Source organism: Shewanella nanhaiensis, from assembly GCF_019457885.1.
Classification (GTDB): domain Bacteria; phylum Pseudomonadota; class Gammaproteobacteria; order Enterobacterales; family Shewanellaceae; genus Shewanella; species Shewanella nanhaiensis.
Genome location: NZ_JAHZST010000012.1, coordinates 57672 through 115342, shown reverse-complemented (window position 1 = coordinate 115342; position 57671 = coordinate 57672). Strand labels below are relative to the sequence as shown.

Here is a 57671-nt window from a genome sequence, read left to right as displayed (position 1 = left end):
CTTAATTGGCCCCAGTCAAATTGAAGCTAATATCACGCCTTCGCAAACACACTTTATGACTCGACTCTTGATCCTGGCTATTTTGCTTATTAGTCTGCCATTTTGGCCTCTTGTGGCAACTTACTCCCTTATCAGAATCATCCTTCTCAAGCTAAAAGCAAAACCTATCATGCAAGAGATGGTTAATGACAACTTAGGTCAAAGCTTTATTGCCTACTCATTCAATACTCCGACTCGAATTATCTCGCTCCTTCCTCAACTTTGCTTGGTGCTTACCGGCCAGTTAGACCTTTTTGGGGCACCGGCCCAAATACGTTATGCAAGTGGACAAAATAAACATCGGCTTGGAGTATTCGGCCCGGTTCAACTGCTTCTTGATGGAGATGCCCCAGAGGAGGAGCGCTCACTCTTAATGTTGGAGTTTGACAATAATCCCAGTAACACCAAATACCTATCTCTATTAAAGCAGTCACTGTTCATGCCTAAACCTTTGCACTCACAAGAGAATGTCAACAAGGCAATCAATTAACGGCTCCCTTTGACGGTGACAGGAGAATGAAGATGAAAACGATAATTACCTATGGCACTTTCGATCTCTTTCATTTCGGCCATGTACGTCTTTTCCAGCGACTCAAAGCCATGGGGGACAGGCTCATCGTTTGCGTATCTACGGATGAATTTAATGCAAAAAAAGGCAAGGCCGCTTTTTTCAATTACCAGCAAAGAGCGGAGATCATCGCAGCGTGCCGCTATGTAGATTTAGTGCTACCAGAAACAAACTGGGAGCAAAAAAGAGAAGATATAGAAAGACTTGATATTGATATCTTTGGCATGGGGAGTGACTGGCAAGGCAAATTTGACCACCTATCCAATCAATGCAAAGTCGTGTACCTCGATAGGACAGGTAATATTTCAACCACAGAGATAAAGAGCAACTTAGGGGCTAACCAGGGGCGCTCGTAGTATTAAGCATCCCTTGAAAAAGCGTGAATAAATGGCAATAACCTAAGCTAGGGCAGCGAAGGACAAAACATAGAGTGAGTATCTATCATGACTTTTTTCAGCGCGATAATAAGAAAAATCATCTATCACACAGCGGGTTTATGTCCTAGGGTCAATAAGGCCGTATTAGGCAGCTATAAAAACCAGTTTTCAGATAACGCCAAGTATCTTTATCTTCATTGGCAACACACTGGATTAATACGCTCCATTTGGATAAGTGGCGATAATGCGGTCATTAAACGCTTACGAAAAGAGGGATTTGAAGCATATAACAGACGCAGCATTGTAGGCATTTTTCACTGCTTAACCGCTAAGTTCTACTTTTACAATAGTTACGTAGGCGATATTAATCAGTATTTTGCTAAAGGTGCGGTCAAAATAAACCTATGGCATGGCTCACCGCTCAAAAAAATTGAGTTCGACATCACTTCAGGCCCTTTGGCTCATACTTACCAAGCCGATACCCTTCTTGGGGAATGGAAAAATAGACTACATTACCACCAGCAACATATAAAACCCGATATGATGCTCAGCCCAAGCCCTGTGATAGATAGCCTATTTTCTTCGGCTTTTAGGCTCGCCGCCCATCAACTCATTCGCAGCGGTAACCCAAGAACCGATTACTTCAAACGTTACCCAGAGCAAACCAAGTCGATACCAGAGCTACTTAATACTCAATATAAAAAGGTCATCTTATATGTGCCAACTTGGCGAGACAGTAACATTAACAATAAAAGAGATGAGCAAAAAAAAACCATAGAGAATCCATATGATAAAGGGTTCGATTGGGCTGCACTATCAAAGCAACTCAAGCGTAACAAGCAGCTATTCTTAGTCCGGTTTCATCCTAATGAAGCTCATCTGGGAAAAGATCTAAATCAATACTCAAATATTATCGATATTTCACACTGGGAAGATGTTTACAATATTCTTCAGGGCGTTGATCTGCTTATCACCGATCAATCCTCCCTGTTTATCGATCTCTTACTCCATCAAGTCCCCATTCTTTTTTACTCATTCGAGCAAGGTGGGAAACCTGAAAAGCTCAGGGAGATATATGATTACGCAGAATTTTTACCTTTAGTCGGGCAAGTAACGAGCAATGAAGCCATTAATAACAGGTATCGCGTTTACCAATTTCAAGTATTAATGGAGCGGTTAGACCGAGATGAGACCTTTCATATCTCCCCCTCAACCATTAATGAATACCAATTACTGCGAAATATCTTCTGGCAACAACAAAAATGTGATGCATTCGAAAACATCGAGCACTACCTGTTTTCCAATAAAAAGCAGAACAAAACAGAGGGAACAGAGAAAAGTGGGCTACTAGGTTCTAGGTTCTAGCGCTTTGCTACTGAAACAAGAATGAGCTTTGCCCTGCGAGGACGGCACAAGTGCCAGCTAGGTTCTAAAGCGCTTCGCTTCTATAAAAGAGAAAGCAGCTGAAGATCTTCTTCTTTTGTAGGTTGGCATTGATGCCGTCGATCTTGTTTGTTGTAGTTCTCAGGAATTGATGGGCTAAAGCCCAACCTACAGTATGTGGAGAAAGGAGCTGCATCAGCAATAGAATCTTAGTCGTCCTTGCGGCGAATGCCAGAATCCTGTTTCGCTTTAGCTTTAGCTTTAGCTTTTATAGCAAGGCGCAGCCCGCCCTAGGAACCTAGTGAAGATGACGAAGTTATCGCCCTTATTTTTAGCTTCACCCGAAGCAATTTAACCATAATAGCTTTCAACTATTTGAGTAAAGCGAGGAATATCAACACGTGGTAGTTGATTAATACCCGCAGCGGCGGCGCGGCCGCCTCCAGTTGCAAACTGACTGCATATGTCACCGGCGCCTTGCTTATTAGATAGCGGAGCTCGAAGTGACACGGTAAAGCTTCCATCACTGTTCTCAGTAAAGACGCCATGAGCACTATCTTGATTTTGATTAGCAAGCTGATTACCAAACACACCACTTATCCTTCTAGACCAAGGCGCATTCTCTAATTCAAACAAGGATAAGGTTGCACTTTGGTAAAAAGGAGTTACAGCCAACGCTCTGTCTATGTCTTGGCCAAACGCCTCCTTTAATCGGTGAAAAGGAGAGCGTAAATCCGCAATCACATCGAAAGGATCTGGATATTTTAACAGCGCCTTATAAAGCTCTGCGGGGTGAAAGTGCAGATCATCAATATGAGCGCCATAACCATTATAGTTAACCAAGATTCCAAGCTCATTAAGCTGTTTTGCTTGAGACAGAGAAAGGCCCGCTTTGTTGCAAAGGCCATCAGCCTTGGCAATGAGATTATCACCATAGGTTGCAGCGATTGCCCAGAGGTGGAACTTCCCTTGCAAATAGCTATCAATAATCAAACTGGTACAGGTATTAGCATCTAAGTCTATATGAGCATCTAAATTTGCAATTTGTGGGATCTCACCGCTACGATGATGATCGCTATAAAAAACCTTAGCACCAGATTCAAGCGCAGACAGGAGCCCTACTCTGTTTTTCTCCATGGAGATATCCAGCACAGTTAGACTGTCTTGTGCCGTAAGGGAGTACTTTTTTGTTAATGGCTCAAGTAGCTCAATATCACGCTTAACGCCAGTAACTAAGGTTGCTATAAGAGGCTGAGCTAAACGCAGCTGTAATAGCGCGATTATCCCATCAGCGTCGCCATTAAAAATATCGTAATTCATAACTGTTTTTTCAACATATTATTTACTCGCAACTAGAGGCTTTCTTTGCTCTGTTTTTAGATTGAATATACCCGTTCACGATAAGGTAATTAACCACTTGCTCTGCACATGCTTTGATGGACTTCTCAGCCGTCTTCACATGGATCTCAGGTAACTTAGGTAGCTCATAAGCTGAATCGATGCCGGTAAAATTTTTAATCTCCCCTGCCCGGGCTTTTTTATAGAGCCCCTTGGGATCTCGCTCTTCACACACCTCAAGCGGCGTGTCGATAAACACCTCAATAAACTGCTTATCTGCTAACAGCTGCCTGACCAAGTCACGATCCGCAACAAAGGGAGAGATAAAAGCGGTCGATACAAGTAACCCAGCATCAACAAACAGTTTTGATACCTCACCGATACGGCGAATATTCTCAACTCGATCTTTATCTGAGAAACCTAAATCGCCATTAAGCCCATGACGAACATTATCACCATCAAGCAGATAGGTCTTGCACCCTAAATCATAGAGTAATTTATCCACAGCATTAGCCACTGTAGACTTACCAGAGCCACTCAGCCCCGTAAACCAAAGCACGGCAGGCTTGTGCCCCTGCGCCGCAACCCTTTGCTCATGGCTCACACTTGCATTATGCCAGACAACATCAGAGGATTTATCTTCAACCTCTATATCCTGATAAGGTGACGCGCTAGTTTTAGATAATGATGACATAAAAATATCCATTAGTTGTTTTAAGCTTCAAGGCTTTCTTAGCTGTATCTTGTGCTCGAAGAAACTATTAACAGCCCGAGCTAAAACGGAAAAAAGATCGGCACAGCCGTTAGCACAATAGCCGCATAAACCAGACTGACAGGTAAACCGATTTTAACAAAGTCCATCAGCTTATACTGGCCTGCGTTATACACCATCAAGTTTGTCTGATACCCATAAGGACTGATAAAACTGCCACTCGCCGCAAACGCAACCGTCATGATAAATGGCAATATATCCACGCCAAACCCTAAGGCAATACTGTAAGCGACTGGAAACATCAAAGCTGCTGCCGCATTATTGGTCACAAGTTCAGTAATAAGCCAAGTGGCAAGGTACACCAAGACCAGTGCCATAAACAGGTGCTCTTTATCGGCCACTTGATTGACCCACTGAGATAACAGCTCAACCACACCAGTATTCACTAAGGCGTGAGAAAGCAAAATGGCGGTGGAAACAATAAGCCAGATATCAACAGGAAAGCGCCTAACGACTTCATTGACGCTAAGGCATTGGCTAAAAATCAATACACCTAGGAGTAACATTAACCCTTGGAGCATCTCAATCACTCCAGTAGCGGCTAACCCAATCGTGAACACAAAGCCACCAATGGATAACCAAGCTTTAAAGCCATTATTGCGTGTTTCAGGCTCAACACCACTGATCACAATAAAGTTTTTACTGAGATTTCGTCGTGACTTAAAGTCATCCCCCACGGCCAAAATTAAAAAATCGCCAGCCTTTATCACCACTTCGCCTAACTTACCCGATATCTCCTCACCATCACGCCTGATAGCAACCACGGCAGCGTCAAAAAGCGCTCTAAAACCAGCATCTTTTAAGGTTTTTGAGATAAGCACACTCTCTTGCTTAACCACAACCTCAGTCAGGTTAGAGTCCAGCAGACCATTTTTCTCGGCAAACATCTCTAACCCAGAAAACTGACTAAGCTGCATCATCTTAGTGATATCGCCACTGAAAATAAGCCTGTCACCAAGCTGCAGCACTTCGGTCGGTGTGACTGGACTAATCAGACGTTTATTGCGCACCACCTCAACTAGAAACAGAGACTCAAGATGCCTTAGCCCATTGTTTTCAACTGAGCGACCAATTAACTCTGAGCCCTCAACCACTTCAGCATCGATAAAGTAACCTTTTGAGCAAGACTCTTTATGTTCAATCTCAGGTAACCAGCGAGAAACGACTCTTAACACCAATCCACAGGCCAGTACCAACATGGCACCAACAGCGGTAAAGGAGAAAAAGCTCAATGACTTTCCCTCTGCATCGATGTAGAGACTATTAATGATCAGGTTGGTTGACGTACCAATCAGTGTCAGCGTTCCCCCCAAAATTGCCGCATAGGAGAGAGGCAAGAGTAATTTACTGGCAAAGTGGTGTGGATTATTACGAATTGGAGAGAGTAAAGTGGCTACCACAGCCGTATTATTTAATAGGGCTGAACTAAGTGCCGTCACGCCAAACAGACGCGCCCAAGTTGAATTGTAACTGCCAACTATCACCTTAGAGGCTATCACCCGCAGTAAACGGGTTTTCTCAAGGGCGAACGAGCATAGGATCAGTAACACTAAGGTCACTAATCCTGGATTAGACATACTCGATAGAAGCTGCTCACGCGATACAAGATTTAGCCCCACTAAGACAAGTAGGGCTACACCAAATACCAGAGATGGACGACTCTGGAAGCTAATAAGCCCCAAAATCGTCATGCAGAACACCCCTATCGTCAAATAAGCATCTAGTGACATAACATCCTGACTCTCATTGTAGGAGCGGCTTTAGCCGCGATTAATACATATAAAAACATCGGGGCTAATAAAGCCCCTCCTACGTATAACTTATCCTTTAGAGATATCCTTGGCGCCCCAATGTGGAAAGTGCTTACGCACTAGCGCGTTCATCTCTAACTCAAATTCAGAGTACTCATGGGCTTTGGTTGATTTAACTTCTATCGGATTGCGGATCATGCCAGCACCAACTGTCACATTCGTTAACCTGTCTATGATGATAAAAGAGCCTGTAGAGCGATTAACATCGTAAGCATCGAACTGTACCGGCTCGGTTACTGCAAAGTGACAGTTACCGATCTCGTTCAAGGCTAATTGCTGAGCAGACTGCTTCTCTAGCGTATTTACATCAACTTTATGGTTAATCGCATCAGCATAGCCATAAACAGACTTACTGCCGACTTTTATCGCATACTCACGATCGACACACAGTGGCTCCTCTGTCATCCAAACAACATCGGCCTCAAAATGGCTAACCGAAAAAGGCTTGTCATGGGGACGAGCCAACATATCACCGCGGCTAATATCTATCTCATCTTCAAGGGTCAGTGTCACAGCTTGACCAGCAACCACTTTTTCAAGCTCACCGTCAAATGTCACAATCGACTTAACTCGGCTCTCTTTATTTGAGGGAAGAGTGGCGACAGTATCTCCAACACGAATTTCACCTGAACCTATGGTGCCGCAAAAGCCACGAAAATCCAGATTAGGTCTATTGACGTACTGCACCTGAAAACGAAATGACTCGCTTCTATCCTGTTCAACTGACACCGTATTAAGTAGCTTTAGCAGTGTCGAGCCCGGGTACCAGGTCATATTAGGGCTTTCATTGACAACGTTATCGCCCTTTAGTGCAGAGATAGGAACAAAACGCACATCGCTAAAGGAGAGATCCTCAGCAAACTCGCGATACTCTTTCTTAATTTTTTGATAGGTCGCTTGATCGTAATCAATGGCGTCCATCTTATTAATGGCGATGATGACGTGCTTGATCCCAAGCTGAGAACAGATGAAACTGTGACGCCTTGTCTGAACCTGAACACCGTGTCGAGCATCAATCAAAATAATAGCAAGGTCGCAAGTCGACGCTCCCGTCGCCATATTTCGAGTGTACTGCTCATGACCAGGGGTATCTGCGATGATAAATTTACGCTGCTCAGTAGTGAAATAGCGATAGGCCACATCGATGGTAATGCCCTGCTCTCGCTCAGATTGCAATCCATCCACCAGCAGTGCTAGGTCAAAAGAGTCATCGGTGGTATTAAAACGCTTAGAGTCTTTCTCAATCGCTGCCATCTGATCTTCAAAGATCATCTTACTGTCGAATAACAGGCGACCAATTAACGTTGACTTACCATCATCCACGCTGCCGCAAGTCAGCACTCGCAACATATCTTTGTTTTCATGAACTTTCAGATACTCTTCAATATCTGAAGAAATTAAATTTGAACTGGTAGTCATCTCTGTTCCTTATCTGTGAGCATTGAGAATAGGAAAACTTACTCACGGTTGAATCAATATGCTTTTTAACAAAAGACGCTTCTCTGCGTTGCTCTCTTAACACAAGAATGCCTTTCCTGGCGCAAGCCAGTCTTACTTCTAAAATCGCTTTCCAATTTTAGAAGTATCCTTCAATCTTCTTCTTCTCCATCGAGCCTGCCGAGTCATTATCAATCACTCGGCCCTGACGTTCAGAAGTCGTACAGAGCAGCATCTCTTGAATAATTTCTGGCAGTGTTTGAGCCTGTGATTCAACCGCGCCAGTCAGTGGATAACACCCTAATGTTCTAAAACGAACCATCTTCTTTTGCACATCTTCATCAGCTTCGAGTGGCATACGATCATCATCAACCATGATCAAAGTGCCATCACGCTCGACCACTGGTCGCTCAGTTGCCAGGTACAGTGAGGGGATCTCAATCCCTTCTAGATAGATATATTGCCAAATATCGAGCTCAGTCCAGTTCGATAACGGGAACACACGAATACTTTCTCCCTTATCGACTTTACCGTTATAGATATTCCACAGCTCAGGACGTTGGTTTTTCGGATCCCATCTGTGTTTATTATCGCGGAACGAGTAAACACGCTCCTTAGCACGGGATTTCTCCTCATCACGACGTGCCCCACCAAATGCTGCGTCAAAACCATGAGCATCAAGCGCTTGCTTAAGCCCTTCAGTTTTCATGATATCGGTATGCTTAGCGCTGCCATGGGTAAAGGGACTGATATTCATCTCTAAACCACGAGGGTTTTTATGGACAATAAGATCGAAACCGTGTTTCTTAGCCATTTGGTCTCGAAACTCAATCATCTCCTTGAATTTCCAATTCGTATCAACGTGCATCAAAGGAAACGGGATTTTACCTGGGTAAAATGCTTTACGAGCAAGATGCAGTAGAACAGAGGAATCTTTACCAACCGAATAAAGCATCACAGGATTATCAAATTCAGCGGCAACCTCACGCATGATTTGAATCGATTCAGCTTCAAGCTGCTTAAGATGAGTTTGATGTGTCGACATATGGATTTCCGTATGGCCCTTATCTATTCAATCTGAACAGAGGTAAATTTAAGATTCATCACTTTATGGATTTGATAATAACAGCAGGAAGAGAGATTAAAAGTTATTAAAGACAAGAACTCTATACCGAAAAGGAATATAAAATTCTCAATAGAGCTAGGAAGACTAATACCATGGGCACTGATGGGCTCAAGCCTGATCCACATTCTATGTAGGTCGGCATTTATATCGTCAGGCTAAATATATGAATGATGAGGTGCGATGAGCTTAAGCCCAACCTACAACCTCTGTAGGTCGGCATTTATGCCGTCAAGCTAAATATATGAATGATAAGTGCGATGGGCTAAAGCCCAACCTACAATCTGTGTAGGTTGGCATTCATGCCGTCAGCTAAAGTATAGGGAACAATTATGTCATGGAATGACTTGCGCAAAGGTCGGTTTTCACAAGAGCAAGGTGAATATTTTATTACTTTCAACACACAGAACAAGCAAACATATTTCAATGATTTCCACATTGCATCCATATTCTGCTCGCAAATATCAATGAATGAGCATCAGCATAATTGCATCTGGTTAACTTGGGTGTTGATGCCTGATCACTTCCATGGGCTGTTACGTTTGGGTGATGACTCAGAATTATCAAAGACTGTAGGGGCACTTAAAGGAGCCAGCAGCTTTTCTATCAATAAAGAGTTAAGAACAAGCGGCAAGTTGTGGCAATCATCATTTTATGACCGAGCTTTACGTTATGATGACGACAGAAAAAGCATTAGCCGATACATAGTGGCTAACCCATTAAGAAAAAATCTAGTCAAAAATATAGGAAATTACCCATATTGGAATTCTGTTTACTTGTAGAAAATTTCATTAAAACCTGTGTAGGTCGGCATTCATGCCGTCAGCTAAAATATATAAATGATAAGTGCGATGGGCTAAAGCCCAACCTACAAGGTAAGCTTTAATGCTTTAATAAAATCGGTTAACTCATCTTGCCATGCTTTACCAGTTAAGATCATTTGTGATGCCGTACAATCTAAAGCGCTAAATGAAGGGCGTTTAGCTAGGCTTGGATAATTAACAGAGCGTATTGGTTTAATTGGGATCTGGTATTGCAATAGACCATGTTTAATACCAAGCTCTTGAATAGCTATGGCAAACTCATACCAAGAGGTAATGCCTAGATCACTCCAATGATAGATAGCTTGCCACTTTTCTAGCTTGATCAAACACCATAAAAAATGAGCTAGCCCCTTTGCATAAGTTGGAGAGCCCAATTGATCGTTAACTATATTTAGCTGCTCTTTCTCTAACATCAAGTTGAGCATCGTTTTTACAAAGTTCTTCCCAAAGCTAGAGTAGAGCCAAGAGGTACGTACAATAGTAAAGTTATCTGAGTGATACTTGGCTATTGCCACCTCTCCAGCTAATTTTGACTGGCCATAGACATTAATAGGATTGGGCTTGTCATCCACTGTATAAGGCCTTTGAGAGCTACCATCAAAAACAAAGTCTGTTGAAATATGGATAAGCCTTACCTTCGCATTAAATGCTGCAGAAGCGATGTTACCCACCGCTTTCCCGTTTAATGCATGAGCATTTTCATAAGATGACTCAGCGGCCTCGACATCGGTAAAACCTGACACATTAATAATGATATTCGGCTTGATAGTTGAGATAACTCGGTTTATGTCTGATGGCTCGGTAAGATCGATTTCAGTTCGACTAAGGCAGGTCAATTCAACATCAGTAGGCACTGTATCAGCTAACTCTAGAGCCAGCAGACCATGTTTCCCGATAACCAGTACCTTTACCTGTTTTCTACTGTGTAACCGTTTATCAGGGGCTAAATTGACACTATCCATATTCATATCTCAATCAGCTTCAGATGGCTTATTTGGTGAAGATGGTTTGTTTTGAGATTTAGTGAGAATCGATTGGCACCAGGCTTGATTTTCTAAGTACCAGATAACCGTTTTTCTCAAACCTGAACTAAAAGACTCCATTGGCTGCCAATTTAGCTCTCGTGCTATTTTCCCGGCATCGATAGCATAACGAGTATCATGACCAGGTCTATCGGTCACATAGGTGATTAAACTCGAAAACCCTCCATCTATTTCATTACTGGAATAGGCGTTAGTTAGAGCCAACTCTTCAAGCAGTACACAGATGGCAGTAACCACCTCCAAATTAGTTTTTTCATTACACCCACCAATATTGTAAGTCTCCCCCACCTCTCCTTTTGTCACAACATAATATAGAGCACGAACATGGTCATCGACATACAGCCAGTCTCTAACCTGCTTACCGTCACCATATATAGGGATAGGCTCGCCAGTCAACGCATTCATTATCACTAAGGGGATAAGTTTTTCTGGATACTGATAGGCACCATAATTATTAGAGCAGTTTGTTAACACAACAGGAAGGTTATAGGTCCGGCTCCATGCACGCACTAAGTGATCAGATGCCGCCTTACTCGCCGAGTATGGTGAACTGGGCAAGTAAGGACTCTCTTCTGTGAAATATCCTGAATCTCCTAATTCACCATACACCTCATCGGTAGAAATATGATGAAATCGAAAACCATGACGCTTTTCATCTGATAAAGTTAAACAATAACTTCTTGCCGCTTCCAGCAAGCTAAAGGTTCCTAAGATATTGGTTTCAATAAATGCAGACGGCCCCTCTATGGAGCGGTCAACATGACTCTCTGCCGCTAAGTTCATAATAAAGTCAGGTTGAAAATGCTTTAACGTTTGACAGACCAGAGTTTTGTCGCAGATATCACCATGAATAAAATGATAACGCTCATCCGCTTCAATATCTTTAAGTGAAAGCAGGTTACCGGCATAGGTTAGTTTGTCTAAGTTAATAACCCTATTATCAGTTTCATTAATTAAAAAACGAATGAGCGCCGATCCAATAAAACCAGCCCCACCTGTCACCAATATGGTTTTGCTCATCTATTCTCTCATTTCCCTTACCCTGAACGCTATGTCGCGATAAAAATAGTAGCAAACTTTGATTTCAACGCTCTTCTTTGCGCCCCTGTAGGTTGGGCTTTAGCCCATCAAACTCAATCAACACAACAAACAAGATCGACGGCATAAATGCCGACCTACTTTAAAAATAAGGTTCTAGGACCTAGGACGCTTCGCTGCGAGAGCGCCCTTTGGCTGCTAGGAAATCAAAAGCTAGAACGAACGCTGCGCTTTCGGATGACGGAACGTTCGTGCTCACTTACGGATAAAGTAAAAAAGATTCAGCTTTTGATTTTGCTCTTACCGTAAGCAAAGCGTTCCGTGCGGCCGAAGGTCATTCCGTCAACTGTAGTCGCAAGCGTTCCGCGTTTATAATAGCGAAGCGCCCTAGAACCTAGCAGGCACTTGTGCCGTCCTCGCAGGGCGAAGCCCGTCCTTCTTAGCTCTTAATCAAAAGCTCCAAATTTTGACGAAACTCTGCGCCAAACTTCTCGTTTCTTAGCCCGTATTCAACAAAGGCAGTCATGTAACCTAGTTTATCGCCACAATCATGAGACTTACCAGTCATGTGGAAAGCTTCAACAGTATCCGACTCAATCAACATATCGATAGCATCGGTGAGTTGAATCTCATCGCCTGCGCCAGCAGGAGTTTTAGCAAGTAACTCCCAAATCCTCTCCGATAATACATAACGGCCAACAACAGCTAAGTTCGATGGTGCTTTATCTACAGCAGGCTTTTCAACCATCGCCTTAATTTTTGCTGATTCACCTGTTGCTATTTCAATACCGTTACAATCCGCTATACCATATTTGTTAACCTCTTCCATTGGCACAGGTGCAACCATAATTTGACTAGCTAAAGTTGATTTATATCGTCCAATCATAGCTGCTAAGTTTTCATTGGTTTGATCCGCTGTGTATTCATCTAAAATCACATCGGGCAAAACAACGGCAAATGGATTATCACCAATACATGGTTTAGCGCAAAGTACTGCATGACCTAATCCTTTTGCTTCTCCTTGACGTACATGCATGATAGTGACATCTTTAGGACATATTGATTTAACTTCATCTAATAATTGACGCTTGACCCGCTTCTCAAGCGTAGACTCAAGCTCATAGGAGGTATCAAAATGATTCTCTATTGCGTTTTTACTGGCATGAGTAACTAAAACGATCTCTTTTACACCCGCTTTTACACATTCGTCGACGATATATTGAATAAGTGGTTTATCAACTAAAGGAAGCATCTCTTTTGGGATAGCTTTAGTAGCTGGCAACATGCGTGTTCCAAGCCCCGCTACAGGAATAACAACTTTCATTTAAATTTGATCCTTAAATTAAAACGGAAACGGCTCCCTTATAAATAAATGGGAGCCGTTTAGAGTATTTGAATAGAGTCAAGACACTAATATATTAAGATACTAATGTATTAAGACACTAGGGACACAACTTTTGTACCTTGCTGCTCATTCTTCACTTTCCAAACCAGATCGCAGATGCCATCTGTTGGATTAAAGCCAGTAGGGGTTTTCAGCAAAATATCACGAATAAGTTCATGGTTAAATTCATGGCACGCCATATCAAGCTTACTCAAAATAACTTCTAGCTCATCCCAAGAAAGGTAGGCTTCATTGGCTGTCATGATCCGCTCATGCTCGGTACCGGTAACATCATCACCGATAAGTAGTTCTTCATATAACTTCTCACCAGGACGGAGGCCTGTAAACTCAATTGAAATATCCCCATCTGGGTTGATAGAGTCTTGAACTTCAAAACCACTTAAGCGGATCATCTTCGCTGCTAAGTCTACAATCTTAACTGACTCCCCCATGTCCAAAACAAAGACATCTCCACCTTTCCCCATAGCACCCGCTTGAATAACAAGTTGCGAAGCTTCTGGAATGGTCATAAAAAAGCGAGTAATTTCCGGATGAGTGACCGTAACAGGCCCACCAGATGCAATCTGCTTTCTAAACAGCGGTACGACAGAGCCAGATGAGCCTAAAACATTACCAAATCGCACCATACAAAAACGAGTAGCATGAGACTCCTTGGCTAAAGCTTGTAAGGATAACTCCGCCATACGCTTTGTTGTTCCCATCACATTTGTTGGACGTACAGCCTTATCTGTTGAGATAAGTACAAAAGTTTCCACTTTAGCTGCAATGGCAGCACGAGCAGTATACATGGTGCCGAATACGTTATTACGTACACCTTCGACCACATTATGTTCAACTAAAGGCACATGTTTGTATGCTGCGGCATGATATACAGTCTGAACTTGAAATGACTCCATTACGGCCTGAACGCGGTTCTCTCTCTGTACTGAGCCAAGCATCGGAAAGATCTCAACATCAAGCCCATTCTCTCTAGCCGTTGCAGATAGCTCTTTCTCTATTGAGTACAAACCAAACTCTGACAACTCAAACAGAACAAGTTTACTGGGCTTTTGCTTCAATATCTGACGACAAAGCTCAGAACCTATCGAGCCACCAGCCCCAGTGACCATCACGACTTTATCTGTAATATTATCTTTGAGTAAGTCTTCTCTTGGGGAAACGGCATCGCGACCCAACAGGTCATCTATCTCCACCTCTTTAATGTCGCTATAAAGCTTATTGCCGCTTACCAAATCAGCCATTGCAGGCAGTGTTAAAACTTGAACAGCTAAAGGTTCAAGAGAGAGTAATATCTCTTTTCTTCTCTGACGAGAGGCACTTGGAATAGCAAGCAGCACCTTAGTCGCCTGCTTTTGCTTTATCAGCTTACGCATTATCGAAGGAGAGTGAACATGCACACCTTGAATCACACTGCCATGGGTTGTCACATCATCATCAACAAAAGCAAAAGGATAGTATTCATGGCTCTGAACTAAAGCAGTAACGAGTTGCCTGCCGCTAACGCCTGCTCCATAGATAATAACTGGTTCACCTTCCCGCTTCATTCCTGAACCAACAGCAACTCGTATCACTCCCCTTGAGCCCCCAATCAAGACTAAAGCAAAAGCAGCATAAATAACGGGAACTGTACGAGGTAAGCCTAAATTGGCAAAGTATGAGATAAACACCAGACTCGCTGTAGATATCACTACACCTAACAAAATTGCGGTTAAGGCTTGTAGGCTCAAATACCTAAGCACAGCTCGATATAGACCCAACTTCATAAAAGCAATAATACTAATAGGCCAAACTAAGCCAATAAGAAGCCAGTATCCTTGATTGCCAAAAGCGGTAACTGAATCAGTTCTTACCATTAGTGCCAGCCAAAATGAAGCTAACAAACAAACAGTATCTATTCCAACACTAACTAATCGCTTATAAGTTCGATTTAAAGAGAATAACACCTGAAAAAAATCCATTTTCCGCTCCAGAGTAAAAAAGCTAGACATAATACAACAACTCAAAAATATATAATGATAGAATGCAGTGGCGTTGATTTTAGCACAATTAAAGATGTTTTTATCTCAACAATGGCATTTTTAAGTAAAGAATTTTACCCCTACAAAACACACAACAAAAGAGCAGTAAAAAATACAGACTTTCGCGACATCAAGGTAACTAGCTGAGCCCCTTCTTCATATATAAACCTGACGGCATAAATGCCAACCTACTTTAAAAATAAGGTTCTAGGACCTAGGACGCTTCGCTTCGAGAACTGCCTCCGACCTGCTAGGAAATCAAAAGCTAGAACGAATGCTGCGCTTACGGATAACGGAACGTTCGTCCCTCACTCACGGATAAAGCAAAAAGATTCAGCTTTTGATTTTGCTCTTACCGTAAGCAAAGCGTTCCGTGCGGCCGAAGGTCATTCCGTCAACCTTAGCCACTTGCGGCGCCCTAGAACCTAGTGGGCACGTAGTGCCGTCCTAGCAGGGCAATGAGCCCGGCCCCCAGTACGAGATCTCATGGCTAAGCATTAATCACGACTAAAGATTATGGATGCCACCGTTACTTTTGCACAGTTAGCCAGCCAAGTGATTACCTAGTTTCTTTTACTCACAACATGGTCTACACTAAGTTACATATTAAGTAACTTAGTGTAGACCAGTGACTAAGGTAGAAAAACTAATTTCAGCTATGGCTGAATCAAGTAAATTTGGCAAAGGCGTATTCAGTAAGGCTGAACTCGCCTACCTTCTCAATGTCGAACAAACACCCCGTTTTAACAAATTTCTGTACGACTGTGTTAAAAAAGGCACCATTAATCGAATCGCTAATGGTCTTTTTGAAAGCACAATCACCCCTCCAAATCCCCGAACTGCAATATATGAAGTCGCCCGTAAATTAAGGCCAGGCTACCTAAGTTATATAAGTTTAGAGAGTGAATTGTCACGTACTGGAGAGATATCTCAAATCATTATGGATCGCCTGACTCTAATGACTAGGGGGCGAAGTGGGACATTTAAAACTCGCTACGGAGTAGTCGAATTTACACATACTAAGCACAAAATATCACAGCTTGAAAATGACCTATTCTTCGACAAAGAAGTGAAAATGTATCGAGCTATGCCTCATCGAGCATTAGCCGATTTAAAAAGCTGTAAACGAAACCTACAAATGATAAATCACTAACTGGGCTCTCTACTATGCTAAAACAAAAAATAGACGAAATTCTAAAACGTAACCCTGAGTTAGCCCCCGTTGTTGAAGTGATCGAAAAAGAGATACTTCATCATGATATTTTGCATGTCATGACAGAACACGGGGCACTACAAAGACTCACCTTCATTGGCGGTACGTCACTACGCCTTTGCTACAACAGCTCTCGGTTATCTGAAGACTTAGACTTTAATGGTGGTCATGATTTTAAGCCATCGATGTTTGATGGGCTTGAGTATGAAATACAGAGCTTTTTGCAAAAAAAATATGAAATACCTGTATACGTCAATAAACCCAGCCCAGACAAGCAAGGGAATACGTCATCGTGGAAAATCAGCATAGAGAAAGAACCAAATCGTGCTGATCTACCCAGACAGAAAATGCACATTGATGTTTGTGCTTTACCCTCTTTCGATTTGACAAATCGAGTGCCTATCAATCACTACGGAATCGACACACCGACAGAGGGAATGCTAATTCGCTGCCAAACAATGGACGAAATTTTAGCTGATAAATTTATTGCTTTAGCGTACAGGGCAAGGCGAATTAAGCCCCGTGATATATGGGATATTGTGTGGCTAAGTCAAAGAGGCATTGAGGTCAATAACCAGCTAATCAACAACAAACTAGAAGCCCGCTACAAGGAGCGTGATTCCTTTTTAATTGCGCTGAGCAGGCAATTAAAAAATCTAACTGAAGATGATGCAGTTAAGGCAGACTTCAACAGCGAGATGAGTCGGTTTGTACCTCAAACATTACAAGCAAAAACGCTTGATGTACCTGAGTATTGGGACTATGTGAGAGAAACAATTAGTGACATGGGTAAGAGAGTTTCACAACCAAACTCACCAACAAACAAATTTGATATGAGCCTTTAGCTTTATCTTAGGTTGCAGCCTCATTTAGCGATCTGTCTACCCAGTAAAGTTCTAAAGATTATGGATGATACTGTTAATTTCAAGATTTAGCACTGTTACTGTGATTACTTTTTTAACGCCTAAAGGCTAATGCTCTTTTGGCCAGAGATCCAGCAACGCCCTGTATTATGGGCATATTGCACTAATTCAGATAACGTCCCCACAGCGCAGTGATCTCGTCCCCCAATACGCGACGCCATAGCTAACCATTTTTGATCACTAAAGCCGAGTTGATATAACAGTTTAGGTCTATTAGACGTGATAGCACCCCGTTTATATGGGTGAATGACCCTGCCCGTCCAATCTAATAATTCGAGATAATCAAGTAATGAAAATGCAATACCTTTGGGTTGCGCATCCGTTTCATTGCCAATAAAACCCAGTAAGGCTTTAGTCGATTTAACACCCGCATTGTTAAGCCCTAACGATGAGTTATTTGTTAGATGAACATCTGAAAGGTTCACAGCACTTTCGTCTGAACACACCTTATTATGAATACGCTCATAAGCAGAAGTAAACTCAGAATCTTCGACACTCGCTACCATTTTTGCTCTGATCGGATTTAAGTCAACATAAGCCATACATGCCAATAATGCCTTTTCGTCCAACAAAGCCTGAGACTTAAATCGCCCTTCCCAGAAACGACCTTTACAACCATCTTCCTTATTCGCCTGGCGTGCTATAAATTCATTTAAGTTGCGCATAAACCACGAAATATCCATCAGTCTATCTCGCCAAACCTCGATTAACGTTAACGCAGCGTTTGTTTCAGCTTCAGACCCTGACTCCCCCGCCAACCAAGATAAAACAAGCGGATGCCCTGCATGCATCTGGCACCAACGAGTGGCCACCTCTTTATGGGACCACGCCTCCGCTTGCTCAACATCAACATGCAAAACCAAGTGATAATGGTTAGACATAACAGCATAGGCACATACATCTACAGAGAAAATATCACTTAAATAGTGAATACGCTCAACTAACCATAAACGACGATGTTCAAAGCTTTTTCCGCTATAGCCATCTTTACCACACAAAAATGCACGGCGTACACAGCGAGAGATACAATGATAATATGCTGTATCAGTAAGAGAAACTTGAGTCGAACGCGCCTGAGTCATCATTACCACCAAACAAAACGATTAAATATCAATCAAAGTCTAGGTGGCGAATTCAGATTTAGCAAATTAATGGATGTCCTCATTCTCGTACTTCTATTGGTCATATAGGTGCTTGGTCATTTTGCCAAGATAAGATTATGACGACGGGTGGCGAAGGTGGAATGGTCACTACTAACGATAAAGCGCTTTGGCAAGACATGTGGTCATATAAAGATCATGGTAAGAGTTTTGATGCCATTTATAATCGTGAACATCCACCAGGTTTCCGTTGGTTGCATGATAGTTTTGGCACAAACTGGCGTATGACTGAGATGCAGGGAGTACTCGGACGTATTCAATTACACAAAATGACGGAGTGGATTTCAAAGCGTCAAGCTAATGGCCTTGCTATTGATACCGCCGTTCAGGACTTAAATGTTGTTCGTTGTGTCGATGTTCCTACTCATATTGAGCACGCTGAGTATAAGCACTACTTATTTATTCGCCCTCAGAATTTAAAAGAAGGTTGGACTCGTGATTTAATAATTGAAAAAATTATTGAACAAGGTGTTCCTGCCTATCAAGGTAGTTGTTCAGAGGTTTATTTAGAGAAAGCTTTTGATAATACACCTTGGCGTCCTGTTAATCGTTTGAGAAATGCGGTTGAATTAGGTGATACGAGTTTAATGTTTCTTGTACACCCTACATTGACTCAGACCGAGATAGATAAAACTTGTGAAGTAATTCGCAGCGTTTTATTATTGGCTCAAAAGTAAAGGGAATTTTCCTATCTAGAAAACCTGTATTTCTCTTTTAAAGTTAATCACTTACTTTTGGATTGTAGGTTTGTACACTTTTACGCATGAAGATGCTATTTGTCTTAATGATAAATAGCATCTACATCTGTCATGGATACCTGCCTGTTTCTTGCTCGCCAAATACTCCCACGGTGTGAGATCTCCAAGTGAGTCATCAGTGACACCACAGATCAAGCTAACATTGAGTCTGGTGCTGTCACTAAATATATCGCTCTCTTGATTTTGGTGAAGAGTGATGATGAATTATCAGCGATCGAATAATAAGGTGAGGATTACAAGACGCTTAATTTAAAACATACTTGATATTACTTCATGTATAATTGTATTGCTGTTTGTTCCTGTTAGCATATCCGATTTTGGGCCTAACGCAGTTACGGGAACATTAGCCGGTGTGTGGCTCGTTGTTGACCAGTTTATATAAAATAAGCCACCACCTTTGATATTGTACGGGCCATCTTCATCAGCTAGCCCACTTGAGGATGTTGAAACTTCCATACCTCCAGTTTCATGATCTGCAGTCACAATAATAAGTGTATCATTTTTCAATGAAGCAAATTTCTTGGCAATCTCAACTGCTTCATCGAAAGCTACCGTATCAGCGATAGCATTTGCAGCGTCGTTACTATGACTTGCCCAATCAATCTGTCCACCTTCAATCATTAGAAAGAACCCATCAGGGTTCTTTGAAAGAATATCTATTGCTTTAGATGTCATACTCGCTAATGTTGGCGAGAAAGGTCGTGCCATTCCTTCATCCGCAAAAAGGCCTAACACAAAGTTATTTATATCTGGATTTAAAATATCAAAAGAGTCTTGGTCACATACATACTCGTATCCTGATGATTCCAACTCATCGATTAAGTTTCTGCCATCACTTCGTTCTCCGGGTTCGGGGAAGCATCCAATATCAGAAGCAGGGATGAACTCGTCTTCTCCCCCTCCAAACAATACGTTTACTCCTGCAGTTGTTATTTGTTCTGCGATTTCAGTCATCAAATATCGGCTTTCAACGTGCGAAGCAAATGCTGCAGGTGTCGCATGAGTTATTTGAGTGGTGGTTATCAAGCCAACACTTTTCCCATTGCTTTTTGCTTCTTCGAGTATGGTAGACACAAAATTTAAGCTTGCATCTAAAGAGATAACACCATTATTTGTTTTCACCCCTGTAGCCATAGCTGTGGCAGCAGCAGCTGAGTCTGTTGTTGCATTATTTGCTGATTCAGTTTGTAAAAAACCACTGACAGGCATATTGTCCATTGAGAGTTTGCCATTTATACCAACAGAAAGCCATTGTGCTGCTTTTCTATGTTCACCACCCATACCATCACCAATGAGCAAAATAACATTTTTGGGATTTTGCGGGAGCACGACTTCTATTGTCCGTGTAACAAGGCTGTTATTGTTAGAATTGTCTGTTGCAGAATAGGTAATGGTGTAATTGCCGACTTTGTTGGTGTCTACTGTGCCTGAAATCACAACGTCGACAAAACCATCTCGGTCATCAATGGCGCTTGCTCCAAGCTCAGTATAGCTTTCACCTAGAATTAAGATAATGTTAGTGTGGCCGTTTAGGGTAATTACAGGGGCTGTAGTATCAGGCGGCAGCACCACTTCAATTGTTCTAGTCGTATTGCTGCTATTCCCTGCATTGTCGGCTGCGGTATAGGTTATTTTATAACTGCCAACGATGTTTACATTGACAGAACCTGAAATTATCACATCAACATTACCATCTCTTTCATCATATGCGCTTGCCCCTAGTTCGCTGTAATTTTCACCACGAAATAGTACAATATTAGTGTCACCATTAAGCGTAATGACTGGAGCTGTAATATCAGTATCGCCACCACCACAGGCTGTTAAGATGGCCCATGTGCCTAAAATGATTAGTCTTTTATATTTCGTTATTATCATATTGTTAACTCATTAAGGTTTCTTGCGTTCTGTATACTTCTTGATTTCGTGGTTTCATTTTTAATCTTTTAATTTCTTGCTAACCTCTTCATGAGGAGTTTTGTACAGAAAGCCCAGTAGTGTAACTATTATAGTTGTTATATATAGTACGCGCTCGGTTTGCTGTCGTGGTCAAGTAAAGAATTCACCTTCTTCAGAAGGTGGATTCTTTACTTTAGGTAGGAACGTTTCGTCATCTGAAAGCTAAGTTTCCTCTTTGCTTTCGTTCGTATAGCAGGCCAAAGCCGTCTCAAATTTTGCCAAAATCTCAGGGTAAATTTCGAAGCAAACCGCTAGGACAGCCATAGAAGCTGACTAAGTCCATTCCTACTCCTTTCTGACATCTTGAAAGCAAAGTAAGCGTCCAGTAAACCCCACCTTCATATTCAACATCTGATAAATCATTATCGTTTTTCTGACAAATGGGAGAACGACATGTTTAGTAACAGTACCCGGCTGGATGTCACCTTGATCTGTGGTGTCACTGATATGCGTAAGTCGATAGATGGCTTGAGCAACATTGTGGCTTATGAACTTGAGCAGGAGCCATGTCATGAACACCTATTTGTCTTCTGTAATCGTCAGCGTAACAAACTCAAAATATTACAGTGGGCCAGTAATGGATTTTGGCTTCATTATAAACGGCTCGAGCAAAACACCTTCAAATGGCCGGGAATAGAAGATAAGCAATTGAGCTTACGCATTACGGTACAGCAACTTGACTGGCTGCTCGCCGGACTTCCACTCATTCAACCACATGCACATGCTACGCTCTGCTATCACTACCATGACTTATAACCTCAGATCATAAACAGATTTTATTGATCACCAATTAATCTAAATAAACACAAGCGGTTAATTGTCAAATACCTGATAATCTCCACATGAAATTTAGTATCGATAATCTGCCCGATGACATGGAGCAGCTCAAAAAAATCATTCTGCAACAGCAGAGTAAACTGCTGCACCTCGAAGAGCAATTTCGCTTGGCTCAACAAAAGCAGTTCGGTAAGAGCGCCAAAGGCCACCCTGGTCAAGGCGAGCAGTTTAATGAACTTGAGGTAGAAGCTGAAGTTGTAGGGGCTGAAGTTGAAGTTGAAGCTGACACTGTTGAAACTGAAGAAGACCAAGCCGATACCTCATCTCGCAAAAAGCCTAAACGTAAGCCATTACCTACTGACTTCCCCCGTGATGTAGTGACTCATGACATCAGTGATACAGATAAAACCTGTGTCTGCTGTGGTAATGAGCTGCATAAAATCGGTGAGGAGAGAAGCGAGAAGCTTGAGTTTATCCCAGCACAGGTAAAAGTCATTGAACACGTTCGCTTAAAATATAGCTGCCGCGCCTGTGACAAACACAGTACTCAAGTTAAAGTTCATATCGCACCAGTACCCGCGAGTCCAATACCTAAAGGCATTGCCACGGCATCTTTGCTCAGTCAAATCATCACCAGTAAATACCAATACGGTCTGCCCTTGTATCGCCAAGAGAGCATGTTTGAGCAATACGGTATCGAGATGAGCCGTAAAACCATGGCCGACTGGATGATGAAATGCAGTGGCTTATTGCAGCCTCTTTACGATAGGTTACGTGAAGTCTTGCTTGAGCAGGCCGTTATCCAAGCTGATGAAACCACGCTCAATGTGCTAAAGGAAGAGAAGGCAACCTGCTATATGTGGCTTTACGCCACAGGCACTGATGCACCGAATAATCGAGACATCCCTAATATCGTATTGTATGACTATCAACCCAGCCGTGCGGGACAGTGTGCCGTTGATTTTTTAGATGGCTTTAACGGTTACCTACAAGTTGACGGTTATGCAGGCTATGGCAAAACCCAAGCAAGGCTTGCGGGTTGTTGGGCACACGCAAGACGCAAATTTAAGGAAGCGGAAATTGCTCAACCTAAAGGCAAGACAGGTAAGGCAAACTGGGCACTAAACCACATCCAAAAGCTTTATCGGGTCGAAACGTTAAACAAAGACAGCAGTGTTGATGCTCGCCGCCAACAGCGGCAACAACAAAGTTTGCCCTTACTGGATGAGCTGCATCGCTGGCTAGAGAAATCTCAACAGCATGTACCACCGAAAAGTAGCTTAGGAAAAGCTATTATTTACAGCCTAAATCAGTGGCCTAATTTAACGAGGTACGTTGAAGATGGGCGACTAAATATCGACAATAATCGCGCCGAGCGAGCAATAAAGCCGTTTGTCATTGGGCGCAAAAACTGGTTATTTGCTAATACAGCAAATGGCGCGAACGCCAGTGCCATGCTGTATAGCATGATAGAAACAGCCAAGGCCAATGGCCTTACTCCCTTCGATTACCTAATGCACTGCCTCGAACAGTTGGCACTTAAGCCTGAGAGTTTAGAACACTTACTGCCCTGGAATGTAAAACTAGGCTAGGTGTAGTTCGCTGGACGGATACTTTACTATCGATATAATTCAGGAGATAGTTTCAGAAAAATAGGCCGGCTTATAGGGCGACACCATACGACTATTAGTCGAGAGATTAGTCGAAATAAGCCCTTAACATACACTTATTACGATAAGGCAGCTCAAGAGAAGGCAGAGGCTAGAAGGCATCAACCCAGACATCAAAAGAAGCACTCAAATATTGAGCTTCGAACCACTGTTATCATGCTTTTAAAGCGGGGTTGGTCACCTGAGATTGTCTCTGGTCGATTGAAATTAGAGCACCCTGACGCTCCTCTTTTTCATATTAGTCATGAGGCAATTTACCAGTGGGTCATTAAAGACTTTAAGAACTCTGGTGACCTATATCGTTACCTAGCAAAAAGACATAGAAATAGAAGAAAACAAAAGAAATACGGTGACTTACGAGGCCAAATAAAAGGTAGAGTCAGTATTCATGATAGACCCCAAGTTGTAGATGAACGTAGTAGAATTGGTGACTGGGAAGGAGATTTAATTGAAGGGAAAAAAAGCTCGGGCTACTTAATGACGCACCTAGAGAGAAAGACTCGATACCTCATAGCAAAGAAAATTGATGATAAGAGAGCAGCTTCATTTAATCGTGTTTCAATAGAAGCCTTTCAAACCCTACCTAAGGAAAAAAGACATACGTTGACACTCGATAACGGTAAGGAGTTTAGTGCCTTCAAAGAGCTTGAGAGCGCTGTAGGTATCGATATTTACTTTGCAGATCCTTATAGCTCATGGCAAAGAGGAGCTAACGAACATGCAAACGGCCTTTTAAGGAGATACTTCCCTAAAGGAACTGACTTTTTATCAGTCACAAGCGAACAGTTAGAAACCATTGTAAACTTAATCAATAACAGACCCAGAAAGATACTCAATTACCAAACACCAGCAGAACTATTTGGATGAATTGGAGTGGTGCACTTAGATCTTGAATTCGGACGATACTAGTTTGCTATTTGATGTGTACGCGCCTTATGTAGGTAATGCTTCTAGAACTGATGGTAAAGCTTTTGATCCGTTGATGCAAAATGAGGAGGCTGACTAAAAATTTAGCAAACATTTGTTAACTTTTAAATGATGAAAAACTTTAATATTTCGCGCAGATAAAATGTATAAATAGATGTACAACTACATATATTGACAACATATAACGTAAACAAAATCAGAATCCGAAAATGCCCGGTATTATGCGCATGTTACGTGAGCTCTGGTAACATCCAAACAGCGTTGTAATATAGGCCCAGATTATTAGATGCATGCTAACAATTTATCTTTTCTAAAACGGAATAAACATAGCACTATATAGCTATCACTCATAATATCCTCTCCTTTAAATAGATGAATTAAGTTTCCCATCCACTTAAAGAATTAATATATCCAAACAATGAAAAAACGGCCTTATAAGTTATAAAGCCGTTTTTTTTCTAAATATTAAACAAATTTAGCCTCTGACTGTTAAACTTAAAAAATGAACTACCTATTAGTCTAGCATCTATTATCAGAGCACTTGATTCTGACCCCAGAACATTATTAATACACTAGATGAAATCTTATTCTTATTAGATTAAATCCAACATAAACCATGCAACCCCAATAGATTATCAACAAAGAACACTTGAGAATTAAATCGAACCTCAAACAAACATACGACCTTTAAAAGACTTCCACTCTTGATATGCAGTGCTATTCATTCGTTTAAATTGTTCAGAAATTATGAGATACCCCTCAAGCTACATCGTGAATTTTAAATAGGATCATTTCCACATCAAACCCTGAGAGCACAGAGAACCAGACCAGCCCAAGAAAGTGCAAACTATAAATAAAACACTACCAAGTAATAATGATTATAAAAAATATAAACACGAAAAACTTGAGTAGAATGTATCTGAGCCATCATTATCAGCAAATATTTCAATCAGCTACGATTTTGCAAACTCAGAGCCCAGTAATTGAAGAGTATCTTATTTGTCTATTAAAGTACTATTTTACTTAGTTCAGTTTTCATTAACACTTCTTTACCTAAAAATACAGCGCCATCTTTGGTTGTATGTTCAGTATCAAAACTAATAAACTTATGATTATCAGTAAACACGCGAGTCTTATTACCTTCTCGAAACAAATTTAACAAACTTATATATTTCTCTTCAAAAACTAGGCTTTCAACAACATCAGCAGTTATGTTACTATTATTTATATCGACCATGTAATTTCTCGACCCCTTCCAATCAACTTGTTTTAAAAAGTTATTGTTAAAGCCAAAATTCTTAGTGCCAATATAATAATAATTACCGTTGGAGTAATTATCTAACTCTCCCTTATACTTTATTGCATTCCCCCTTAAAACCTGTGGATCTATGTTTACATTAGCCATACCTGAAGAAGATACTACAAATGTTAAATCTGCGTTACTTAATAGATCTCTAGACATAGAGACGTTTAAGTAGTAATCAGATAGATATATAACTTCATACCCATTCGTAGCACTATTTTCTTCCAGCGCGTTATAAAAATCCCTGGCAAAGGAGTTACCTATAATCAACATTTTTTTACCGTCAGCGCTAAAACTAGGCTGAGCTAAAGTATAAGCCCTATCTGCATAAGCCTGCGGATTAACTCCATATGAGTACTTATTGAAAACAGTGAAGTCATTCATACCATATGATTTGTGAAGAAAAAAACCTATAAACAGAAAAGCGAAAAAAGCTCCACCTGCAAGACCATAAAAAATGTTATTCGATACAATATTTTTATTTCTAAAAGGTGTTTCTACAAACTTCCATGATAAGTAGCCAAGCGGAATTGAAGTTAGAACCCAAGCTAATTGAGTATTAACATCAACATGCCCCTCTGTAGCTAACCTTAGAAAGGATAATATTGGTTGGTGCAATAAATAAATACTATAACTTGACAGACCAGTTAAAACTATCGGTTTTAAACTAAGAGCCCTATATGTAAGACTACCGACACTAGTGAATGCTATTACCATCAAAGTACCTAACACTGAAGGCAAATTAATAACAGCAGTATTTCCTGATAAAAAATAAGGATTGTAATATGACAGGAATATCAAGAACAAACCTATTATCGATAGAGCAGAATTTTTAACAATCTCTCGCTCACTCATATACACAGCAAGTAGTGAACCAGCACATAACTCCCAAAACCTAGTAATAATCATTAAAAAGTTAAACTCTTTATTATCAATAATCACAGCAGATAAAAAACTAATAAAGAAAAACAAAACAAGAGTAAAACTAAGGTTTTTTTTCTTTCGTGCAAATGCAATAAATATTATAGGTATTATAAAGTAGTATTGCTCTTCAACTCCAAGACTCCAAGTATGATACAACGGTTTAAACTCAGAGGCTAAACTCCAATAACCCGAAGTCAAATATAACAATACATTATTAGCACCTATTGATGTAGCAACTAAGGACTGACCAAAGTTTTTAAGATCATAAGGAAGCATAAATAAAAATGAGAGTGCAGTAGTCACAACCAATGTAAATATTAATGGTGGAAGAATTCGTCTCAACCTCTTATCATAAAAACTAGATAATGAAAAATCGTTTCTCTTTTGACTTTTAATTATATTCGCTGTAATTAAAAAACCACTTATAACGAAAAAAACATCAACACCTAAAAAACCGCCCTCAAACCCATTGACTCCAGCATGAAAAAGAAGAACAGGGATCACAGCTATTGCTCTAAGGCCATTTATATCATGTCTAAAATTCATGTCTAACACTCACCTCTGTATCACTATATGGTAAATAACGAGCAATCTAATTTCATTAAATATCACTAGTCAAAAATTCACCAAAACTAACCGGTAAAAAAACATCCCAATCGAGATTAAATTAATATTAAATAGTAAAAATGTCAGTTTGCACTCACACACTTAATAATCAATTTTAATTTTAAAAACAGTAATTATAAACTAGTAGAAACTTAATAATCAGTTAAAGGAAGATAAATAACTCCCTTATACAACTATAACCTGTATATTTATACTTTTAATAGTTTGTTCAGCCTTACTTATTTTATGGCGTCACCTGAACCGCTGCCTGTGACAGTCATCATGATGTATTTAAAGTAATACTTAATATTTAAGCTATCGATCATCTGCTTGTCGATTTTTGCTAACAAAGCAGGTGTGGACATATCGATATTTTGAACCTGAGCTAAACCAGTAACACCTGGAAGAACATCATAAACACCTAACGCATCTCGTTCTTTAATCAGCTCTTCTTGATTAAATAAATTTGGGCGTGGACCAACCAAACTCATCTCGCCTTTAACCACATTAATTAGTTGTGGTAACTCATCAACCTTAGTTTTGCGCAAAAAATAACCGAACCTAGTAATTGAAGCATTACTAGCTAAGTGACTAGCCACTGATTTAGTTTCAACAGACATAGTGCGAAACTTAATCAATTTAAATGGTTTTTTATTCCGGCCTACGCGGGTTTGAACAAAAATAGGCGAACCAGTATCAAACATACCAATAATTATGACAACAAGTAAGACTGGCCAAAGTAACACCAAGCCGAAGAAGGCAGCTAAAAAATCAATAACACGAATCATTTTATTCTCTCAGAAAGTGAAGACATCGCTTGCTCCATAGTGCAAGGGGGCACCCAACCTAAAACTTCTTGAGTGTTAGATGAGTCAATTTGTAAATCTCCTAGTAGTTGCTCAGCTAATGAAGACCTCCCGAGTAACCGAGCAGTAAACCTCATAAAACTGACAGGAACAGGAAGTTGGATTAATGATTTACCTAAGCTCTGGGATATTGCATTAGTAAAGTCCTTAATCGAGACAGGCTTACAATCTGATGCTAAAAAAATCTGATTTAACGCATTAGGATGTGAAGCACAAACCAGCAACAGGTCAGACAAGTTTTGTATCGAAATAAAATCTCGCTTGTTACTCACTGAACCAAAAGGCAATATTGGGGATTTTTTTATTAACTTTATAAGCGAACAAATGTTGGCAGGAGCATCAGCACCATAAACCAACGCAGACCTAACAATGACAACTTCCAAACCTGTTTCTTTAGCAATCTGAAATAAACCTAACTCGGCCTCATGTTTAGATCTTGCATAATCTGTATTTGGGCAAACAGAAGACAAATGATTAAAAGAAGTATTAGGCTTTGCTTTACCATTTACAGCTATTGAACTAACGTAAACAAATCGCTTCACATTACTTTTTACAGCTCTCCTAGCTAGTTCTAGCGTATTATCTACATTAACTGTCTTTAATTCATCTGGGTCATAATTTCTTGAATGAGCTAGATTAGCAAGATGTATTATAACACTAGTACTACCAAACAGCTTTTTATAATCCTCTGATTCTAAAAGTTCTGATAATGAAACCTGTTTAGAATTTATGACGTCACACAGAGTGTCTCTAGTGCCAGCAACGCATCGGAACTCCAGCAATTTATTTATATGAGAGCCGATAAAGCCTGTTGCACCAGTCAAAAGAATACGCTCAGGATTTAAACCATTTAAACTAATATTCAATATAAACCTCAATTAATGTTAAAAATAGACTTAATCCAACTATTTAAAGAATAATTGAACACTACATTTTCATTGGGCACAATATAATTAGAACAAATAAACTTAGTTGGAACTTTAGGATTTATTCTATCTATTACCAAAATATTTCTCCCATCAAAAAAATCATAACTTTTAACATGATGATTAGTAGTTAATACTTTCCGTTGCAACCCTAACATTTCTATAGAACGCATTGTTAACCCTGATTGTTCAGGATGCTGAATATCAATCACACATTTTGACTTCATAAAAATATTTCTAATTGCATTTTTACACATAGGTTTAAATGAAACTTCAGAATAAGAAATATGATTTAATTCTTTCGTGAACGTTTTTTTTAACCAAAATAACAATTTACTAGGACAATAATAAAAACTGAATGTTTTTAAATTGTTAGCCTCTGCCTGCTTAAATATTTTTTTAACTAGCTTTACCCTATCACTGTGAACTGTCCCAATGAATGACACATCAAAATCGTAAGAAGTCTCCAACTTATCACTTCTACTTTCGAAATCTTTATTATAAAATAGTGGTAAGAATCTAATACTTGCATTTATAGTTTTATCTCTAGAGTCGAAAGAAATAATGTCATCAAAATGTGGCAAAAGTTTCCGTGCATTTTCCTTGTTATGAAACGAATCCCACATATATAGAATAGAAACAATTGACGGATTAACCTTTTTAATACTATCTATAACGTGTGAATCTAACGTTTCGGGAGAGATTACAAACAAGAAATCATAAACTTCCAACTCGCTTTTCTTAACAATTGCCCTGAAGTGTTCGTCTATATTTTTCTTAATGAAAAACTTAAAATCAAGTCTGTTAACTATTTTAGCAAATGATGACGTGAATGGTCTTTCGTCAAAATAATCAACTTGAGCCCCTAATAACTCCAACTCTCTTCTTATATCGTCTTCATAGCCAAAAAAAGATGGAGCAATGAACAACACTTTTTTATTTAGCAGCATAATAACAATCCACTTCAAAACATAAAAACATAAAATTTACTATCTTGATTAAAAAATATTAAACGAAAAACATTAACTAACTATAACTAATGAATAGCATCTGTATATAGAGGCAAAAAACCAGTTAAGTTAAAACCGTACTTCCCAAAGTAAGCGATTAAGAAAGAGGAAGTGAAGACTTTTCTCATCTTAATTTATACGAGAACGATTAACTGCATTCGACTTAGAACCTTTATTCAATCTTTTTGCGAATTCCAAGCTCGGTCGCTCAATAAGATGCCAAGAAAGATATGAAATAACGCATACAACGAATATAGTAAAAAAAGCTGCGCCATAGTGGGACATCGACGTATAGACACCTAAGCTAATAAATAACTGAATTATAGGAAAGTGATATATATAAAGTCCATAAGAAACATCTCCATATTTATTTATGTTAAAGTACAGAGGCAATCCATAAACAACAAAGAATACGAATGAAACAACAAATAATGGATAAAACAGCTCCGAAAAATAATAGAGCAAAGAACATATTAGAAATAATATCAAATTAGCCCTCACATCCATCCTTTTAAAGATCGGGTTAAAATATGAGCCTAAATAAAAATAAAACAACAAGAAAGGCAATTGATTCTTTAATGATAACGACAGTTCAAATAGACCAAAATTTACAAATAGGATATGTAATAAGAACGAGAGCATCCCTAATAAAAAGTATAACCTTGATGAGAAATTACTGAAAATATAAAATATTACAAGAACTAAAAGATAGTAAGCAACCTCTATTTTAATTGTCCATAAAGAACCATTTTGAGCGCAAAGGAGATGAGTATCATATACATCTCCGATACAGGGTTGCATAAAGTTTAGAGTCGTAGCGTTCCAAAAAAAATATTTTGAAACAGATACTAAATCAGCATCAAATAAAACCAATGAAATTATTACGGATATAATCAGGACAGTAATATAAGCAGGAAATATTCTAAAAAACCTTTTATAAAAAAATACTCTTTTACTTGGAGTATTCTTTGCACTTTCCCAAATAAGAGCTCCACTAATAACAAAAAACGCTCTAACAGCAGTTTCTGGATCAAAGACGTTGAATATACTAGTTAAAGGAGGAAAACCCAACAAAAATATAAAATGATGCCAAACAACAGCTAAAGCTAAATAAAAACGCAGTATGTCAAAATTATTTATCATCTGGCATCATCCTTAATAAAAAAACCAACTATTGACTTTAACAATGCTTACGCCACCTGACTTTATTTAACAAAAAAACTGGGAACAAATAGAATAAACCTATAAGCAACAATGCTCCCAAACTCAAATACAGACCTTCCCTGAACACCAGTCGAAGAATAATGACAGTTATAGAACTAAAAACAATCGCATTGATTAACGGACTTCTCATTATTAAAGACCTTGTAACATATAATAATAATGGAAAAGCTAATAATGTGAAAATTAAACCAGCGTAACCATAATATGCACTTTCAATTATAATATTAGATGCCAAACCATAACCACGATCTACATCTTCAGCAATAAATTTACCCGCAAAAACATATGTTTCTGAAATTTGACCTCTAAATATAAATAAAACACCAGCTCCAATGGCACTTAACAAATGAAATATACTACCACCATGAACATAATCATCATTAGCAATAAATAAAGGTAACGTTATATAAGTCTCTCTAAATTCACCAATTGCACTTAAATACCAAGGAACACCCCCTACAACATTATCCGTTCTAAGAACCCCTAGTAAGAGTAACAATGAAACAGCAATAAGTCCGGGAATAATAAATAAGGACTTACGATGAAAACTATAGCAAATAAAAATCGGGATAATTGCTATAAATGCAATCGTCCTTGAACCATTTAAAAGATCTAAAATAGAAATAATAACTACTGGAATAAATATTAACGTGCTTTTATACTTAAAGAAAACAAAGACAGTAATTGGAATTAAAAAATAAGCTAGGTTTTTTAACTTAAAAACATCCTTTTCTTCCCCTGCGTATGAGAAAGCTGCTTTAGCGTCAAATGAGGTTATGTTTAGGTAAAGAACGTAAAGCAAATAAACTAAAATAACCAACCATAAAACCTGCACGATCCTACTGCATGATACATCATGAAATTCTATATTAAACCGGAATGACGATGGATATAAATAATAAAAAATTGAAATATAAAAACTATAAAAACAAATCAATATTGAGCTATATAGAATTGAATCTTCACTAAGCCTCCAATCAAAATAATAATTAATTTCTGTTACAAAAAATGAAGGGAGAATTAGATAAAATGCTATATAAATAGAAGCCCAAAAGAAGGGGTTAAAAAAAACCAAATTTCGATAACACCTCATATCCCTGACAATCAAAAAAGAAATAATTGAAAGTGATAGCAAAGATAATATAAAACTAGTATAAATCATCATCACGGTCTTTTAAAAAAATCTAAATGGACTAAAAACAAATCGCCTAATTGCCCTAAATATAAATAGAGAATAAAAAGTAAGTCTCCCTGTTCCCATTTTTACCCACAAAAGGTCAACTTTGTGACTCATCAAAAAAAAGTTACAAACTGGGTCAAAGTCACTGCAATGTTTAAGATTTGATATTGCTACTTGTTCGGAGACTTTTAACCTCGATGAAATACTTTTTCTACTAGCGTTTCCGTTATGAATCCGATAATTAGCAACGCCAACAGGTATAAATCCAAGCTTGTTTTGTTTAAGAATCCTAAGGTAAAACTCTCTGTCTTCTATTAGTAATCCCTCATCATACAAACCGAGATCATCATATACTTTTCTTTTTAACATTATTGTTGGCCCAACTACGGACCATCTCAACACCAGCTCTCTTACGATATTTGAATTGAGATTGTTATAATTAGCATAAAACAATGATTTCATGGCAGATATATTAACAAACTTTGAGTTCTCATCAAAAACTGATGCATCTCCAATGACAGCATGCTTACTAGGATTATTAATTAAATAATCATATCTAACAGTAATACTATCACTCGACAAGCTATCATCACTTGCGCAAATAACAATATATTCGCCTGAGGATGCTGTTATCAATCTATTCAGTGTTTTACAAACACCCATATTTTTTTGAGTCAAGAAAACATGTCTTAACTGACGATGCTTATTTAGCCAACTATTAATTATTTCAACTGAATTATCAGTCGAACCATCATCACATAGAACTAACTCCAAATTAGGATAATCAGTATTTACTATAGAGTTCAAACACTCTTCTATATACTTAGAATGATTAAAGACAGGTACAAGTATACTAACAAGTGGATTCATCATTTACATCCGTTGAGAATTTTTGTTATATTTTCTTCAAGTTTTTCTCTATAATTACCAGCCGTATATCTATCATTTACTATAGAGTGTCCATTGATTGATAGAGATTTGATACTTAAACTATCAAGTTCATCAATTTGGTCCAATTGATGAACTATATCCGCAACACTCAATTGAATTTTAAAACCAAAATCATCCACATCAAAACCGCATTCTTTTGTTACTAGTGGTATCAATCCACCATTCCCTACCGCAGTTAAAACCGCAGTAGCTGTACCTTCTGAGCAAGAAGGTAATATCACAAAGGCTGAATCTTCAAGTATGACCTTAAACTCATCAGATAGAACGTTGAGGAAGCCGTGAACTATTACATTATGGGGTGTATCAAGCACTTTTATAAAATCACTTTCTAATGATGTATGCCCGCAAACGTGCAAAGTCCAATCTGGTCGTTGCCTAAAAGCTTCAACAGCTAAATCTAACCCCTTGTGCAATAACCCATAACTTCCTAACCAAAGTACAGTCTTTCTGCATGTATCATAATTCTTTGACTCAACAATACCTTTCGAATCGTCTCGCTTATGAAAACTAGGATCAATACAGAAAACTGAATTTGTTCCATTTGTAAGAAAACTATTTTTAGTATCTTCATTTCCAATACATATAACGTTATCACAAAGGGATGCAGCTACTCCCCACCTCCAATCGCTAGTTCGTAATGACGACAAAGCTAGATAAGAATTTGCTTGATAAAATGAAATTAAACGTTTGTTAGACTCCTCAGTACAATGAAAAGGGTGAGAGCCAGTACCATAATAGATAGTCAAGCAACCGCTTTTTTTCCCTTCGACAGCTTGAAATAAAGGTAGACCTTCACCAAATATTATATCGTAAGAACCTAAGTCTAGACCTGTAAATTTGTTATTATTTACCACATCAACTTGATATTTCAAACTATCAAATATGGATGCAATTATAGATGACTCCTGATAATTAGAATGACCTAAATAACTTTTTTTACTAAAATGATACGTACTATAACTGAACAAAACCTTTCTATTATGATTACTATTAAAAAGATTAATAATAGGCCTTTGAAAACAACTTTCATACAACCAAAATAAGAAAGGATTTGATTTTACAAATCTTTTTAATTTCCCTTTCATTTAAAAAAACCCTTAATTTTAATATATGTCGTATAAACAAAGAGATCTATCCCTAGAAATTTGAGCATATCTAATAAAGTCCATCTCACTTTGGCTTTTACTTTGAGAAATCTATTCGCTAGCTTATCTATTCTAGATGTACTTTTCTTGCAATATGGCATCAGCATAGTGACATCATCGATATCTTTAGCCTCTGACCTTTTTGTTTTCATATCAACGATTATGTTTAATGATGCAAAACTAACACCAAGAAAATAATACACATCGTATCCGACAGAAAACTTATCGATGCAATCTGGAGCGTAATATCTTTTTTCAGTGAGATGCTCTGAAAATGCGTCGGAAAGACTCAGCAAGTTACTTTTAGTTTCACTATTACTAGATATGTTTAAATAATCAACATCAGAGGGTAGCCGCTTACCTAAAATACCTAATGAAGAACTCCCAACTAAAACGATACCTTTTTTATAGCTAGAGTTTGCTAGCTTTGATATTTCCTCATAGAAAGATGGAAATGTCCAAGGTACTGCCACATCCATAATTTTTTGAGTTTCTAATGAAAAAATAAGCCTCGATAAAATATTCACTTCATTCTTAGTGTCGGTGATATGAATAGAATGTTTTCCATTACTATGTAAAGAGCGAACCTTATCTTTTAACTTCAATACTTGTTCAAGTGAATCGTTTATAAATAAGATAAATTGTGCATTCTCACCATTTTTAAAGCATGGAAGTATTTTGTTATTCAAACCTGAAAATCCATTACCTGGATTACCAATCCAACTCTCATATGGGTAAAGCTGTAACAGCAAGTTTTTCTTACCAACTTCTGTAAACTCAATCTCTCTGTAAGACACGACTCTTGGTCCTAAGATGGTTTTCACTTTATCTAAGTTGTGCTTAACGCTGGGCCAAAGACAAGCGATATAAGCCCCCTGATAAACATCAGAAAATAAAATATTTACGAAATCCAATTCTTGCTGAGGCAAACCTGACTTAATAAAAAAACTTTCGCTATACTTTAACGGCGCTATATCTAATTTTAAAACAGGTATGCTTTCAATATCCAACACTAAAGCTACAGCAAGTCTATGAGCACCATTTATTATAGTGTCATTATTTGCTAAAGGTATAGCACCCAGTTCATTCTGAAAGCCACTCTCCTTTATATTATTGTAAAGCTCATAAAACCTATAAAGATACTCATCGGCAGTTTTTTTTGACGAAGATAGCTCTGAAAACTTCCCTTCCGTAACAATTTTTATATGTTCAATATAGATGTCTTTTATTCTTCTAGGTAAACTCTCATGACAAAATCCATTTTTAAAAAACAGTGCAACGACGTATTTAATGATAACATCATATCTCTGTTCATTGAGCAGTAAACGCGGATTTATCGAAGCACCCTTAGACATTACATCACATTCTGACAGGTGTTTTTCTGATATGAACATAATTTATTATATACCTAATATAAAAAGGAATAGAAACTAACAACTGAGTAAAAAAGAACATAACAATCAAAATAACTATATCAAAGCCAACAAAAAACTTATTCCCCAAGTATGCTGAAATAGTAAAAACGAATAGCGCTAGCAATGTAAGGTTAATTCTGAGCCTTATTTTCCCAGTCCCATTAAACAAATGCATCAAACCATTGAAAATATTCACTGATATTATATATAGTAGCATAGTGCTTAGAATGGAAAAAGGTGCTTGAAACTTCTCAGGCAATCCAAGTAACAGGAAGAGCTTGGAACCCAACACTAGATAACTAGAATATATAAATAAGAAATATAATAAAACCACTGGAATAAGACTTAATAAAATCTCAAGCCTTTTCACTCTGTTGCAAGTGTAATACTTCGGTTCATTTAACTGTAGGTATGCTGAGACTGGTATATTAAAAGCCGTCACAGCTTTCTCCGCTAACGAATATAATCCCAACTTATCATATCCAAAAAGCCAAACTATCACAAGTTTATCACTAGCCGTTAACAAAGCGCGTGCGACTGAAGAGATGAAATAATGCTTACCTTTAAAAACTCTATTAATATAGAGTCTTCCTATATCACGAGGATTACATCCTACTTTATGGGTTTCATATTTATAGAAGCCTTTTCCTACATAGTAAAACCCGTAAATCACAAACAACACTGCAGATAAAAAGTATAGCCCCCCCCAACTACTTACCGTTTTATCCGTTAGCAAAATAAACGACATAAACACACATAAATATATTGCGGTATTAACATTGCGTAAGTGGTTAAATTTTTCAGGTTTTTTTATAGTTAAGTAATAAGAAGAAAAAATAAATATAAAAACTACCTGAAGCATCTCTCCAAGTAAAAAGAGTAAAGATAAATAAAGTGGAACATCCATTTTAAAGATAAAATGAAAGAGTGAAAACGACAACGCGAAAACAATCATATTAACGGCGTAAAATAAAAAATCTTTCCTCACAAACCCCTGAATGTCTTTTTCACTTTCCCCTTGCTCCATAATTAAATTATAAGCGCCAAAAGTCACAACATTAACAGCCAAAGTAGCAACTGTAATAGATAGAGTAAAATACCCCATTTCCGTCAATGTAAAAAGGTATGAGAGATAAAAAAAAGTAAATGTTCTGATCGTTAACTGCGTGACGGATGATGTAGCAAGATTAATGATTTTTCTTAACAAAAAACCTCCTTACAACATTCTTAATAGGTCTACTTACACTTCTAAATGTTCGGCTTAACAAAATAATTCTTAACAAATATGCTTTATCTCCAGTTATTATCCACTCTCGATAAAGTAAAGCACTTTCGTCAGCATAATTGACAATATTATCATTATTGGCTGTCATTTGTGAATCTGACACCCTGTAATGTAATAACACGTCAGATAAACAGTGAAATTTATAATCCGGGTTCCTGCTTGCGCGAAGGTGATATTCATAATCTTCTGCCCAGAAAGACCAACTATAGCCTCTATTTTTAATAACATCACATTTTCTAAACATCAATGACGGGTGGGCAATAGGGTTAGAATACTTCAACTCTTTCCTAATGTCCTTATTATCAAAAGTATTAGTGATCGGCTTGGAAATTATTTCATCAGCAATATTAATTCTGACAAAATTTGTTGCCAACATATTTACACTTTTATGTTTTTCTAGGAAGTCTATTTGCTTTTCGATTCTTGTTGGCAGGGAAATATCATCAGCGTCCATTCTGGCAATATACTTCCCTCTAGCAATATCGATCCCATAATTTAAGTTGAAAACTAACTGCCCTATACTAGTCCTCCTAGTTATTATACGGCTATCAGTTTTTTTAATCTCTTCTAAAAATGACCATAAATCTTCATTGCAGTTATTTGCAATGATAATTAACTCTAAGTTTCGGTATGTCTGTGTCAAAATACTATCAATAGCTACCGGAAGAAAACCATCTAACCGATTAACAGCTAAAATACAACTAACCAACACTTCTCGTTCTTCCACTATCATCATCAGACTTCTTCTAGCAAACTGTAGATATGAGTCAAACTTAGAGTTTGTCTACGAATGACTCTATACAATAACAACATTAAAGAAACTTCAATGCTAAACAATATCTATTTAACACTACCTTTGTAGTTATTAATTGTAGAAATAATCTTTTCAACTTCACATTCTTTCATCGTTGAGCTTATTGGAATGCTTAAAACACTCTCATGTAACATTTCTGATATTGGATATGAATGACTATTCATTTCACTATAGGCTCCTTGTTTATGTGGAGCTATTGGATAATGTATTAGAGACTGAATGCCATTTTCACTTAAGTACTCGGAAAACTCTTTTCTAGTTTTTGTTTTCACAACGAATAAATGCCATACGTGTCCTTCGATATCGACAACTATAGGTAATTCAATCAGTGGATTAAATATGCCCGCAATATATTTAGCTGCAAAATTCTGACGAATAGTTGTTTCTCGATCCAAATGTTTTAACTTGACTCTTAGCATTGCGGCTTGGATTTCATCTAGCCTACTATTAAGCCCTTTATATTCATTTTTATACTTTTCAGTAGAACCATAATTACGTAATGCATTGATAACGTTGTAAAGCTCATTATCGTTAGTTGTTACAGCTCCCGCATCTCCCAACGCACCAAGGTTTTTACCAGGATAAAAGCTAAACGCCCCCGCATCTCCCCATGTTCCAGCTTTTCTACCATCAATCATCGCTCCATGCGACTGAGCGCAATCCTCAAGCACCAATAAACCATGTTTTTCTGCTAGAGCCATGATATCTTTCATTGGAGAGATTTGCCCATATAAATGTACAGGTAAAATGGCTCTTGTTTTTGATGTTAAACTAGCAAGTATTCCTTTAACTGTAAGATTGAAAGTACCTGAATCAGGATCAACTAAGATAGGAATGAGGTTATTTTCCGTAATTGCAAGAATCGAAGCTATATATGTATTTGCTGGAACGATAACTTCATCACCATCTTTTAACTTCCCAAGTTCCTTCCAAGCCCTTAGAGTCAATATTAATGCATCTAATCCGTTCGCGACTCCAATAGCTTTTTGGCTGCCACAGAATGAAGCGAATTCTTGTTCAAATAATTCAACCTCTTTTCCCATAATGTACCAGCCGGAATCTATAACACGATTACAAGCTTCCTTAAGCTCAGTTTCATACTGTTGATTTGTGGCTTTTAGATCTAAAAACGGAATCATTATATCTCTCTCGCAGGATTGCCAACCACTGTAGTGTGTGGGTGAACATCTTTGGTTACAACGGCACCAGCACCTACCATTGCATACTCGCCAATCGTAATACCTGGTAAAATTGTCGCGTTCGCTCCGATTGAAGCATTTTTTTTGATTAGGGTTCTAAGAAACTTTTCAGGATATTTTTTAGAACGTGGTGACTTATCATTTGTAAACGTCACATTAGGACCAATGAAGACCCTATCTTCTATCGTTATTCCATCCCAAATTTGCACTCCACTTTTAATCGTAACATGATTACCAATTAACACATCATTTTCGATCAAACAGTGTGAGCAAATATTACACGAATCTCCAATAATAGAATTAGGTAATACAACGCAAAACTGCCAAATATTAGTATCACTTCCTATATTCGAAGATAGAACATCAGATAATTTATGAATCATGGTTTACTATTTCTATAAAATCTTGATAATCCCTAATGTAATCAGATTCATCATAAAAAGAGTCTGCTAATACTAACAATACGCAATCTTCAGAAAAATCATACATTTCTCGCCATAAAAATGATTCAATATACAAACCTTGCGAAGGGTTATCTAATAAGATATCTATCTTTTCTTTCCCATCGTCCAATAAAAAGCGACAAGACCCTTTTAACACAACTGCCAACTGCTTAAGTTTTTTATGAGCGTGAAAACCGCGTCTAACATCATCTTTTGTATTGAAAAGATAATAAACACGTTTTATCGTAAAAGGTATGTTTTTATGATCTTCTAAAGAGACTAACGAGCCTCGTTCGTCCCCGTGACTTTGAAACTGAATTAACTTTATATCCATCACAAATCCTTTAAGTCTCTTAAACTTAGTCCTTTGCAATCTTTATCTGATAGCAAAGGTTCTCCTAATAATGGCCAATCAATTGCGATATCTACATCATTCCAAGCGATGCTTACTTCAGATTCTGGGTGATAATAATTAGTACATTTATATACAAATTCGGCTTCATCACTTAAAACATAAAAACCATGTGCAAAACCTTCAGGTATCCAAAGTTGTCTTTTGTTTTCTGAGGATAAATATTCACCTACCCATTGACCGTAAGTACTTGAGTTTTTACGTATATCTACGGCCACATCAAATACTTCACCAGCAACAACTCGGACAAGTTTTCCTTGCGATTTTACTCTTTGATAATGTAAACCTCGTAAGATCCCCTTTTTAGATTTGGAGTGATTATCTTGTACAAACCTTGTTTTTTTACCTGCTACAATAATTTCAAATTGTTCTTGATTCCAGGTTTCCATAAAGAAACCTCGATTATCACCAAAAACATCAGGTTCAATAATCTTTACATCTTCAATTTCTGTATCTATGACATTCATAAAAAACCCAAAGTAATTACAATTTATCTATATTATCGCGAAATAAACGAATCATTCTCTCGACATCATCTAAAACAAAAGACGGTTCAAAATTAATCTCATGACGTAAACGTTTAATACAAATTTCCGGATAAAACTCTTCTACACTAGTCGTATTCCATTCAACATCATGCTCAACAGATTTAGATATTTCTTCTAATATCTCATCTGCAGTCACTTTTTTAGAATAAGCTATGTTATACACATCATGAGACAGGTCTTCTTTCTTTGACAATAAATATATTGCATTGCAAACATCCAAAACATTTATATAGTCCTTTGAATAATCGCCAGATGTAAACATCTTAATTTTGCGACTTTTTATTGCATCTCTTATTATAGTAGGCAGAAATAAAGGGCTATTAAATGCATCACCATAAACATTACTGACTCTCAATGAGATTAGCTTAGGATTATTTGTTGATAGTTTTTCTGCAGTAATCTTGGATAAATTAAATACACTACGTTTATCACCGGAGGAAATAACTAGATTAGATTTTTCAGTCCCTGTAGTAGCATTCAAATACACTCTAGTTGATGAGATATAAATAAATCGTTCATAATTACATTCATCTAATAACTTCATTAAAAATGTCAGATTTGCGTCTAATACTTTTTGAGGTTCATCACATCCACCAAAGCCTGCACAATATACGATCGTTCCTAGTGATTCATTTCTAGATGGTGCAATTCGATTAATTTCAGTAACTTCCTCACCTTTTTCCGTCAAAAAACGAACTAGATTATTACCTATAAAACCTGTACTTCCAACAACCGTATATTTTTTCATCTTTAACCTTCGAAATCCTGTACTAAATGGAGTAAGTATTGGCCATAACCAGTTTTAGCTAAAGATAATGCAATATCTTTAACTTGCGCCCTACTCAACCATCCCTGTGCCAAAGCAATTTCTTCTAAGCACGCTATTTTAAAGCCTTGCCTTTTCTCTACTGTTTGAACAAATTGTGAAGCTTCAATTAAAGAGTCATGTGTTCCGGTATCCAACCAAGCAAACCCTCTCCCCAATTGCTCAACATTCAACTCTCCTCGTTCTAGATATGCTTGATTCACTGATGTGATTTCAAACTCACCTCTTTCTGATTTTTTTACATTTTTAGCAATATTAACAACTGAATTATTATAAAAATATAGACCTGTTACAGCCCAATTCGATTTCGGCGTTATAGGCTTTTCCTCTATAGATAAAGCTTTAAAGTTCTCATCAAACTCCACAACACCAAAACGTTCAGGATCCATTACTTTATAGCCAAATACTGTCGCTCCAGCTAGGTTTTGTACAGCATGCTTTAGCTGCTTACCAAATGCCTGTCCGAAAAAGATATTGTCACCAAGTGCTAAACAGACATCATCCGTTCCTATAAACGATTCACCTATTATAAACGCTTGCGCTAAGCCATCAGGCTTGGGTTGCACGGCGTAAGTCAAACTAATTCCAAAATCAGAACCATCACCTAATAAACGTACAAACCCATCTTGCTCTTCAGGCGTTGTAATAATAAGGATTTCATTAATACCTGCTAGCATTAATACAGAGATTGGATAGTAAATCATTGGCTTATCATATATAGGCAATAACTGCTTTGATACGCCTTTTGTTATAGGGTGTAACCGTGTACCTGAACCACCCGCCAATATAATTCCTTTCATTACTTCCCCTCCTCTTTAACTAATAACTCAACACCTAGACGTTCACGTTGATAACTCCCATCTTGCACATGTTGACACCATTCTTGATTAGTCAAATACCATTCAACTGTCTTTTTAAGGCCTGTTTCAAATGTCTCTATGGGCGTCCAGCCAAGTTCACGCTGCATTTTACTTGAATCAATCGCATAGCGTCTGTCGTGGCCTGGTCTGTCTGTCACATAAATAATCAGGTCTTCGTATTTTGATTCTTTTGGCACTAATGAGTCTAAAATTGTGCAAATAGTTTTCACAACTTCTAAGTTTTGTTTTTCGTTATGACCACCAATGTTATAAGTTTCTCCAACAGCACCTTCAGTAACTACTTTATAAAGTGCTCTAGCGTGATCTTCTACATATAACCAGTCGCGAATTTGATCGCCTTTCCCGTAAATAGGTAATGGCTTTCCTTCTAATGCATTTAAAATAACTAATGGGATAAGCTTTTCAGGGAAGTGGTATGGACCATAGTTATTTGAACAGTTGGTTACTATCGTCGGTAAGCCATAAGTTCTTAACCAAGCGCGAACAAGATGATCTGAACTTGCCTTAGATGCAGAGTAAGGGCTTGAAGGTTCATATGATGTAGTTTCGGTAAATAAAGGTAACTCTTTATTCGCTGAGGGCTCTTTTCCACCTTCAATATCGTCAGGGTGCGGTAGATCGCCATAGACTTCATCGGTAGATATATGATGGAAACGAAATGCTTGCTTAGCATCTTCTGACAATGTGTTCCAATACGCTCGCGTCGCTTCAAGAAGAGTATAGGTGCCGACAATATTCGTTTGGATGAAATCGGCAGGACCGGTGATAGAACGATCAACATGAGATTCTGCTGCTAAGTGCATAACAGCGTCAGGCTTACACTTTGCGAAAACTCTGTCTAATTCAGCACGGTCACAAATATCAACTTGCTCGAAAACATAACGTTCATTTGACTCAATGCTTGCTAACGACTCAAGGTTACCCGCATAGGTTAATTTATCGACATTGATAACACTATCTTGTGTATTATTGATGACATGACGCACTACCGCTGAGCCAATGAAACCCGCTCCACCTGTGACTAAAATTTTCATTTTTATGCTTCCAAGATGTATTACTTGCCTAAAACAAGTTCAATTTAGACGTTGTGAATTGAATAATCACACTTTCTTATCTCAGCCTATAGAACCAGGCTGAGACACTTATAATCCATTTTGAGACGGACCCATAAGAAGGTTCTAGATTCTAGGTTCTAGGTTCTAGGTTCTAGGTTCTAGGTTCTAGGTTCTCCAGGCTATCGTCTTTTCTAACAAAGTGTCTTATTAAAACAATCATTACAGCTAACATGCCGCCTAACATAGTACCAAGTACACATATTAGTGCTCTTTTAGGACCGGCTTTTTCTTCTGGAACTAAAGCCGGATCAATCGTTTTAAAAACATATTCATCGCGCACTTCAGCAAACATAATTGTTTTTGCTTGCTCTTCGATTAATTTGTAAAGAATAGAACGGATATCTGCGACGTTTGTAAGCGCTATTTGCTTATTAAGGAATTCGCTACTCCGAATGGCCTCGGCAACATCACGATCTTTCATCACTTTGTTGATGTCTAAAATTAACCAATCTACCCATTGTTGAGCAACACTAGGTGACAAATGCTCTACTGATATAGTTACCATACCTGTATCTTTAGCAGAGTTAACAGAAATAGCTTTACTAAACTCTTTGTAAGCCTCTTGCATTGAAGGTTCAGGTTTAAACGGCGCTTTAACTTCACGTACCCAGGTTTTAGTTTCTGAGTTATAGATTTCAGCATCGTAATTTAGCGTATCAGCTGACATATTCCACTCTTCAGCAGCCATTAAGTCAGGCAGAATATTATGAGATTTGATAAAGTTACTCGCAAATTGACGTGACTTCATCACCTCGATGGCCATCTGAGTTTTATCAACGCCGCCACCTCCACCTAGATTTATACCAGCCATACTGGCTAGGCCGCCAAACTGACCCGCTAATGCACTTAATCCACCGCTTTGTTCTTCACTTGCTGGAGCTAATAACGCTTCTGACTTATAGATATTTGGCTGTATGAGGGCGAAGATGACTGAGCCAATGGCGAAAACAGTAGTGATGGCGATGATGAGCCATTTGCCTTGCCAGATGACGGAAAAGAGCTCGCGGAGATCGATCTCGTCTGAACTTTCCATTTGTTGTGTGGATGGAAAATTTGCGTCGGTGTAACTTTGTTGTATTTGTTTGTTCATATTCTCTTCAGATTCTAGATTCTAGGACGCTTCGCGGCTAGAGCGCTACGCTGCTATAACAGCAATAATTACTTCGTCTGGTAGACTGCTGGTTCTTCTTTAATTTTTGACTCTTTCTTTTTGATCATAGTACCTAAGATTTTTGCGAGTTCTTTGGCTTCTTTTACCATTTCCAATGAGGAATGCTTTTCTAGATAACCGATTTCAATTCCGATATATAACTGTGTAACCAGCTCGCCTAGTGAACCTTTGGCGTAATACAAAAAACGTATTTTCTCTTTGTTGGTTTCACGCTCTTCTCCCTCAGCAATGTTTGAAGGCACAGATAAACCAGAGCGTGTTATTTGGTCTTTAAAACCCCAGTTTTGTACTGTTTCTGTGGCCTTGTATATGTCGCACGATAACCTTGAAGCTCTTTTCCAAACATCCAGTTGTTCGAATCTCATTTGATTGACTCCTTCCGTGAAACAGAGCGCTGCGCTGCTAGGTCGTGACTTCGTCACGGCGAGAACGTCGCTACGCTCCTTCTAGATTCTATAAAATCAAAAGATAGCACTGACGTAGTATATAACCCTGGCTCTTAAGCTTTTGCTTTTATAGCAGGGCAAAGCCCGCTCTAGTAGCGTAGCGTTCTAGCATCTAGATTCCGACCGTCCACTCTAGCAGCGAAGTGCTCTAGCCGTAAGCTTGCGAACGTTCTAGCAAGCCAACGACGTTTCTAAGACCGCTTTGCGGTCTAAAGATTTGCGACTGTAGCGAATGCGACAGCTGTGTTGTAGATGATGCTGGTTACTTGCGTCCAGAGTGTTAGATTATCTTTGTATTCTGTATCAAGCGGTACAATAATGGTATCACCAGGTTGAAGGCTGTCTTCACTGCTGAACCAGATTGAGCGGCTTGGGAGCAGTACAGAACCATTAGCTTTAATCACATAGGTCCTATCACCATCTGCGCGCTCTCTCTCTCCACCGGACATAGCAAGATACTGATCTAATGTTAAGCCCTTCTTGAATCTATGAGTTGCCGCGTGTTGTACTTCGCCCATTACAGCAATTGTTTGCTTGGTAGACGGTACATACAAGATATCTGAATCTTCAAGTTGAAGATCGGCTTGTTCAATACCAACTGATATCGCAGAAAGGTCGACGACTAAACGACCCACAGCTTTGATATTCTCAAGATCGGTGAGCATCATTTGAGCATCACTATAATTCACAACATTGCCATCTTTCGATACACCGCGAGTTGCGATATCGCGGCGAAGTTGATCCGCAAGCTTTTTAATCTCTAACTGCTCTTGTTGGCGCACAGATTCCCGCACAAATACCGCTGATGGGAGGTAAGCAAACTCAGTAAATCCACCGGCGCGATTTAGGACATCTTTAAGTGTCTCACCGCGACGAATGTTATACATACCAGGGAATTTAACTTCACCACGGATCTCAACAGATTTATTCTCTTGCCAATCAGGTGTTGTCATTACAGTTAAAATATCGCGACCTTTAAGTTTTGCATTAACAGCCTCATCACCTTGGATAGCCGCTTTAAGATCGATATTTTGATGTTGAATACTTGAGCCTTGGCTGTCTATCAAGGTGCTTGTTAATTCTGCTCTTGCAGTGTAGGCCCCTTCTTGAAGGCCACCACCCGCTTTTATTAAGTCATCAACTCTTGCATTTACGGCAAGTGGATAGATACCAGAGTGGCGAACCTTACCATTAACAGCGACAACTTTAACCTCTTTACCTGAACGTCCTTGAGTGGTTAATTTCATCACAACAGGGTAAAGCAGTTCGCTGCGGTTCATCGCCGAGCTAAGCTTTATCAAATCTTTATCATCGAACAGGTTGATCAACATCTTGTTGACCTCACCTATAATGGCTTGCTGCTCGTTATCATCAGCCTCTTTTGCGATAACAACACCACCGATTTCACTTCGCTCTGTTAACCCTTTTTGTTGCAGTTGCGCAAAGCCAGCTTTAAAAAGATCGTTGCCAACCAATGAGTCACCAGCAAGCTCAGTGACCTTTAAAACGCGCTCTTTAACTAATTTATTTAACTCGTAACGGTTTTGACTTTTATCACTAAAGTTAAAGAAGATAACCTTGTCACGTGCATTTAATAGCAGGTCATCAGTGGCAACTTTCTGGCTAATAGCTTTACCTGGCTCAAATTGATGAACTTCGATATCACCATATTCATTAACTTCACGAACAATAATGCCGTAATCTAAATCTGCAGAAGCCGATAGGTCGCCCCAAATTGACGGGACCAGATCGCTAATCTTCTGACCTTGATACCATTGATATTTACCAGGTCTTACAACTGCACCAACAACTGTAATGGCATCTTCAAATTGATTAGAAGCAGATTTTACACGTACAACATCACCCGCTAGAGCCTTAACTTTTTGACCTTGTGCTGAAGTAAGGTCAACATTTTTAACTGTTTTTAAACCGTTCGAATTGAAACGCTCTATACTACTACTTCTTGGATAAGCACCCGACTTTAAACCCGCAGCCATAGATAGAACATCAGCCAGTGTTTCACGGTGCTTTAACTCATAGATAGCAGGACGACGAACCTCGCCAGTCACACTGACTAAACCACCCACTGATGGAATAAATACCACATCACCAGAGCGTAACATTAGGTCGCTAGATGCATCGCCACGCATAAGCAGATCGTAGAGATCCATAGTGCCAATTAATTTGCCATTACGCTTTAGTTGAATATTTCGCAGTGAACCTATCTCATTTACACCGCCTGAAACAAACAGTGCCTGAGTGATCGTGGATAAACTTGAAACAGTGTATGAACCAGGCTTGTAGGCATCACCGGCCACAAAAATACGAATTGAACGCAGTTTACCCATGGTGATGTTAGATTCGATACCTATCATCTGCTGGCTGATACGGGAAGTTAAGGTTTTACGCAGCTCGGCAAAGTTTAATCCGTTAACTGAGATTGGCCCAAGTTCAGGAAACTGAATCTCACCTTCACGGTTAATAACTAAGTCGTACTCTTTGTTATCTTTACCGTAAAGTTGAACTTTAATATTGTCACCAGGCCCAACTAGATATTCGCTAGGTACAGGAACATCTGAAACTGGTGCAAATGTAGTAGGCTCACCTCTGAAGAGATCATAGCCAAAACGTTTCAGTTCAGTTTTCGCTTTATCTTCATCAAAATCGAGCTCTTCTTCCTCTTTATTTTGCTTATAGACTGGTTGGCCATTTCGATCAAAATTTTGTCTCTCATTAACTAAAGTAGGGTTTTCCAACTGCTGCTGTGAGCTCGCCCCGCCACCTAACATTGAAGGATCGATACCATACTGTTTAGCCAATCTTTGCTGCTCTGAAGCTGGCAAGTTTTTAAATTGCTCTATCATCTGCGGAGACGGCATAGCAGCTTGTGCCTGCGTGCCCAACAAAACTAAGGCACTAATGCCTGCAATGATTATTTTTTTGGTTTTGTGTAACACAGATAATCTCCGTTAAAAGAAGTTTTAAGCACAAAAAGCAAGTTTTGAGCTATAAGCAATTAATAATAAATTTCTAGGTTCTAGGTTCTAGGTTCTAGGTTCTAGGTTCTAGGTTCTAGGTTCTAGGTTCTAGGTTCTAGGTTCTAGCAGGAGCGTCATCCTCTCTAAGACCTATGGCAAGTAGTTATAAAAACCAGCTCTACCTCTGCTTCAATGTAGGTTGGGCTTTAGCCCATCAACAACGTCGGTATAAATACCGACCTACAACAATGTATTTGCTGTGACTTTTCACCTTTCCTAGCAGTAAAGCGCTCTAGCAGTGAGCTTGCGAACGTCCTCGCAGCGAAGCGTCCTAGAATCTTCTTAACTTTGGAGCCCTTCGGACACGCTACCGCCCATGGATTGCGGCTTCCAAATTGCCCATCGCGGAGTGCGACACTCTAATTTTATTGTTCTTTCTTCACGTTTTAAGCAAAGTGCAAACTTTGAAATAGCTACTACACTCTCTAAGCTGTTTATAAAGCTAACCCAAACTCACTCAAGTTTGGTTACCGCCTAACAACACTTAATGCCAAATAGACATTTCAAAGCCATACTCATTTATACAAGGCAAATTTCCTTAATCATATTTCTCAAAACTGCCTAACCAAAAATTAAACAGTGGCGCATTATACGCTATCCGTTATGTAAATGCTGTTCATTAAAGCCTCGAATGCATGCCACCTCAAAATGCAACCGTAAAAGAGTGTTTAATATAGGAAGCACTACTAAAACCCTTATGGCCCAGATTTATGCTCCTATAAAAAAACAACACAGTTAGCGAATAGTTAGAACCTTAATCACCACTAAAAAGTATCGGTGTCTATACTCAAGGCGAAATAAACAGCCATATTTTTACGATAATCACGTAGAACAGCAAGCTTATGCGATACATTTTACGCGCTCATTAACAAATCAAGGCTCAAAAACACAAGTCAAACTAACAAACATCACCAACAGAAAACAAAACACCAACTATGGCAAATATCCTACAAACATATGAGTAATATACTTAAGCAATAATGTTTACTTTATAAACATGTAGTCTAAAAACTCTATATTTAGCTTAAACAGGTTTTATACTGTCTCTGGGCACTGAGACTCGCTTCTTCTGCCCCATAATCTCAAAAAGTACATGACAGCGTTTATCACCGTTTTTCTCAGCAAAGATCCCCTCTAAGTCAGCAAATGGTCCTTCAGTAAACTTAACCTGATCACCAGGATTAATCTCTACTATTAAAGAGCCATCACATTTCTGTGATAACTCACTTGCAGGCAATAACTCAGATAGCAGCTTATGTTCGCGTAAACGAATGCTGTGGATTATAGAATCATCAATAGAGGTCATTAGCTCATTACAACCAACTATACGACCCACTCCACGGGTTGAGTGAATTCGTGCAACACTTGTCACTTGTGGGTCAATATTGATAAAAAGATAGCCTGGGAAAAGTGGGATCCGCTTAATACTTACCTCTCCCTTTACTCTCTTCTCTTCGCCTATAGTTGGAAGATAAGTCTCGATATTTTGAAGGGTTAAGTTATGTACAGCTCTGGCTTCGCCGCGTGGCTTACAATATAGAAGGTACCAAGCTTTCATGGTCATTTGACTCTTTACGTTTTGCTAAACAAGCACATAGCTTTAAGGGTCTAACTTTTATGACTAACTTTAAAATTTAGCATTGTAAAAATAGACGGATAGAGGTGGGAATATAGGAAAAGTCCATAGTCATAACAATCTAAGCTCCCACTTAAGATCTGCGACGTCCCATTCACAAAAGCGATCATATCAAATTGCTATTTTATTGAAAAGTATTAAAGCTTCAAGAGCGTCCCTCGTGTGGTTAGGATGTGACTTCGTCACGGCGAAGGCGAACGCCATAAAAGGCTACGGTTAACAGGATAGCCTGCGGCCGCACGAAACGCTTCGCTTACGGTAAAAAATTGAGAAGAACGGGCTTCCCCCTACGAGGACGGCACTTCGTGTCAGCGAGGTTCTAGGACGCCAACAAGCTGGCTTCGAGAGCGGCCTACGACCTGCTAGAGTCAAGAAAAGATGCAGAATAGAGGCGAACACCATAAACGGCTACGGTTAACGGAATGGCCTTCTTCTATTGTAGGTCGGCATTTATGCCGTCAGGTTTAATATGTTTATCATTGTTTGTTGATGGACTAAAGCCCAACCTACAGTAGGCTGAGAAGAGCGGCCTGCGTCGGCAATAGAATCTTAGCCGTCTTTCCGGCGAATGCCAGAATCCAGCTTCGCTTTAGATTTTATCGCAGGACGGAGTCCGCTCTCGCAGTGAGCCTGCTAACGTCCTAGCAAAGGAGCTTGCGACTGGCCTAGAAGATGACGAAGTCATCGCTCTTCTCAGCCTTTATAGCTGTGAGCTCGCGAACGTGCTAGCACGTATCATCCTCGGACGAGACGAAGTCACCACCTCCGTTAAAATATCTTTCCGTTTATTCTTTACTCTGCCTGTTTAAATAGTCGCCATTCACGCGGGCAAAATTGACATTAGCAAGTCGAAAAGGGTATATAAGATGGGTTTCGTAGGATTTATAGCGTCAAATATTAAAATATAACAATAGTCTGTAGCGTGTTTGTTGTTGAGTTGAAAAAATATCACGCAACAAATCATACTGTTAGAATAAAAAACTAACTAAAAACTCAACGTTACAAAACTGTAAAATAAAAAAATAACAATTTTTCTGTGGCGACACTTGTCTCACAGGCAATCACAAGCGAAGGTGGAAACTTAATGAGCGTAGCAAAACCCCAAGGGACGATGCTCGGGCATCCGAAGGGATTGTTCCTGTTGTTTACAACAGAGTTATGGGAACGATTCAGCTATTACGCAATGCGTGCCATTTTGGTACTTTATTTGGTAGATAGTGTTCAATCACAAGGTGGTCATGGTTTAGGTTGGACTAGCGCTGACGCCCTCTCTCTTTACGGTACATTCACAGGTTTAGTCTATTTAACACCACTTATCGGTGGCTGGTTAGCCGATACATATCTAGGCCAACGTCGTGCCATTATCATTGGTGGTGCCTTGATGGCCGCAGGCCAATTCATTCTAGGTACGCCCCATGCTTGGGTACCAGGAATGGAAACTGAAGTTTTCTACCTAGGTCTTGGTGTACTTATTTTAGGTAATGGTCTATTTAAGCCAAATATCTCAACTATGGTTGGTGATCTTTATGAAGAGGGCGACCACCGTCGTGACGGTGCTTTCACTATCTTCTACATGGGTATCAACGTTGGTGCATTCCTTTCAGGTATTATTGTTGGTTCTGTTGTAGCTTACTTCGACGGTAACTTCCAAGCAGGTTTCATCTGTGCCGGTATTGGTATGGTTTTATCATTAATTATTCAGTTCATGTTTGCTCAAAAGCTACTTGGTGATATTGGTCGTAGACCAGCTGCGCAACTTGAAAAAGAGAAAGCTGCTGAAAAAGGTGAAGTACGTAAAGAGCCTCTGACTAAAGTTGAACGTGACCGTATCAAAGTTATTATGATCATGGGTCTATTCACCATCATCTTCTGGGCTGGCTTTGAACAGGCTGGCGGTCTAATGAACCTGTTCACCAATGACTTCACAGACAGAAGCATAGGCAGTTGGGAAGTTCCTACGACTTGGTTTCAATCACTGAATGCGATGTTTATCGTTATTTTTGCACCGGTTGTGGCTTCAATTTGGATCCGCTTAGGTAAGAATGAGCCAAACTCACCAGTGAAATTTGCTTTAGGTCTTGTTCTACTCGGTATCGGCTTCCTATTTATGATTGGTGCAGTACTTGAAATGGGAGGCGATGCCAATGCTAAATCAAGCATGTGGTGGTTAGTCGGTGCCTACTTCTTCCATACCATGGGTGAGCTTTGTCTATCTCCAATTGGTCTTTCAATGGTGACTAAACTTGCTCCACTGCGTATTGCATCACTAATGATGGGTGCTTGGTTCCTATTCGTTGCTGCAGCGAATAAGATTGGTGGAGTTGTCGGTTCATTTATCGGTCACGGTGGTCCAAAAGAGGAACAGCTTGCCAATGCAATGTCTATCTTCGCAGGTATTGCAATTACCGCTGCGGCTTCAGGTATCCTACTTTACTTTATGGCTGATAAGTTAGTCGACTGGATGCACGGTGCTGAAGACGGCCCCGTACACACAGAAGAAGAAGCGCTTGAAGAAGAGATGGCTGTGACTGCAGAGCATGAAGGTATAAAGCACTAAGCTTATATATTCACAGTTCTAGGTTCTAGGTTCTAGGTTCTAGGTTCTAGGTTCTAGGTTCTAGGTTCTAAAATGATAAAACGCCTTACTAGTAATAGTAAGGCGTTTTTGTATTTGTACGTCGGCATTTTGCCGTCTAGTTTGTTTTATAAAGAAGGATGGGTTTTGTCCTGCTAGAACGTGACTTCGTCAAGGCTAGAGCGTCGCAAGCGACTGCTAGAGTCTATACAACCAAGAGATAAGAGCGGCGATCTTCTTAGCCTTTATAGCAGGCCGAAGGCCGCTCTCGTAGTGAGCTGGCGAACGTCCTAGCAAGGAGCTTGCGACTGTCCTAGAAGATGACGAAGTCATCGCACTTCTTTGCCTTTAAAAAGTGAGCTGTACGTAACCACCGTTTGGCGTTTCTGTATCATAGGTCAAGCCACAAAAGTGATCTTTAAGTAACATCTGTTTATGCTCAGGGGCACTGGATGAAATACAAAAGCTCTCTCCTGGCATTAGAGTTCTAAAGTGTGAACTAGGTTGACCCCAGTCTAAAATACCTAACTGGAGAGAATCAGGCAGCGCTAGCGGCATCAGTCCTTCACTGTTACGAAGATAACAACGTAAACCATGCCCTGCTTGGGCGATTGAAGCACGAAATTGAGTTAGCTCTACAACCACATAAACAATATCGATAAAGATATCTAAGCCAGACTTAGTCATTCTTTCATTTAGATAACAAAGCATGTTGTATGGCTCGATAATAGCTTGTGTTGAGCCATCACGAAAAAGCTTCAGCTTTTGATTTACAAAGCTCTTTAAAAGAACGCTACCAAATGCAGCGCGATTATCCTGAGGAGTGAAGTGTGCCATATACATAACAAGATGCCGCTCACCCACATTAACGGTATCAATAAAGTATGCACTCACTTCATCGCTTTTAAATAAGCTGTAATCAATTTTAGCGCAAGGGTAGTTAATTTGAGATGGTGGAAATAGCTGTTGCTGAACACTTTTTGCTGCTTCAGCATTTTGCTCTAAAAGCACTAAATTGTCTTGCAGCTCTTGGTAGGAGAGCTCTTCCATATCTTCGAGCTGCACATCTTTCATATGTCGCTCATCAAGGCATTGCTTAATAGCGCTTTCGATAAGAAAGAGATCTGCAACAGGTTTAACTAAGTAATCGCTAGCGCCTATCCTAAGCGCCTCAACGACATCAGCCATCACTTGATTACCGGAAATAACAATTGAGGGAACGCTTGGGTTAATCTCTGACATCTTCTTTAACATGACTAATCCGCCCATGATAGGCATGCTTAAATCTGCTAATACGATATCAACGGCATACTGCTTAAATCTATCTAGACCTTGCTCACCATCATCAGCTTCAAGCACTGTTGCACCGCGGCTATCCAGAAAAGAAGCCACAATTCGACGAAAAACAGGATCATCTTCAACAAGTAATACAACAAGCTCTTTTAGCGCCATTCAAGGTCCTTTTATAGAATATGAGCGTCATTTAGCTTTTATCTGTTAACTGTATGTTTGGCATACAAGCTAATTCTGAAGACCTGAATAAGCTCTTATTCTAGTTCATCAAGATACTCATCCAGAAGCTCATCTTCACTTAAATCTACAGGTACATCTCCATCATACACTTTATAGTCCATATGTTGAAAATAAGCTTCTTTAACGAAAGTATAAGGATCCAGAGCATTATCTACCAACCTCTCTTGATCAATCGCTTCTGCACGTTGATGAAGGCTTTTAAGACCCCACTTAAGTAAAGACTGCCAAATTGTAAATTCTGATAATGGAAAGTATAGGCCATCAATCCAATCCGATGCGAGTTCTCTGGTTACATAAGGCCCTAAAAAAGGAGCCATAAAATAGGGACCATTCGGAACACCGTAGTAGCCTAGCACTTCATTAAACTCATCTTGTTTACGTGGCAGTCCCATCATATCTGCCACATCAATAACACCAAGCAAACCCATAGTGGTGTTAATCGTGAACCTTCCTCCTGCATTGGCCGCCCACCCCCACTTCCCTTGTAGAGTGTTATTAACCAAAGTACTTGGCTCTTCAAGATTAGTCACAAAATTATTTACACCCGTTTTTACAGGTAATGGAATGTAATCCTTATACCCATGAGAAACGGGGCGATAGAGATACCGATCCATAACATGGTAATTAAAATCCCACATTGCCCGATTAAAGCCCTCTATCGGATCCCTAGGATCATTATATGAGATAGTTACAGTCGGTGAAGTTTCCGATCTGATGTCAAGATTGGCCTCATCATCTAACGATGCACTCTGTTGATGGACCTCATTCTTAGAAGCATGCTTTACTAGGACCTCCTGTCCTGATAGTGCAATGGGGGAAATGATCAACGATGCTACAATTAGCATTATCCTGTTAAGCTTCATATTTCTCTCTTAGATTACATGACTGAATCCATTTCAGTCATTTGTACTAATCAGCTATTCAACACTAAAGGTTTTCTTCGATTATGACGATAAAGACAGTAACCTAGGATGATATAGAACTAGACTAGTGAGTATGATTATACTGTAAGTCCGATAAGGATACTCGGCAAAAAAAATAGATCAATTGTTAAATGAATAAATTTGTAAAAACAAATGTAACTTCAGTGGAAAACACTACATGGCTGACCAAAATAAACCGATAAACAACCTAATTTCAGCCCAAGGCGATACAAGTCACTCCCCTGCAGCGAGTCAATCTATCACCTCAAAAGGTTCTGTTTTGCCACAACAGCTCTCCTCTGAAGCGTTAAGTAAAATGAGTACTGAGCAGTTAAAAGCAATTCAATCTCAATTAATAAAGCCAGAAGCAATAATATTGTCTGCTAATCTAAAGCAGGTCTTAGTCCGAGGTAACCATTATAGTATCGACCTTCTAGCAAATCAGATAAAGCTTAACCACTCCTCTATTGTAGATTATTTAATTAAAGTCCCTTCATCACCTCACTCTACAGCCAATGAAGCAAAACAGCTCACAGGCACCATCAATAAACTTATCTCACTGGGTAAGTCAATTTCATTGGAGCTTCCTCAAGCGCTCAAAGGACTTGTTAAAGAGAGTGGCATAAACCTAAATCAACTTAAATTATTAAGTTCAAGAAAAGGCGGCTACCCCATACCTCCTGCGAATCTTTTGAATAGGGCTCTGACCCTGTCGAACGGATTAAAGCTAACGATACCACATTCCACCGCCTTACCAGCTACAGGCTCAAGCCAGATAATAGTGCTACCTGAAATTCATTTTGTTAAAAATCAATGGCAACTTATTTTAAAACCTGTTGTGGCAGAAACTGATATCAAATTATCCCTAGCTAATTCAGACAAAGGCTATATGTCATTAGAAGGCAACAAAAATTCAATGATTCAAGCCAAACCAGAGATCGCAAAACTTTACTCGCACCTATTTAAGCCACTAAGTAAAATATCAACAGACTCCCTAATCCCCAATCAAGTGAACTCAAGCCACGCCACAAAAAGCGACAACCAGCCCATAGCTACAACATCCTCCATTAAACCAACTGGCTCAATTGGGGAGCAAAGTATCACTCTTGCTAATAAAAAAGGGGAGCACCTAACCCCCTCCGCGCCAGATAAGCCTCAAATAGCTCAACTGAAACCTCTAAACCAAGCCAACATAGAGATAAAGCAAGCAGTTAATGCAGAAGGAGGGAAAGCTAATGAAGCCGCTGTATCTAATACGCAAACAAAACAAGCATTGATGTTAGCAGCATTAAATAAAGCTTTTGGTAGAGCTGGTAGTCTCCCAGATAGCGAATCAATAAAGCCGTCACAAAATAACATCGCGAACTTATTAACCAAGCTACTCCCTAATTTGACCCCTTCGATGTTATCTTCACTTGCAAGGCCTAATTCCATAAAAGGTGAGTTACTCGATCAGCTAAAGTTCAGTACTCCTTTTGATACAAAAGCAATCAATAATGCCACACTGTCTCATACCAACTCATTATCGCTACTTTTGCACCTTCTTCTAGGCCTTAGAGGTGAGCAGCTAAATAGCGCTGTCAAGATAAGCCCAGCAACACGAGAGTACTTTCAAAAAACTCAACAAAAAACGGGGATAAGTAACTTACTGCTGACCATGCTCGATAAGGCAGGAACAACTGAAGCCCTCGGAAAGCTCATTAGTAACCTGACTCTCTACACTCAGGCCAGCAATGATACCAATGGACAAAATAATTGGTATTTCACCCTTCCCTACTCCTTCAATCAACATCAAGATAACCTTGAAGGACATTTCTCTCAGGAGAACAGAGACGGTGAGGATAAACAAGCAGACTGGAAGCTCCAACTAAAGTTTAATCTATCTCAAGGCCCCATACTGTTTCAAGCTCACGTCATTGACTCAAAGTTAACAATGACCATTAACGCAGAGCATAGTGAACAGCTGAAGAAAATTGACACTCAACTACCATTGTTAATAAAGAAACTAAGCGATATTGGACTAACGCCAGAGAAAGTCTCTGCACAATACTCGAAACTTCCAGCCACGCTACTACCAGGCGAGCACTTTTTAGTAAAAATTAAAGCATAGTAATACCAATCAGAATAAAAAGTCAGTCGCGACTAAGGAGCTCCATGAGTAAACAGGAAAACGAAATAACACGACAAGCGGTTGCATTGGGATTCGATGGTAACAAAGCCCCAAAGGTAACAGCTAAAGGCTCAGGTCTAATCGCCGAAGAGATAATTTCAGTGGCTAAAGAGGCTGGTGTTCACATCCATAAAAATGCAGATTTAAGCAATTTCCTGCAAAACTTGGAACTTGGTGAAGAGATCCCAAAAGAGCTATACCTACTTATTGCAGAGATAATTGCGTTTGCTTATATGCTAGATGGGAAATTTCCACAGGAGTGGAACAATATGCACAAAAAAATTATGGAGGAGGTATAAATACGAGCTAAGAAGAGCGCTGACTGCGTCAGCTTATAGGACAGTCGCGGAAGCCTTGCTAGGGCGTTCGCAAGCTCACTGCGAGATAGGCCTACGACCTGCGATAAAATCTAGAGCAATGCAGAACGCTACGCTTACGGATAACGGAACGTTATGTCTCACTTACGGTAAAAAGCAAAACTGGATCCCAGCACTTTCTTATATCACAGCGAAGCGTCCTAGAACCTAGCAGGCACTTGTACTGTCC

General features: G+C 39.2%; 47 protein-coding genes and 1 pseudogene (1 of these 48 only partly in view). 13 read left to right on the top strand and 35 right to left on the bottom strand.

Annotation, left to right across the window (positions count from 1 at the left end; translation table 11 throughout):
* The 3 genes from K0625_RS16360 to K0625_RS16350 all read left to right on the top strand — a co-directional run.
* Positions 1–529: the 3' portion of a sugar phosphate nucleotidyltransferase gene (locus tag K0625_RS16360; RefSeq protein WP_220110671.1), read on the top strand. The gene continues 917 nt to the left of window position 1, outside the view; only the last 529 of its 1446 coding nucleotides appear in the window; the start codon falls outside the window, past its left edge; the stop codon is at positions 527–529.
* 32 nt (positions 530–561) lie between these two features.
* Positions 562–963, top strand: a complete 402-nt coding sequence (gene tagD / locus K0625_RS16355; protein WP_220110670.1) for a glycerol-3-phosphate cytidylyltransferase — start codon at positions 562–564, stop codon at positions 961–963.
* Between the two features lie 87 nt (positions 964–1050).
* Positions 1051–2349: a CDP-glycerol glycerophosphotransferase family protein gene (locus tag K0625_RS16350; protein WP_220110669.1), complete on the top strand. Its 1299-nt coding sequence runs from the start codon at positions 1051–1053 to the stop codon at positions 2347–2349.
* 369 nt (positions 2350–2718) lie between these two features.
* Here the strand turns inward: K0625_RS16350 and K0625_RS16345 are convergent, their stop codons facing one another.
* From K0625_RS16345 to cysD, 5 genes are all read right to left on the bottom strand, one after another.
* Complete coding sequence (locus tag K0625_RS16345) at positions 2719–3687, bottom strand: DHH family phosphoesterase (RefSeq protein WP_220110668.1); 969 nt, start codon at positions 3685–3687, stop codon at positions 2719–2721.
* Positions 3688–3709: 22 nt separating this feature from the next.
* On the bottom strand, positions 3710–4399 hold the full coding sequence (gene cysC, locus K0625_RS16340; RefSeq protein ID WP_232847136.1) for an adenylyl-sulfate kinase: 690 nt from the start codon (positions 4397–4399) through the stop codon (positions 3710–3712).
* A gap of 80 nt (positions 4400–4479) precedes the next feature.
* Positions 4480–6207 carry an SLC13 family permease gene (locus K0625_RS16335; protein WP_220110666.1) on the bottom strand — a complete coding sequence of 576 codons (1728 nt, stop codon included), beginning with the start codon at positions 6205–6207 and terminating at the stop codon, positions 4480–4482.
* Between the two features lie 90 nt (positions 6208–6297).
* On the bottom strand, positions 6298–7707 hold the full coding sequence (gene cysN / locus K0625_RS16330; protein WP_220110665.1) for a sulfate adenylyltransferase subunit CysN: 1410 nt from the start codon (positions 7705–7707) through the stop codon (positions 6298–6300).
* A 157-nt stretch (positions 7708–7864) separates the two neighbouring features.
* Positions 7865–8770 (bottom strand): sulfate adenylyltransferase subunit CysD, encoded by a 906-nt coding sequence (gene cysD / locus K0625_RS16325; RefSeq protein ID WP_220110664.1) that lies wholly within the window; start codon positions 8768–8770, stop codon positions 7865–7867.
* Between the two features lie 410 nt (positions 8771–9180).
* On the opposite strand from cysD, the gene K0625_RS16320 reads away from it, so the two are divergent.
* Positions 9181–9630 (top strand): REP-associated tyrosine transposase, encoded by a 450-nt coding sequence (locus tag K0625_RS16320; RefSeq protein WP_220110663.1) that lies wholly within the window; start codon positions 9181–9183, stop codon positions 9628–9630.
* An 86-nt stretch (positions 9631–9716) separates the two neighbouring features.
* Here the strand turns inward: K0625_RS16320 and rfbD are convergent, their stop codons facing one another.
* The 4 genes from rfbD to K0625_RS16300 form a co-directional block, all read right to left on the bottom strand.
* Entirely contained in the window at positions 9717–10634 is a 918-nt protein-coding gene (gene rfbD / locus K0625_RS16315) for a dTDP-4-dehydrorhamnose reductase (RefSeq protein WP_232847135.1), read from the bottom strand.
* A gap of 9 nt (positions 10635–10643) precedes the next feature.
* The gene (rfbB, locus tag K0625_RS16310) at positions 10644–11735 is read right to left on the bottom strand and encodes a dTDP-glucose 4,6-dehydratase (RefSeq protein WP_220110661.1); all 1092 of its coding nucleotides are present in this window, start codon (positions 11733–11735) and stop codon (positions 10644–10646) included.
* Between the two features lie 457 nt (positions 11736–12192).
* Entirely contained in the window at positions 12193–13077 is an 885-nt protein-coding gene (galU, locus tag K0625_RS16305; protein WP_220110660.1) for a UTP--glucose-1-phosphate uridylyltransferase GalU, read from the bottom strand.
* A 110-nt stretch (positions 13078–13187) separates the two neighbouring features.
* Positions 13188–15116 (bottom strand): polysaccharide biosynthesis protein, encoded by a 1929-nt coding sequence (locus K0625_RS16300; RefSeq protein ID WP_220110659.1) that lies wholly within the window; start codon positions 15114–15116, stop codon positions 13188–13190.
* Positions 15117–15804: 688 nt separating this feature from the next.
* On the opposite strand from K0625_RS16300, the gene abiEi reads away from it, so the two are divergent.
* The gene (gene abiEi, locus K0625_RS16295; RefSeq protein ID WP_220110658.1) at positions 15805–16329 is read left to right on the top strand and encodes a type IV toxin-antitoxin system AbiEi family antitoxin; all 525 of its coding nucleotides are present in this window, start codon (positions 15805–15807) and stop codon (positions 16327–16329) included.
* Between the two features lie 14 nt (positions 16330–16343).
* Positions 16344–17234 carry a nucleotidyl transferase AbiEii/AbiGii toxin family protein gene (locus K0625_RS16290; protein WP_220110657.1) on the top strand — a complete coding sequence of 297 codons (891 nt, stop codon included), beginning with the start codon at positions 16344–16346 and terminating at the stop codon, positions 17232–17234.
* 119 nt (positions 17235–17353) lie between these two features.
* On the opposite strand, the gene K0625_RS16285 is transcribed toward K0625_RS16290, so the two are convergent.
* Positions 17354–18397 (bottom strand): transposase, encoded by a 1044-nt coding sequence (locus K0625_RS16285; protein WP_232847134.1) that lies wholly within the window; start codon positions 18395–18397, stop codon positions 17354–17356.
* Between the two features lie 89 nt (positions 18398–18486).
* Between K0625_RS16285 and K0625_RS16280 the strand changes: the two are divergent.
* Positions 18487–19149: pseudogene (locus K0625_RS16280) on the top strand (DegT/DnrJ/EryC1/StrS family aminotransferase); the annotation flags it as partial.
* 330 nt (positions 19150–19479) lie between these two features.
* Here K0625_RS16280 and K0625_RS16275 read toward each other — a convergent pair.
* Positions 19480–21105 carry an alkaline phosphatase gene (locus K0625_RS16275; RefSeq protein ID WP_220110656.1) on the bottom strand — a complete coding sequence of 542 codons (1626 nt, stop codon included), beginning with the start codon at positions 21103–21105 and terminating at the stop codon, positions 19480–19482.
* Between the two features lie 474 nt (positions 21106–21579).
* On the opposite strand from K0625_RS16275, the gene tnpB reads away from it, so the two are divergent.
* From tnpB to K0625_RS16260, 3 genes are all read left to right on the top strand, one after another.
* Entirely contained in the window at positions 21580–21942 is a 363-nt protein-coding gene (gene tnpB / locus K0625_RS16270) for an IS66 family insertion sequence element accessory protein TnpB (RefSeq protein WP_220110655.1), read from the top strand.
* A gap of 86 nt (positions 21943–22028) precedes the next feature.
* Positions 22029–23555 (top strand): IS66 family transposase, encoded by a 1527-nt coding sequence (tnpC, locus tag K0625_RS16265; protein ID WP_220110654.1) that lies wholly within the window; start codon positions 22029–22031, stop codon positions 23553–23555.
* 18 nt (positions 23556–23573) lie between these two features.
* A complete protein-coding gene (locus K0625_RS16260; protein WP_220110707.1) occupies positions 23574–24500 on the top strand; it encodes an IS30 family transposase in 927 nt (308 codons plus the stop codon).
* 1066 nt (positions 24501–25566) lie between these two features.
* Here the strand turns inward: K0625_RS16260 and K0625_RS16255 are convergent.
* From K0625_RS16255 to rfaH, 22 genes are all read right to left on the bottom strand, one after another.
* Positions 25567–27333 (bottom strand): acyltransferase family protein, encoded by a 1767-nt coding sequence (locus K0625_RS16255; RefSeq protein WP_220110653.1) that lies wholly within the window; start codon positions 27331–27333, stop codon positions 25567–25569.
* Positions 27334–27632: 299 nt separating this feature from the next.
* Entirely contained in the window at positions 27633–28181 is a 549-nt protein-coding gene (locus K0625_RS16250; RefSeq protein ID WP_220110652.1) for a sugar transferase, read from the bottom strand.
* Entirely contained in the window at positions 28178–29125 is a 948-nt protein-coding gene (locus tag K0625_RS16245) for an NAD-dependent epimerase/dehydratase family protein (protein WP_232847133.1), read from the bottom strand. Before K0625_RS16245 ends, K0625_RS16250 begins: the two co-directional genes overlap by 4 nt.
* An 8-nt stretch (positions 29126–29133) precedes the next feature.
* Positions 29134–30135 (bottom strand): WaaS/CpsH family glycosyltransferase, encoded by a 1002-nt coding sequence (locus K0625_RS16240; RefSeq protein ID WP_220110651.1) that lies wholly within the window; start codon positions 30133–30135, stop codon positions 29134–29136.
* Positions 30136–30324: 189 nt separating this feature from the next.
* A complete protein-coding gene (locus tag K0625_RS16235) occupies positions 30325–31338 on the bottom strand; it encodes an acyltransferase family protein (protein ID WP_220110650.1) in 1014 nt (337 codons plus the stop codon).
* A 37-nt stretch (positions 31339–31375) separates the two neighbouring features.
* Positions 31376–32254: a hypothetical protein gene (locus K0625_RS16230; protein ID WP_220110649.1), complete on the bottom strand. Its 879-nt coding sequence runs from the start codon at positions 32252–32254 to the stop codon at positions 31376–31378.
* A gap of 339 nt (positions 32255–32593) precedes the next feature.
* A complete protein-coding gene (locus tag K0625_RS16225) occupies positions 32594–33472 on the bottom strand; it encodes a glycosyltransferase family 2 protein (protein ID WP_220110648.1) in 879 nt (292 codons plus the stop codon).
* Positions 33469–34635, bottom strand: a complete 1167-nt coding sequence (locus K0625_RS16220) for a glycosyltransferase (RefSeq protein ID WP_220110647.1) — start codon at positions 34633–34635, stop codon at positions 33469–33471. The genes K0625_RS16225 and K0625_RS16220 overlap by 4 nt, the downstream gene beginning before the upstream one ends.
* Positions 34632–36050 carry a ParB N-terminal domain-containing protein gene (locus K0625_RS16215; RefSeq protein WP_220110646.1) on the bottom strand — a complete coding sequence of 473 codons (1419 nt, stop codon included), beginning with the start codon at positions 36048–36050 and terminating at the stop codon, positions 34632–34634. Before K0625_RS16215 ends, K0625_RS16220 begins: the two co-directional genes overlap by 4 nt.
* A 4-nt stretch (positions 36051–36054) precedes the next feature.
* Complete coding sequence (locus K0625_RS16210; RefSeq protein WP_220110645.1) at positions 36055–37317, bottom strand: oligosaccharide flippase family protein; 1263 nt, start codon at positions 37315–37317, stop codon at positions 36055–36057.
* Positions 37298–38131, bottom strand: a complete 834-nt coding sequence (locus K0625_RS16205) for a glycosyltransferase (RefSeq protein ID WP_220110644.1) — start codon at positions 38129–38131, stop codon at positions 37298–37300. The genes K0625_RS16210 and K0625_RS16205 overlap by 20 nt, the downstream gene beginning before the upstream one ends.
* A gap of 104 nt (positions 38132–38235) precedes the next feature.
* Positions 38236–39348, bottom strand: coding sequence for a DegT/DnrJ/EryC1/StrS family aminotransferase (locus K0625_RS16200; RefSeq protein WP_220110643.1), 1113 nt, complete (start codon positions 39346–39348; stop codon positions 38236–38238).
* Positions 39348–39791: an acyltransferase gene (locus tag K0625_RS16195; protein WP_220110642.1), complete on the bottom strand. Its 444-nt coding sequence runs from the start codon at positions 39789–39791 to the stop codon at positions 39348–39350. The genes K0625_RS16200 and K0625_RS16195 overlap by 1 nt, the downstream gene beginning before the upstream one ends.
* Entirely contained in the window at positions 39781–40185 is a 405-nt protein-coding gene (locus tag K0625_RS16190; RefSeq protein WP_220110641.1) for a sugar 3,4-ketoisomerase, read from the bottom strand. The genes K0625_RS16195 and K0625_RS16190 overlap by 11 nt, the downstream gene beginning before the upstream one ends.
* Entirely contained in the window at positions 40185–40730 is a 546-nt protein-coding gene (rfbC, locus tag K0625_RS16185; protein ID WP_220110640.1) for a dTDP-4-dehydrorhamnose 3,5-epimerase, read from the bottom strand. Before rfbC ends, K0625_RS16190 begins: the two co-directional genes overlap by 1 nt.
* Positions 40731–40746: 16 nt before the next feature.
* Positions 40747–41559, bottom strand: a complete 813-nt coding sequence (locus tag K0625_RS16180; RefSeq protein WP_220110639.1) for an NAD-dependent epimerase/dehydratase family protein — start codon at positions 41557–41559, stop codon at positions 40747–40749.
* A 2-nt stretch (positions 41560–41561) separates the two neighbouring features.
* Positions 41562–42437 (bottom strand): glucose-1-phosphate thymidylyltransferase RfbA, encoded by an 876-nt coding sequence (gene rfbA, locus K0625_RS16175; RefSeq protein WP_220110638.1) that lies wholly within the window; start codon positions 42435–42437, stop codon positions 41562–41564.
* Positions 42437–43552 carry a dTDP-glucose 4,6-dehydratase gene (rfbB, locus tag K0625_RS16170; protein ID WP_220110637.1) on the bottom strand — a complete coding sequence of 372 codons (1116 nt, stop codon included), beginning with the start codon at positions 43550–43552 and terminating at the stop codon, positions 42437–42439. Before rfbB (K0625_RS16170) ends, rfbA begins: the two co-directional genes overlap by 1 nt.
* Before the next feature lie 172 nt (positions 43553–43724).
* A complete protein-coding gene (locus K0625_RS16165) occupies positions 43725–44723 on the bottom strand; it encodes a Wzz/FepE/Etk N-terminal domain-containing protein (protein WP_220110636.1) in 999 nt (332 codons plus the stop codon).
* A 68-nt stretch (positions 44724–44791) separates the two neighbouring features.
* The gene (locus K0625_RS16160) at positions 44792–45169 is read right to left on the bottom strand and encodes a four helix bundle protein (RefSeq protein WP_220110635.1); all 378 of its coding nucleotides are present in this window, start codon (positions 45167–45169) and stop codon (positions 44792–44794) included.
* A 290-nt stretch (positions 45170–45459) separates the two neighbouring features.
* Positions 45460–48207, bottom strand: coding sequence for an SLBB domain-containing protein (locus K0625_RS16155; RefSeq protein ID WP_220110634.1), 2748 nt, complete (start codon positions 48205–48207; stop codon positions 45460–45462).
* Between the two features lie 1105 nt (positions 48208–49312).
* Positions 49313–49846 (bottom strand): transcription/translation regulatory transformer protein RfaH, encoded by a 534-nt coding sequence (gene rfaH, locus K0625_RS16150; RefSeq protein ID WP_220110633.1) that lies wholly within the window; start codon positions 49844–49846, stop codon positions 49313–49315.
* Between the two features lie 1162 nt (positions 49847–51008).
* On the opposite strand from rfaH, the gene K0625_RS16145 reads away from it, so the two are divergent.
* Positions 51009–52481, top strand: a complete 1473-nt coding sequence (locus K0625_RS16145) for a peptide MFS transporter (protein WP_012324281.1) — start codon at positions 51009–51011, stop codon at positions 52479–52481.
* A 366-nt stretch (positions 52482–52847) separates the two neighbouring features.
* Here the strand turns inward: K0625_RS16145 and K0625_RS16140 are convergent, their stop codons facing one another.
* A complete protein-coding gene (locus K0625_RS16140; RefSeq protein WP_220110632.1) occupies positions 52848–53951 on the bottom strand; it encodes a response regulator in 1104 nt (367 codons plus the stop codon).
* Between the two features lie 95 nt (positions 53952–54046).
* The gene (locus K0625_RS16135; protein WP_220110631.1) at positions 54047–54895 is read right to left on the bottom strand and encodes an MlaA family lipoprotein; all 849 of its coding nucleotides are present in this window, start codon (positions 54893–54895) and stop codon (positions 54047–54049) included.
* 238 nt (positions 54896–55133) lie between these two features.
* Between K0625_RS16135 and K0625_RS16130 the strand changes: the two genes are divergently transcribed.
* The gene (locus tag K0625_RS16130) at positions 55134–57065 is read left to right on the top strand and encodes a hypothetical protein (protein ID WP_220110630.1); all 1932 of its coding nucleotides are present in this window, start codon (positions 55134–55136) and stop codon (positions 57063–57065) included.
* Positions 57066–57109: 44 nt separating this feature from the next.
* On the top strand, positions 57110–57424 hold the full coding sequence (locus K0625_RS16125; RefSeq protein WP_220110629.1) for an EscU/YscU/HrcU family type III secretion system export apparatus switch protein: 315 nt from the start codon (positions 57110–57112) through the stop codon (positions 57422–57424).
* Positions 57425–57671 lie beyond the last annotated feature (247 nt).

Coding starts and splice junctions, on each gene's coding strand:
- tagD (WP_220110670.1), top strand. CDS start 562: ATGAAAACGATAATTACCTATGGCACTTTCGATCTCTTTCATTTCGGC.
- K0625_RS16350 (WP_220110669.1), top strand. CDS start 1,051: ATGACTTTTTTCAGCGCGATAATAAGAAAAATCATCTATCACACAGCG.
- K0625_RS16345 (WP_220110668.1), bottom strand. CDS start 3,687: ATGAATTACGATATTTTTAATGGCGACGCTGATGGGATAATCGCGCTA.
- cysC (WP_232847136.1), bottom strand. CDS start 4,399: ATGTCATCATTATCTAAAACTAGCGCGTCACCTTATCAGGATATAGAG.
- K0625_RS16335 (WP_220110666.1), bottom strand. CDS start 6,207: ATGTCACTAGATGCTTATTTGACGATAGGGGTGTTCTGCATGACGATT.
- cysN (WP_220110665.1), bottom strand. CDS start 7,707: ATGACTACCAGTTCAAATTTAATTTCTTCAGATATTGAAGAGTATCTG.
- cysD (WP_220110664.1), bottom strand. CDS start 8,770: ATGTCGACACATCAAACTCATCTTAAGCAGCTTGAAGCTGAATCGATT.
- K0625_RS16320 (WP_220110663.1), top strand. CDS start 9,181: ATGTCATGGAATGACTTGCGCAAAGGTCGGTTTTCACAAGAGCAAGGT.
- rfbD (WP_232847135.1), bottom strand. CDS start 10,634: ATGGATAGTGTCAATTTAGCCCCTGATAAACGGTTACACAGTAGAAAA.
- rfbB (WP_220110661.1), bottom strand. CDS start 11,735: ATGAGCAAAACCATATTGGTGACAGGTGGGGCTGGTTTTATTGGATCG.
- galU (WP_220110660.1), bottom strand. CDS start 13,077: ATGAAAGTTGTTATTCCTGTAGCGGGGCTTGGAACACGCATGTTGCCA.
- K0625_RS16300 (WP_220110659.1), bottom strand. CDS start 15,116: ATGGATTTTTTTCAGGTGTTATTCTCTTTAAATCGAACTTATAAGCGA.
- K0625_RS16290 (WP_220110657.1), top strand. CDS start 16,344: ATGCTAAAACAAAAAATAGACGAAATTCTAAAACGTAACCCTGAGTTA.
- K0625_RS16285 (WP_232847134.1), bottom strand. CDS start 18,397: ATGATGACTCAGGCGCGTTCGACTCAAGTTTCTCTTACTGATACAGCA.
- K0625_RS16275 (WP_220110656.1), bottom strand. CDS start 21,105: ATGATAATAACGAAATATAAAAGACTAATCATTTTAGGCACATGGGCC.
- tnpB (WP_220110655.1), top strand. CDS start 21,580: ATGTTTAGTAACAGTACCCGGCTGGATGTCACCTTGATCTGTGGTGTC.
- tnpC (WP_220110654.1), top strand. CDS start 22,029: ATGAAATTTAGTATCGATAATCTGCCCGATGACATGGAGCAGCTCAAA.
- K0625_RS16255 (WP_220110653.1), bottom strand. CDS start 27,333: ATGAATTTTAGACATGATATAAATGGCCTTAGAGCAATAGCTGTGATC.
- K0625_RS16250 (WP_220110652.1), bottom strand. CDS start 28,181: ATGATTCGTGTTATTGATTTTTTAGCTGCCTTCTTCGGCTTGGTGTTA.
- K0625_RS16240 (WP_220110651.1), bottom strand. CDS start 30,135: ATGCTGCTAAATAAAAAAGTGTTGTTCATTGCTCCATCTTTTTTTGGC.
- K0625_RS16235 (WP_220110650.1), bottom strand. CDS start 31,338: ATGATAAATAATTTTGACATACTGCGTTTTTATTTAGCTTTAGCTGTT.
- K0625_RS16225 (WP_220110648.1), bottom strand. CDS start 33,472: ATGATGAATCCACTTGTTAGTATACTTGTACCTGTCTTTAATCATTCT.
- K0625_RS16220 (WP_220110647.1), bottom strand. CDS start 34,635: ATGAAAGGGAAATTAAAAAGATTTGTAAAATCAAATCCTTTCTTATTT.
- K0625_RS16215 (WP_220110646.1), bottom strand. CDS start 36,050: ATGTCTAAGGGTGCTTCGATAAATCCGCGTTTACTGCTCAATGAACAG.
- K0625_RS16205 (WP_220110644.1), bottom strand. CDS start 38,131: ATGATGATAGTGGAAGAACGAGAAGTGTTGGTTAGTTGTATTTTAGCT.
- K0625_RS16200 (WP_220110643.1), bottom strand. CDS start 39,348: ATGATTCCGTTTTTAGATCTAAAAGCCACAAATCAACAGTATGAAACT.
- K0625_RS16195 (WP_220110642.1), bottom strand. CDS start 39,791: ATGATTCATAAATTATCTGATGTTCTATCTTCGAATATAGGAAGTGAT.
- K0625_RS16190 (WP_220110641.1), bottom strand. CDS start 40,185: ATGGATATAAAGTTAATTCAGTTTCAAAGTCACGGGGACGAACGAGGC.
- rfbC (WP_220110640.1), bottom strand. CDS start 40,730: ATGAATGTCATAGATACAGAAATTGAAGATGTAAAGATTATTGAACCT.
- K0625_RS16180 (WP_220110639.1), bottom strand. CDS start 41,559: ATGAAAAAATATACGGTTGTTGGAAGTACAGGTTTTATAGGTAATAAT.
- rfbA (WP_220110638.1), bottom strand. CDS start 42,437: ATGAAAGGAATTATATTGGCGGGTGGTTCAGGTACACGGTTACACCCT.
- rfbB (WP_220110637.1), bottom strand. CDS start 43,552: ATGAAAATTTTAGTCACAGGTGGAGCGGGTTTCATTGGCTCAGCGGTA.
- K0625_RS16165 (WP_220110636.1), bottom strand. CDS start 44,723: ATGAACAAACAAATACAACAAAGTTACACCGACGCAAATTTTCCATCC.
- K0625_RS16160 (WP_220110635.1), bottom strand. CDS start 45,169: ATGAGATTCGAACAACTGGATGTTTGGAAAAGAGCTTCAAGGTTATCG.
- rfaH (WP_220110633.1), bottom strand. CDS start 49,846: ATGAAAGCTTGGTACCTTCTATATTGTAAGCCACGCGGCGAAGCCAGA.
- K0625_RS16145 (WP_012324281.1), top strand. CDS start 51,009: ATGAGCGTAGCAAAACCCCAAGGGACGATGCTCGGGCATCCGAAGGGA.
- K0625_RS16140 (WP_220110632.1), bottom strand. CDS start 53,951: ATGGCGCTAAAAGAGCTTGTTGTATTACTTGTTGAAGATGATCCTGTT.
- K0625_RS16135 (WP_220110631.1), bottom strand. CDS start 54,895: ATGAAGCTTAACAGGATAATGCTAATTGTAGCATCGTTGATCATTTCC.
- K0625_RS16130 (WP_220110630.1), top strand. CDS start 55,134: ATGGCTGACCAAAATAAACCGATAAACAACCTAATTTCAGCCCAAGGC.
- K0625_RS16125 (WP_220110629.1), top strand. CDS start 57,110: ATGAGTAAACAGGAAAACGAAATAACACGACAAGCGGTTGCATTGGGA.